The following is a 57,671-nucleotide window of genomic DNA, read 5'->3' as shown; positions in this document are numbered from 1 at the left end:
ACTCCGGCTTGCCGACGATGTACTTTTCGGCGGCTACCAGGAAGTCGCTGGCGGCCATAAAGTTCACAGCTTCGGGGTCGTAGGTCGTTTCGTCAGGGTTGACTTTCAGGCCGTTGTCGGCGCACCATTTCAGGGCAATGTTCTGGTCACCGTCGCGCAGATAGCAGGCAATGGTTTTGCCGAGGGCCGATTTCGGGTTGTCGAGCCATTCTTTCGGGCCCATCAGCTTGTCTTCGCCAAACGATTTACCGCAGCTATAAGGCAGAATCTGCAAGCTGGTACCTGCCTTTTGCAACTGCATTTGCACGGCCGAGAAAGCCGGCAAACCGTCACCCATGATGCTGACAATCAGGCCCGGCGTTTCGGGGTTGTTCTGCAAGTCGATGGCGTTCTTCACGAGGTCGGCCTGCATTTTCGATACGTCGTCTTGCCGCACAATCTGCATGTTGAGGCCGTTGGCAGCCATGCTAGAACCTTGCGTGGTGCGCGGGCCGCCGTTGGCGAGCATACCAGCCATTTGCGAGTTCCAGGCCATTACTTCCCACACCACCGGCGAGCCTTTTTCAGCAGGCGTGGCGCTCGGCAGCGGGGCCAGCGGCACGGCGATGTTGGCGCGAGAGCCACCACTAGCCGTGGGCAGTTCAATGGAGTTGAGTAATACCGATTGGGCTTCGGCTTTTTTGAACACGGCACCGCTGGAAACCAGCTTGTTGATGCCAAAGTAAAGGAGCACTGCGAGGAGGGCACCTAGTACTATTTTACCACGAGTAGTCATTTTCGTAAAGACAAAAGGAGGTTGGTGCGCCGGTTTCGGCGCAAGATTTCTGAGTTGGTTCTAGGGAATTAGGCTAGCTGAGCTAGCTACCTAGGCAGTCTGTCATGCTGAGCTTGCCAAAGCATCTCTACCGCTCCGCTAGCACGTCATTCCGAGCTTGCGAGGAATCTCGCGTACAGTTGTTGTGGTGGTAACTTCCTAACAGTTAGGATTACCGCTACGGTAGAGATGCTTCGGCTGCGCTCAGCATGACGTTCTGATTAGCCTTAGCTTAGCCGACCAGGCAAGCCAGACCTAGGCTGAGGAGGGCACTAATCAAGGAGGCTAGAATAGGCATCGTCGGTGGCTTTGCGAGTTTGGGCAGCGTTTAGGGTGTTGATGGGCTTTTCTTCCATGATGGCGTTGAAGTCGCCTTTCTGATATTTCTCCAGCAGGCACTGGCCTTTCTCGCTCATCACGCCGTTCTGGATGTCCATTTCCTTCACAAACTCCTGGCTATAGCGCATGGCCTGCTTGATTTGGCCGAGCTGCTGGGCCATGTCTTGAGCGACGCGGTCGGTGGCTAGGTCGAAGAAGTACTTCTTGTCGGGGTCGCCGCGGAGGATGTTCATGGCAGCACGCATGCCAGAGCTGGTGCGTTTCACGAGCTCGTACTCATCTTTTAATAGGTTGACCTTGAACTTGCTACCGTCGATTTGGCGCAGGGCGGCTTTCAAGATTTGGCGCATCACCAGCGTCACGTTGGCCGTGGTGGTGAGCATAGGCTGCAGGCGCTGATTGTACTCCTGCAGCTGGGCGGCGCGGGAGGCGTAGCTTTCGGCGGCGTCCTTCTCCCCCTGGCGGCCAGCGGAGCTAGCTAGCGAGAGGTACTCCTTCATCTGCTCGGTGTTAGCGTTCATCTTGCGTTTCACCAGCTCGTGGGCCCCTTCGATATGGCCGACTTCGGCGTTCATCTTGTGGGCTTCCTGCTCGGTGTTGCGGATGTAGTCTTCCATAATGCCAATCGGGTCCGTATTGACGAAGATGCCCGCGGCTGTACGAAAAATGCGCTGCCCGGCGTACCACAGCCCAGCCTTGATGCGCTTATTGGTAGCCAGCAAAAACAGCACGAACAGCGCCCCTACCCCGATACCTAGCTTCACAGTATCAAACACGATGTCAACCAGATACGGCACGATCTGGCCCCAGAAGTACACGCCCGCGGCGGCCGCACCTGCTAAAAAGACCCAGCCAGCGGCTTTTTCCGGCTTCTGCCACTTGGGCAAGCCAGCATCTTGAGAAGAAGGAGAGAGTAACGTGTTCATTTTGGAAGGGTTGAATGTTGGGTTTTAAGTTTTGAATGACTGAGTGCTTCGGCGACTCACTGGCTTAGTGATTGAATTGAAGCGACTACTGATAGGCTTGGAGCCACTCACCACCTCACCATTTCACTATTTCACCATAGCACCGACGGCTTGCCGGTGCGCCTTCAAATCGGCGGTGGCACTGGCGTTGGCTAGCTCGTAGGAGGCGAGGGCGGCGGTAGCTTTTTGGCGCTCGTCGTTGAGCTGCTGCTGGGCGGCCACGAGTTGCTGACTCTTCTCCTCTAGCTTGCGCGTGAGGTCGGCTAGGTCGGCTTGCAGTTGCTTTTCTTGTTGTAAGAGCTGCACAATGGCGCTCGGCGGCGCTTTTGGCGTCTGGGTTTCGCCTAGCTTTTCGCGGTGGCGCTCCAGCACTTTGTTGCGGTCGGCGGCTAGCTTTTGCTCGAATTGGTCGGCGGAGGCTAGCAGGCTAGGTAGGTCGAGGCTAGTGATGGCGGCAAAGGCGTTGAAGGCCGTTTGGTAGAGCACCGGGCCAGCTAAGCCACTGGCGGCCATGCTCTTCACCATTTTGGTGTAGGCCACGAAGTCTTTGCCGTCGCCGGCCAGCAGCGCGCTAATGTGGTCGAGGTGGCGCTGCTCGGGCTGCGTGACGGTGGCAGTTGGCGCCGATCCGAAGGCCGCTGGACTAGCTGCTACGGGCGGCACGTAAGGCGTTTGCGCCGTTGGCAGCGGCCGAGTTGGTTCGGCCTTCGCCGCACCGTGGCCGTCGTCTTCGATGAAAAAGTCTTTCGCCGCTTTGGCGATGTTGTCCAGGATAGCCATTGGAAAGGCAGGTTGGTGATTGAGTACATGGACCTAAATCCAACACCGGTGCCGTTCCCGAAAATTATTTTTGGTTAGCTATTTAATGTATTGATAATCAGATGTATAATAAAAATATCCCTGCCAAGCGCTAGGCCTGACAGGGACATTTTTTCCATTATGGAAATGGATTTCTTTTCAGAATAATAAGCAGCTAAATAGGTGTACAAACCTACCTAGCATGGTTTATCAGAATTGAAGGGTTGCCTTTTGTTTATTCCTTCACAAAGCGCCGCACAACTTCCTTATCCTCCGCGTGCATGCGCAGTAGATAAAGGCCTGGCACTAAGTTTCCAACGCCTACTTTACTACCCGGCTCCAACGTTCCGCTTTGCACCGATATGCCTTCGTCATTCACCACGTCGTAAGCCAACGCGTTGCGTAAGTTCTTGATTGATAGCTCATCAAAGGTTGGGTTAGGATATACCTCCAGCTCCGAATCGTTGAAGGCCAGCAGGCTAGCTCCTGGGTGTAAGGTCAGGGTTGGGTTGCCCTCTAGCGTGTACACGGGCTGACCGTTGGTAGCTAGGTTTTGCGAATATTCCACTACCCGCGCATAATACGTTCGCCGTGGATCGAGGCCCTTGAGCAGCACCGCGCTTGTATCGCCGTTGGCAACCACGAAGGTGCCGTTACCTAGGTCGGTGCCCTGGCCAAACGTTGAGTTGGCCAGATAACGCAGGCCATCGGCGGGGAAAGCATCAACCGGACTGTCGGCTTTTAGCAGCACCAAGCGACGCGTGCCGCTGCCATTGCGCCACTGTAGTTGCTCGCTGGTGGAGTCGCGGGAAGTGGTGGTGAGTTCGGTGGCATTCTGCTCGGGTGCGAACAAATCGTGCTCGGGCCAGCTCGTCACGCCACGGATGCACGACCAACCTAGGTGGTCGAGGTCTGCCCAGAACTGCGGATCGGAACTACTGCTACTCAGTAGGATAGCCCAGGTGTAGCCGCCGTTTGTACGCACCAGGTAGCTGGCAGAGCCATCGAGGTAGCCGGTGTGCCACCAAGCGCTACGACTTATCTGCCAGCCTTTGGCATAGCCGGAGTTTACGGCGGAAGGCTGCGCCATCGTGCTGATGGTGGCGGGAGCCAGCACATCGGGGCGCGTGGCGAATCCATCGGCGGCCAGCATCAAACGGACTAGGTCACGGGCCGAGAAGAGCCAACCGCCGTGCGCCTTCATGGCTTCCAGGTTGAAGCCGCCGTACGCACGCGGCACTTTCTGCCCGGTGCCGTAGCACGAAAGCATCTTGGCGGTGCTCTGATATTCCGTTTCGCGCTCCTGCCGGTCGGCCTGCCGGTTACGACCTAGGTGTGCCTCCAGCACGCCGCTCGGCTGAAGAATATGCTCGCGCACCCACGTCTCATACGACTGATGCGCAACGACTTCCACCAGCTTTCCTAAAATCAGGTAGCCGATATTAGAGTAAGCGTAGTGCGAGCCGGGCGCGTAGTTCAGGCCTTTCGTCAGCATGAAGCGCACCAGCACCGAGTCGGCCACCGGGTTCGAGGCCTTCATAGCCTGCGTTACGTGCAGCGGAAAATCAATCGGGTCGCAGCCGCCGAAACCGTCGCAGCCAATGGTACGGTCCCAGCCGGCGGTGTGCTCCAGCAGCTGCTGCACCGTGATGTTGTAGAGCCGCTCATCCGTAATTGCGCCGGTATAATAGGCATCGTTGAGGTAACCGGCCGGGCCAAATACTTTGTGCGACAAGTTAAGCTGACCTAGCTCGGTGAGCTTCATAATTGCCAGAGCCGTCACCGATTTCGATACGCTTGCCACCCGCAGTAAGTGGTACGGCTGCAAAGGCGTAGTGCGGGCCAGGTCGGCGTGGCCGAAAGCCCGTTCGTACACGAGTTTACCGTTGCGCGTGATGGCCACCGAAGCCCCCAGCACGTTCCAGCGCTTCACAAACTGCTGGATGGTGGCATCGCAGGAAGCTAGCTCCGGAACCGCGACGCCGGTTTGGGCTGCCGCTTTTAAGGTAAATAGTACGAGAAAGAGGGTAAATAATTTCTTCAAATAGAGGTAATAATCAGGTACGGGCAGCGGCGCTGCCTGTACCTCTGTTAGAGAAATAGTTTTATTAGATTATATCCGTAGCAAGCAGCTGCTGGCGCTCTACCCGAATCTGGATTATCCTATCGGCAATAAATTGATTACAAATACCTTGAGCGAACCCACAATCTACTCTCAAGCCTAGTACAGCAAAGACTAAGAAGCGCCCAACGAGCTTCCAGCCTCTTTTTTTCATACAAGTAGTATCATTAATCTAATAGACTCAGCCACAAGCGGCGCTTATCGTTTTTTTGGAATAAACTAATTTTCTAAGAGCCAAGAACCTAGATTCGGCAAATCCAAAAAGCGTGCCTGACCAGCCAGCGCGTAGCGAACCTAGGTTGTGCTATCGAGCAGTTCTTTTTAGCTTAGCCCGCAGTAGTCTACCTAGGTTGGAAGCCGTGCGGGCATGTGCCTCTGCGCTCTTGGAGCTAGGGCAACTCAGCACAAACCCTGTGGAATTGAGAAACTAGGCCTTTATTTACAGGCGTCATTTCCTTTTTCAAGGTGTTTCTCTTCCAATGCAGCCCTAATTCACAGGCCGCGTCTCTTGGCTTGAGTTTTCCGCAATTCTGCCTAAACTACGCTTCTATTCCATCTCCAAAACCTGAATTGCTTTGAAAAGACGTGAATTTGTGGGCCTGACCAGCCTGGCGGCCGGAGCGTTGTTCCTGCCGAGTATTCCCGGGTTTGGGGGCTCGTTGGTCGACCCGGAGCGCCTGCTGGAGCAGGTGGACCCGGCCGTGAAAAAACGCATGGCCGACGCGGCCCTGAACGCGGCCAAGTCGGCTGGTGCTACGTATGCTGATGTGCGCATCGGCCGCTACCTCAACCAGAGTGTTTTCACCCGCGAGAAGCAGGTGCAGAACATTGCCAGCGGCGAGAGCTACGGCGCCGGTGTGCGCGTAATTGCCAACGGCACCTGGGGCTTCGCGGCCACCAATTCCGTCACGGAAGCCGGCCTCGCGAAAGCCGCGCAGCTGGCCGTGCAGATTGCCAAAGCCAACTCGAAAGTGCAGAAAGAGCAAGTGCAGCTCGCTCCCCAGAAAGGTTACGGCGAAGTGAGCTGGAAAACGCCGATTCAGCAGAACGCTTTTGAGGTGCCCATTGCGCAGAAAGTAGAATTGCTGCTGGCCGCCAACGCTAAAGCGCTGGACAACGGAGCTAGCTTCGTGAACTCGTCGCTATTCCAGATCAACGAGCAGAAGTACTTTGCCAGCACCGACGGCTCCTATATTGATCAGGACATTCACCGCATTTGGCCAACCTTCACCGTTTCGGTGGTCGACCGGGCCACGGGCAAGTTCCGCTCGCGTGACGCGCTCAGCTCGCCGATGGGCCTAGGTTACGAGTATCTCACGCCGAAGGCCGTTGATCAGGTTGCGGGCCCCGCGGGTACTGGCCTGATCGGCTACCGCAATAGCTACGACATCCTGGCTGATGCCACGTTGGCCGCCAAGCAAGCCAAGGAGAAAATCACGGCTAAGTCGGTGGTGCCAGGCAAGTACGATTTGGTGCTCGACCCCAACCACCTAGGTCTGACGATTCACGAAAGCATCGGCCACGCCACCGAGCTTGACCGCGTGCTGGGCTACGAGGCCAACTACGCCGGTACCAGCTTCGCCACCCTCGATAAGTGGAAAACGAAGAACTTCCAGTACGGCTCGAAGCTGGTGAACATTGTGGCCGACAAGACGCAGCCCGGCTCCCTAGGTGCCGTGGGCTACGACGATGAAGGCGTGAAGACCGGCCAGTGGGACCTGATCAAGAACGGCGTGCTCGTTGACTACCAGAAGATTCGCGACCAGGCCGGCATCGTAGGGCAAGACCACTCCGATGGCTGCTGCTATGCTCAATCGTGGCAGGATGTGCAGTTTCAGCGCATGGCCAACGTGAGCCTGCAACCCGGCACGGCCAAGATGAGCGTGGACGACATGATCAAGAACGTGGACAAAGGCGTTTACATCGCCGGGCGCGGCTCTTATTCTATTGATCAGCAACGGTATAACTTCCAGTTTGGCGGCACCGTGTTCTACGCCATCGAGAAAGGCAAGATTGCCGGCATGATCGAAGACGTAGCCTACCAGGCCAACACGCAGGAGTTCTGGAACAGCTGCGCCGCCATCTGCGACCGGTCGGACTACCGCATGTTCGGCTCCTTCTTCGACGGCAAAGGCCAGCCTTCGCAGGTATCGGCCGTGAGCCACGGCTCGGCCACCACGCGCTTCAACGGCGTGAACGTGATTAACACCGCCCGCAAGATTGGGTAACTTCTTAGCTGTTAGCTCTTAGCTGCTGGCTGTTGGCTTTTTAAGCTGACTTTCAGAACGAAAGCAAAGAGTTAATAGCCATCAGCTAACAGCTCCTTACAAAAACATACATGGCAATTCTTTCCAAAGACGAAGCGCAGACCATCCTGAAGAAGGTGCTTAGCTTCAGTACGGCCGACGAGTGCGAGGCCACGCTCAATGGCGAAATCGGCGGCAACGTTCGCTCGGCACGCAACACCATCTCCACCGCGGGCGCCGTCGACAACGTGTCGCTGGCTGTGGAGTCGCGGTTTGGCAAACGCTCGGGTGTCGCCACCTGCAACCAGTTCGACGACGCCACCCTGCGCCGCTGCGTGCAGCGCGCCGAAGAAATCGCGAAGCTAGCCCCCGAAAGTCCGGAGTACGTGCCCCTGCTCGGACCGCAGCAATACCTGACTGCACCCGCGTCTTTTGCACAGAGCACGGCTAACATCACGCCCGACTACCGCGCCCAGCAGACGGCCGCCAGCATGCAGCTCTGCGACACGAAAAAGCTGGACTCCGCGGGCTTCCTGGAAGACTCCGCTGGCTTCATTGCCAAGCGCAACAACAAAGGACTTGAGGCTTATCAGCAGGTAACAGGCCTTTCGTACTCCGTGACGGTGCGCACCAAGGAAGGCACCGGCTCGGGCTACGCCACGGCCGACTTCAACGATATTTCGAAGTTCGATGCCAAGATTCTGACCCAGATTGCGGCCGACAAAGCCACCGGCTCGGTGGGGGCTAAGGCCATGGAGCCGGGCAAATACACCGTGATTCTGGAGCCGGCCGCGCTGGTTGCCAACACGGATGCTTCGTTGCTAGGTGCCCTGATGAACGCCTTCGACGCCCGCAATGCCGATGAAGGCCGCTCGTTTCTGAGCAAGAAAGGTGGCGGGAATCGCAAGGGCGAGAAGATGTTCGATGAGCGCGTGACCATCTACTCCGACCCCACGCACGCCGAAATCCCCGACCTGACATTCTCGCCCGATGGCCGCCCGCAGAAGAAGGTGACCTGGATTGAAAAAGGAGTAGTTAAGAACTTGTACAGCACGCGTTTCTGGGCGCAAAAAGGCAACATTCCGGATATCCCGCGGCCCGGTGGCTGGATTATGGAAGGCGGCACCCAGACCACGGCCGACCTGATCAAAGGCACGCAGAAAGGTATTCTGGTCACGCGCCTGTGGTACATCCGCCCCGTTGACCCACAAACACTATTATTTACAGGCCTGACGCGCGACGGTACGTTCTACATCGAGAACGGCAAGATCAAGCACCCGGTCAAGAACTTCCGCTTCAACGAGTCGCCTGTTATTATGCTCAACAACCTGGAAGCCATTGGTAAGCCCGTGCGCCTGGCCGGCAACCTGGTGCCGCCGCTGAAGATTCGGGATTTCACCTTCACCAGTCTGTCGGACGCCGTGTAGTTGGTAGCGCGGGGTAGTGCTCCGCGCTATTTGTACTTACACCATCATTTTACTCGGGCATATCAAAATTCTACTCCTTTGAAAAGACGTGACTTTGTAGGCTTAACCAGCTTAGCGGCTGGCGCCTTGTTCCTGCCAAGCATTCCGGGCTTCGGTCTGGGCAACTCAGTGGACCCGGCGCAGCTGCTCGACCAGGTAGACACTGCCGTAAAAAAACGCATGGCCGACGCGGCCCTGAACGCGGCCAAGTCGGCCGGGGCTAGCTACGCCGATGTGCGCATTGGTCGCTACCTCAACCAGGGCATTTTTACCCGCGAGAAGCAGGTGCAGAACATTGCCAACACCGAGAGCTACGGCATCGGGGTGCGCGTGATTTCCAACGGCACCTGGGGTTTCGCCGCAACCAACGACGTGACGGAAGCCGGAGCCGCCAAGGCCGCCCAAACGGCTGTCGGCATTGCCAAGGCCAACTCGAAAGTGCAGAAAGAGAAAGTGCAGCTCGCTCCCCAGAAAGGTTACGGCGAAGTGAGCTGGAAAACGCCGATTCAGCAGAACGCTTTTGAGGTGCCGATTGCGCAGAAAGTAGAGCTGCTACTGGCGGCCAACGCCAAGGCGCTGGACAACGGAGCTAGCTTCGTGAACTCGGCCTTGTTCCAAGTGAATGAGCAGAAGTACTTTGCCAGCACCGACGGCTCCTACATCGACCAGGATGTGCATCGCATCTACCCTACGTTCGGGGTGACGGTGGTCGACCGCGCTTCGGGCAAGTTCCGCTCGCGCCAGTCGCTCAGCTCACCGATGGGCCTAGGGTACGAGTACCTCACGCCCAAAGCTGCCGACAAAGTAGCCGGCCCCGCTGGTTCCGACATCACGGGCTACAAGATGAGCTACGACATGCTGGAGGATGCCGCCGCCGCTGCCAAGCAAGCCAAGCTGAAGATCAATGCCAAGTCGGTGGTGCCGGGCAAATACGACCTCGTGCTCGACCCGCACCACCTAGGTCTCACGATTCACGAAAGCGTGGGTCACCCGCTGGAGCTCGACCGCGTGCTGGGCTACGAGGCCAACTATGCAGGCACGAGCTTCGCCACCTTGGATAAGTGGAAGAGCGGCAAGTTCCAGTACGGCTCGAAGCAGGTGAATATCGTGGCCGACAAGCTGCAACCCGGCTCACTCGGCGCTGTGGGCTACGACGACGAAGGCGTGAAAACCAAGCAGTGGGATTTGATCAAGGAAGGCATTCTGGTGAACTATGAGAAGATCCGCGACCAGGCGGGCATGGTAGGCCAGAACGAATCGGATGGCTGCTGCTACTCGCAGTCGTGGCAGGATGTGCAGTTCCAGCGCATGCCCAACGTGAGCTTGCAGCCCGGCAAGGACAAGCTCTCCGTTGATGAGTTAGTAAAAGGCGTTGACAAAGGCATCTACATTGCCGGCAACGGCTCCTTCTCCATCGACCAGCAGCGCTATAACTTCCAGTTTGGCGGGCAGGTGTTCTACGCCATCGAGAAAGGCAAAATCACGGGCATGCTGGAAGATGTGGCGTACCAGGCGAACACGCAGGAGTTCTGGAACAGCTGCGCCGCTACTTGCGACGCATCGGATTACCGTTTCGCGGGCTTCTTCAACGACGGCAAGGGTCAGCCAGCCCAAAGCTCGGCGGTAAGCCACGGCTCGGCCACCACGCGCTTCAACGGCGTGAACGTGATTAACACGGCCCGCAAGATTGGATAAGTTGTTAGCTCTTAGCTGCTGGCTGTTAGCTTTTTTTAGCTGACCTTCAGAACGAAAGCTAACAGCTAACAGCCAGCAGCTACAGCTCAAAAGAACCATGGCTATTCTCTCCAAAGACGAAGCGCAGAATATTCTTAAAAAGGTCATCAGCTTCAGCAAAGCCGATGAGTGCTCGGCCACGCTGAACGGCCGCATGCGCGGCAACATTCGCTACGCACGCAACAACGTCAGCACGGCCGGCGCTTCCGATAATGTGTCACTGGTAGTGGAGTCGCGCTTTGGCAAGCGGGCCGGCGTGGCTACGTGCAATCAGTTCGACGACGACACGCTGCGCCGTTGCGTGCAGCGTGCCGAGGAAATTGCCAAGCTAGCTCCCGAAGACCCGGAGTATGTGCCGCTGCTAGGTCCGCAGCAGTATCTTACGCCAGTTTCCTTTGCCCAAAGCACGGCCAGCATCACGCCCGATTTTCGGGCGCAGGTGGCCGGTGATAGTATTGCGGCGTGCCAGTCGCGCAGCCTCACGGCGGCGGGCTACCTGGAAGACGGCGCTACGTTCACGGCCCTGCGCAACAGCAAAGGTCTGGAAGCCTATCAGCAAGGCACGAACCTCGACTTTTCGGTGACGGTGCGCACAGCCGACGGCAAAGGCTCGGGCTATGCCGTAGCCGATTTCACCGACGTATCGAAGTTTGACGCAAAGGCCATTACCAAAATTGCCGCCGATAAAGCCGCAGGCTCCGTCAATGCGCAGGCAATGGAGCCAGGCAAGTACACCGTCATTCTGGAGCCGGCCGCGCTGGTGTCGGATGAAGGCTTGCTCAATCGCCTGTTCTACGAGCTAGGTGCCCGCGAAGCCGACGAAGGCCGCAGCTTCCTGAGCAAGAAAGGCGGCGGCAACAAGCTAGGTCAGAAGCTGTTCGATGAGCGTGTGACGATCTACTCCGACCCGCTGAACCCGGAAGTGCCGAGCAACGTGTTCGACGGCGACGGATTGCCCGCCAAAAAGATGACGTGGATTGAGAAAGGCGTGCTCAAGAACCTGTACTACTCGCGCTTCTGGGCCGAGAAAAACAAGGTGGCCGCCACGGCTTTCCCCAACAACTTCATCATGACCGGCGGCACCCAGACTACGGCCGACCTGATCAAAGGCACGGCGAAAGGCATTCTGGTGACACGCCTGTGGTACATCCGCGACGTAGACCCACAGTCGTTGCTGGTAACGGGCCTGACGCGCGACGGTACGTTCTACATCGAGAACGGCAAGATCAAGCACCCGGTGAAGAACTTCCGCTTCAACGAGTCGCCCGTTATTATGCTCAATAACATCGAGGCCATTGGCAAGCCGCAGCGCCTAGGTGGCAACCTGGTGCCGCCGCTGAAGATTCGGGATTTCACCTTCACCAGTTTGTCGGACGCGGTGTAAACCTAGGTTTTCATTTCAACAAAAAGGCCGGTAGCATGTGCTACCGGCCTTTTTGTTGAAGTGCTCACGTTGTTTACTGGAAAGCGTAGCCTACCGAAAACTCGAATGCCCGGTTGTGCAGCCCGCCCATGTCCTCGAAATACTTACGCGCAGCCTTCGTCTGGCTGTTGTTGTCGATATCCGTGAGGCCATAGTTTAGCCGAACCGCCGCGACAAACCCGTTTTTCAAATCAATACCTAGGCCACCGCTCACGCCTACGTCGCTTTTGTAGTCTTTCGTCGTCTCGACATCCGCCGTTTGGTACGAGGAGCCGCTGCTGGACGACGTGTAGCTTATCTGACCCGCTTCGCGTGCGGACAAGCGTACGCCGAACTGCGGCCCAACCTGGATGTTGAACACGTTACCCAGGTAGATCTTGGCCAGCACCGGCACATTCAGGTACGTGAGTTTGGTCTTGCTTTTCAGGTCCACATATTGAAGCGGAAAGGTGTTCTTCGAGCCTTGCTGCGAATACGTGAGTTCGGGTTGAAGGGCAAAATGCGCCGACGGCCGCCAGCGCAGAAACACCCCGGCATGAAACCCAGCTTTGTACTCCGTGTCCTGATTGATGGTCCCGTCGAGGACGGCTTGGGTCAGGCCCGCTTTGATGCCAAAGCTGGTGGTTGATTGCGCTTGTACGGCATGCGTACTCAGCGTGATGGCACTAAGCAAAGCGAGGGGAAAGAACGCTTTCATCAACAAACTATCTTTAAATTTTATATATAAATGTTCGCAAAGGTAATAGCCGCTAGTGCTCTTGTATCATACCACAGTTCTTTCATCAACAAAAAGCCCTAGGCCCATAACAGGACCTAGGGCGTTGCACCCTCTTACATGACTTATTGGAGAGACCGTGCTTTTTTTGTTAAATCGTTGTTTGTAAGCAGCTTATAGCGAACTGAACTGGTAGCTAAGCGAAGCCTGCACCACCTGGTTGCGGAGCTTTCCATAGTAGTTCACGTTCTGGGGCTTATCGGTGATAGAGCGTAAGCCCGTGTAGGAGCGCACACTTAGGCCAAAACCAGCCGGCAGCTGCACGCCAGCCCCACTGCATAAGCCAACGTCAAGCTTATGGTAGCCATCGGTAGCAGGGCGATTGAAGTAAGCTTCGTGCGTACCTGCGATGGTTCCGTACGTGGCATTTCCTTTCTCGTGAGCAGCTAGCAGCAAGCCAACCTGAGGGCCAGCTTCCACATAGAAACGGCCGAAAGATGCACGCGCCAGCACGGGCACATTCAGGTAGCTTAACCGCAGACGGTAATTGGCCTCGTAGCCACCATCCGCAATGCCCGACTCTTCTATGCGAAGGCGCGTACGCTGCCGGCTAAACTGCACTTCCGGCACCAACGAAATTCGCTTCGTCAGCTTCTGCTGATAGAATACGCCCACCTGATAGCCTAGCCGACTATCTGCTTCAGCGTGCTGGAACTCGTCATCGGTTTTGGCCGAGACGGTGGCGGCATTAGCGCCCACCCGGATACCCATCTGCGCCTGGGCAGCACCTGTAAGCAGCAGACCAGTGAGGGTAATAATGATTCGTTTCATATAGAATAGAAAGGCAAAAACAAGCGTCTTCGTGGCGCTTTTTCACCTAGAGCTGCTCTTGGCCGCAAATGGTTGCATGAGGACCTTCTGGCGCCTGCTACCACTGCTACTTTCCTAGCTGCAACGCGACGTAGCCCTGAAACACGCGGTTCTTAAGCCGGGCGTCGTTCACCCCGCTGAGGTTGTCCACATCGTTGATGTTATTAATACCCGCATTGAACCTAGCTCCGACCAGGAAATAACCTAGCTTCAGTCCGGCTCCGGCGCAGAGGCTGAAGTCGCCGCGCTTGAAGTCGTCGGTAGCTTTGCGCTTTATATCGGCGTAGGTAGTGCCGGTTTGCATAGTGCCCTCCTTCTCGGCTTTATAGAGGAAGGAAAATTGCGGCCCGGCCTCCACAAACACAGGCCCGACGCGCACCTTGGCCAGCACCGGCACAGCGAAGTAATTCAGCTTGTTATCGAAGTTCTCGAACTGCGTTTTCCAGCTGCTCTTGTTCAGCGAGTACAGCAGTTCGGGCTGGATGGAGAGCGGACCTAGGATGTTGGCTTCGTAGAAGATACCCGCGTGATAGGAGGTGCTATACTTGGTATCGGCGTTGACGTTCTCCCCGTTCAACACGGCCTGGTTGATGCCGGCTTTTATCCCAAACTGTGCTTGGGCACTAAAAACCAAGAGCAGAAAAGGCATGACTAGCGCTAATCGTTTCATGCAAATGAGAGTGAGTGTGGAAGAAAATACCCGGAAAAGACTATACGCTGAAAGGTCAAAACTATTGTAATAGCCGCCCGCTATTTAGTCTGGCTGAACAACGGATTACTACTCAGAACCTAGCTTTTAGCTGCCCGGCTTCATTGATCAACTTGTTATTAAAAGCAAGGTTTTTTTGTGAAGTAGCGCAGTTGCGAGCCACCTTAGCGGTCAGACTTGTGTCTCTTGCCTGTTTTTCGTTCGACTGTCGTCTCCTTTATGCCCGCTCCTTTCACGTTCGTGCGCCTCCAATACCACTCCGGCGATTGGGATGGCGTGGATGAGCGTATGCCGACCAACCTGCTTCACTCGCTTATTCAGTACACGAAAGTGCCTGTGACTTCGAAGGAGAAAGTGGTAGCCCTCGACAGCCCCGAGCTGTTCAATTATCCTTTTTGCTACCTGTCGGGGCACCGGCTGGTGCAGTTTTCGGCCCAGGAGAAGAAGAACTTCACGCAGTACGTGCGCAACGGCGGCTTTGTATTCGTGGATGACTGCAACCACGACATCGACGGGCTGTTTGCCCGCTCCTTTGAGGAGCAAATGCGCCAGTGCTTCGGGGCCGGCGCGCTCAAGAAGATTCCCAAAACGCACCCGGTTTACAGCTCCTTTTTTACCTTCAAAGACGGCCCACCGCCGACCTCGTTCGAGCTGAACGGCTGGGGCGACGACCTCGTGCACGACTACCTGAAAGGCATCGAAATCAATGGCCGCCTCGGCGTGCTCTACTCCAACAAAGACTACGGCTGCGAGTGGGACTACGATTTCCGCAACAAGCGCTTCCTGGCCGAAGACAACACCAAGTTCGGGGTGAACATCCTGATCTATGCGCTGACGGCCTGATGAGCTATTAGCTGATGGCTACTAGCTGTTAGCTTTTCCATAAGCAACCTCAAAACCGATACTCTGAACGAAAGCCAACAGCCATCAGCTAACAGCTTAAAACACACATGACTGAACAAGAACTCAAGAGCCTGCTTGCCAAGCTCCCGCCCTTGCGGGAAGAAATCGGAAAAATTATCGTCGGCCAGACGCAGGTGCTCGATGAAGTGCTGGTAGCCTTGCTGGCCGGCGGCCACGCCCTCCTGGAAGGCGTACCGGGCCTGGCCAAAACGCTGCTCGTGCGCACCTTGGCCAGCGCCACCGACCTGCCCTTCCGCCGCATCCAGTTCACCCCCGACCTGATGCCGACCGACATCCTAGGTACCGAAGTGCTGGAGGAAGACCACGGCACCGGCCACCGCTCGTTCAAGTTCAACGAAGGCCCCATTTTCGCTAGCCTCGTGCTGGCCGACGAAATCAACCGGACGCCGCCCAAAACCCAGGCCGCGCTGCTCGAAGCCATGCAGGAAGGCCACGTGACTTACGCCGGTCAGGAGCACGCTTTGCCCAAGCCCTTCTTCTTGCTGGCAACCCAAAACCCCATCGAGCAATCGGGTACTTACCCGCTGCCGGAAGCGCAGCTCGACCGTTTTCTGCTGTACATCCGTATTGGCTACCCTACTGAGCAAGAAGAGCTATCGGTGCTCAGCGGCACCACTGGTACGGCGCGGGCGGAAGTGCGCTCGGTACTCGGGGGCGAGGATATTCGGCAGCTTCAGCAGCTGGTGCGTCAGGTGAGCCTCAGCCCCGAGCTGCTCAGCTTTGTGAATCGCCTCGTGCGGGCCACGCGCCCGGCCACGAGCACCGTGAAGTTTATTCAGGACTACGGCCGCTGGGGCGCGGGGCCGCGGGCCGGGCAGGCGCTTATTCTCTGCGCCAAAGCCAGGGCGCTGTTGCAAGGCCGTTTTGCCGCTACGCTGGATGATATTAAGACTTTAGCCCCGCCAGTGCTCCGCCACCGCGTGCTGCTCAACTTCAACGCCGAAGCCGAAAACCTGACGCCCGACGATGCCGTGGCCGAGCTGCTGAAGGCGGTGCCGGTATAAAAAGTCTGTCATCCTGAGCTTGCATTCCGCGCATCAAGCGGCGTGACCAGCCTCTCTTAAGCCCAAAGCTCAGCTATACGCCCAAAGCCTTTTCGTACGGCACCAAAGCTAGCTTTAAGGGCCTAGGCTAATTTAAGGCTTAGGGCTTTGAAAAGAGCTTTTCGCTTATAAAGAGGGAGGTCACGCCGCTTGATGCGCGGAATGCAAGCTCAGGATGACAGCCGACTAACAACGAGCAACTAAAAACAAACAACGAACACATGCTCAACCCCGAAACCCTGCACGCGCTGCGCAACTTGCCGCTCTCGGCCAAGCAGGCCGCCGAAGGCTTTCTGGCCGGGCAGCACCAGAGCCGACGCAAGGGCGTGGGGATGGAGTTCAGCCAGTACCGACCGTATCAGCCCGGCGACGACCTGCGCCGCCTCGACTGGCGCTTGGCGGCCCGCTCTGATCGGTACTACATCCGCGAGTCGGAGGTGGATACCAGCGTGACGGTGCACCTGCTGCTGGATGCCAGCGCCAGCATGAACCACCAGGACGACAACGGTTTAACGAAGCTAGCTTATGCCCGCCTGCTGCTGGCGGCGCTGGCGTACTTAGCTCAGAACCAGGGCGACGCAGTTGGCTTAACGATTCTGCATCCGAATGGGCTTCAGCACATTCCGCCCCGTGCCGATACGCGGCAGCTACCTAGGTTGTTTCACGCGCTGGAAAGCACGGAAGCATCCGGCAGCTTTCCAACCACCAGCACCCTGGCCCCGCTCACTGCCCGGCGACAGCGCGCTATTACCATCTGCGTGAGCGACTTGTACGAGGAAGAGTCGGAAATTAACAGCCTGCTGACGCGGCTGCGGGTGGCTTCCGGCGAGATTATGCTGCTGCACCTGTTGGCCCGCAACGAGCTGCATTTCACCTACCGCGGCACCGTTACGTTCGAAGACCTTGAAACCGGCCGCACGCTCCAGCTCGACGCCGACCAGCAGCGCAACGCCTACCAGGAGGAACTCCAAACTTGGCTGCGCACCACGGCCCAGGAAACCCGCCGCCAGGGCTTCGACTACCACCAACTCGACACCGCCGAACCGCTCGACCGCGCCATGCGCGAGTTCCTGCGCAAACGCGACGCAATGGGCTAGGATCACCAAGCCACTCCACGTTCTCACTTCTACGCTCTACGTTCTCAACTTTGTCTGCCTTTCTTCTTCAACATCCTACGGCTGGCTGGCTCGCGCTGCTTGGTGTGCTGGTTCCGGTGGCAATTCACCTCTGGAACCGGCGACCGGGGCGACTCGTGCAGGTCGGCAGCCTGCGGTGGCTGAGCACGGCCGCCAACCGCCGGATGCGCAACCTGAAGCTGGAACAGTGGCTCTTGCTGTTGCTGCGAGCGGCTATTATAGCGGTGCTGGCCCTGGCCCTGGCCGACCCGGCCCGCCGGCTACTGCCACCACCTCGGCACGGACAAGTGCTGCTAAGTCCTGATCTGCTGCACTCCACCTCACTCGTTGCGGTCCGCTCTACGGTCGATTCATTGCGCAGACAAGGCTACGAGCTGCGGCAGCTAGGTCCTGGCTTGCCGCGCCTGTCAGCGGCGCAGTGGCGGCGCTTCGATTCGCTGGCGACAGCCATCAACACGCCGTCTGATTTCAAACCTAGCCCTGACAACCTGTGGGCGCGGGTGCAGCAAGCCGCCGATTCGTTGCCAGAGCGCCCGTTGCGGGTGTTTACGCTTGCCAACCAGCGCGCCTTTCAGGGCACCCGGCCAGCGTTGCCAGCCGCCGTTCGCTGGCAAACAGTGCCCTCACCCGATTCGAGCAGCTGGTTGCAGGCCGCTTATAAACTCCCGACTGCCGACAGTCTGCGCCTGGTTTTAGGCTTTAGCAATGAAGCCGCCACTACGTTTCGGACGCTGGTAGTAGCAGCATCTTCCGCTTCTGGTGGTGAGATTCGCGTGGCAAATTTGCCGCCGCTGCGCTACGAACCTAGGTCGGATGGGCAAGCTGTACTTCGCCCTGAGAGCGGCGAGGCAGTGCCCGTACAAACTGCCGCGCTCCGTTTAACAATTTATTATGATGCTGCTCACGCGCAGGATGGCAAGTACTTACGAGCCGCCTTGCGGGCAGCTAGCCTAGGTTTGCCAACCGCCCCGCTCCTGACTGTATCGACCACGCCCCCCGCTACCAATCAGCACTTCGATTGGCTGTTTTGGCTGAGTGACGCGCCCGTACCGGCGGCCTGGCAAGGTCTTGTCAGCCAGGGTTTGCACCTCTGGCAGGAAGCTCCCACGGCCGGCATTGCTACGGAAACGACGCTGGCTCAGCCAAGCGCGCAGCCCATTCGCCTGCTCCGCCGCGATACGCTTAAGGCTTCGCAAGCCGGCACCGCTCTCTGGACCGACGGCTTAGGTCAGCCTGTGCTTACGCGTAACGCGCAAGAGCAAGGAGCCCACTACCGCCTGCACACGCGCTTGCACCCGGCCTGGAGCGAGCTGGGCAGCAGCCCCGAATTGCCCGCATTACTTCTTAACGTGCTTCAACCTGCGCCCCTACCGTCAGCTGATTCGCCGCATGATCGGCGCAGCCTGGCCTTGTCGCAAATCGTTGCAATCGGCCAAGCTGCTGCTCCTTCAGGGCACGCAACTACTCCTAACCGTCCGTTGCAGAGCGACTTGCGGCCGTGGGTTGTTGTGCTAGCGGCGCTATTATTTGGTTTGGAACGGTGGCTGGCCCAGCGCCGGTTAGCTTCTTCTCCTTCTGCTACTGTATGAGCCCAATCACTTCGTCTGCTGTTTCTTCCCAGGCTGCTACGGCTACTCTCCGGGCTGTCGAGCGAAGCTACGCCCAGCGGCGCACGCTGGCGTTGCTGCTCCCCACGTTGGGGCTAGGTTTGCTGCTGACAGTTAGCTGGTTACGCTTTCCTTCTCTGCGGTGGTACGTCGTTGGCTTGGCAGTTATCGGCCTAGGCTGGCTGCTTTGGCGGATATGGAAACTTTGGCAGCCTGACCTCGCGGCAGTGGCCCAGCGCCTCGACCGGCGGTTTGCGCGCCTGGAAGATAGCACCGGCCTGCTGCTGCGCGACCCTGCCGAGCTAAACTTGCTGGAACAGCTTCAGCAGCAACACGTAGCCGCGCACCTCACCGAGCTGCAAAGCACCGACTCGCCACTGCTACCCGTCGATTTTCGTCGCCCGCTAATGGTTGCAGGACTGGCTTTACTGGCTGCGCTTGGCATTTGGCTGGTGAAACCTAGGTCGGCGGCGCCGCTTGCTTCGGCTGCGCCGGTTGCCGTGCATTTTTCGGAAGATCAGCCGAAGGGCAGCACTTCTCCGGCGGCGGCGCGCATCGTGGAAACCCGCATCTTGGTGATGCCGCCCACTTACACGCGCCGCCCGGCTTTTGCGGCGACGCAGCCTTCCTTTCAGTGCCCGCAGGAAAGCCGGGTGCGCTGGACGGTGCGTGTCAACCGCTCGACCGGCGCCGCGCCCGAGTTGGAACTTGGCAAACAGCGGCTGAAGCTTCGCCCCGTAGCAGGCCAACCTAGCTTATTTACCGCCGAGCAAACACTCACAGCCTCAGCCTTGTACCGACTACGCTTTGCCGGTCGCACCTCCGACGACTACGCCATCGACGTGCAGGCTGACCAAAGTCCCGTCGTACAGATTCAAACGCCCAAGCCTTACACCTTGGTGGAGTTTGGCACCAAGCCGCAGGTGCCCGTGCGCGTAGCCGTGCGCGACGATTATGGCCTGACCCGCGCTCAACTGGTAGCAACCGTAGCACAAGGGCAAGGCGAGGCCGTAAAGTTCAAGGAAACCCGCACCGATCTGAGCGCCGCCGTTAGCGGAAAGGAGCAGGCTACCCTGGCCCATCTGCTCAACTTGCCAAAGCTAGGTCTGACCTACGGCGACGAGGTCTATTTCTACGTGCAGGCCTGGGACAATCACCGCCACACCACCCGATCCGACACCTACCTAGTGCAGTGGGAAGACACCACAGTAGAGGAAAGCACCGCCGACATTTCCTTGAGCGTGAGCGTAGTACCGGCCTATTTCCGCAGCCAGCGACAGATTATTATTGACACGGAAAAACTAATAGCCGAAGGCAAGGGCTTAACGGCCGAGGCATTCGCCGACCGCGGCAACACCCTAGGTTTCGACCAAAAAGTGCTGCGTCTGCGCTACGGCAAGTTTCTGGGCGAAGAGTTTGAGAAAAGTCTCGGCGAAACCGCCGGCCCCGCCGACACCGACCACCACGAAGAAGGCAAGGAAGGCGGCGCCGAAGAACACGACGAGCATGAACATGAGCACAGTCAGTCCGGTGCCCGCCCCAGCACCTCGCCTACTGCCGCCACCGACGCGCTGATGGAGCCCTACATGCACCGCCACGACGACTCCGAAACCGCTGATTTTCTGGAGCCTGCCGTGAAAGCCAAGCTCCGCGGCGTGCTGGCCCAGATGTGGGAAGCTGAGCTGCGCCTGCGCACCAGCCGGCCCACCGAAGCGCTGCCTTACGAATACCGCGCCCTGCGCCTGCTCAAGCAAGTGCAGCAGCAAACCCGCGCCTACGTTCGCAAATCGGGCTACGAGCCGCCACCCATGCCCGAAGCCACGCTCCGCCTCACCGGCGACCTCGCCGGCGCCGCCGCGCCCAAGCGCCAACAGCAGCTGGCGGCCACCCCGGCTCAGCCCATCGTGCGCGATGCCTTGCGCGTGCTGGGTGCTATCCGGCAGCGACAGACTGTGCCCGCCGCCGAGGCGCTTCTGCTCGACCGGGCCGGCGCGGCGCTGGCCCAGGCGGCGGTTCAGCAGCCCGGCTCCTACCTAAAGGCGCTGAGCCAGTTGCGGCAGCTTGTCGCCGATGTTCGCGCCAGCCGGGTGCCCTGCTCCGAGTGCCTGCCAGCAGTTGAGCGGGCGCTTACCGCTTTGCTGCCGACGCCCGCTCCGGCTCCCGTGCGCACGCCCGGCCCCGACCGACTGGCGCGGCGCTATTTCCAGGAATTAAGTCGCTAAGTGTTGCGCTCCAGCATGACCCATTCGCTCCCGTTTTATATTCTACTCGTTCTGTGTCTGTTACTAGCGACTGGCCTTACTATCACGGCGTTGCACCGCTCCAATCGTCAGCGTCTGGCGTGGCGGCTCCTCGCTAGCTGGCTGGCCGCGGCGGGGCTGTGGCTGACCGCCTATCCGCCCACGCACCAGGTAGCGGGCGCCAGGCAGGAAGCCGTGCTGCTCACCGACAACTACTCCGCCGATACGCTCCGGCTCTTGCTGCGGCACCTAGGTTCGGGCACGCGCATCTGGCGCTACCGCCCCACGGTGGCCACCGATACACCGGCGCTGAGCAGCTTGCTGGCACTACGCGAGCGGTTTCCCAACCTGCGCCAGCTGCACGTACTTGGGCAGGGTTTGTCCACTGCCGACTTACCCGACCTAGGTGCGCTACGCCTGGTAGTGCACCCGGTGGCCGCAAAAGCAGGTTTTCGCACGGCGCAATGGAGCCGGGAAGTAGCCTTGGGGCAAACGGTGCAAGTAGAAGGCTTTCTGGAAAACACCCCTGCTGATAAACGCCCCGTTTGGGTATACCTGCGCGCCGCCGGTGCCCCCCGCGACTCCGTGCGTCTTCCAGCAAACCAAGGTGCTTTTCGCCTGCACTATCAGCCGCGGGCGGTTGGCCGGAATGTCTATGAGCTAGTGGCGCGGCGTGGCGACCAGGAAATAGCCCGTGAGCCAGTGCCGGTGGAAGTGCTGCCTACGCGGCCTTTGCGGGTGCTGCTCGTGGCCAGCACGCCATCTTTCGAATTTCGCTTTCTCAAGAACCATCTGGCTAGCCGACAGCACGTTGTCGCCTTTCGCGCCGGACTTAGCCGTGGCATTTCTCAAACCGAGTTTCTGAACCAGCCTGCCCAGGATCTTAGCCGTCTCACGCCGTCCTTGCTGGCTCGCTACGATGTGCTGATAGCGGATGCGGGTAGCGTTATGGCACTCTCCGGGGCCGAAAGCCAGACGCTGCAAAATGCTATCCGCACGACGGGCCTAGGTTTCCTGCTGCTCGCCGACCCGACGCCGCTGCCCCGCACCTCGCCCGCCCGCTCCGATTTTGCCATCGTTGCCCGGCCGGTTAGTGTCACGGCGCCGCAGCCGATTCAGTGGCCGGGTAGCCCAGGCAAGCTAGCCACGCTCGTGCCGGCCGTGCTGCGGTCGGGGCCGCTGCTGCGCCCTATTGTCACAGATGCCCAGCAAAACCCGGTAGTAAGCGCCACACGGCTAGGTGCGGGCTCGGTAGTGGTTTCGGTATTGCCAGCTACGTATAGCTGGGCTTTGCAAAATGCTACTGCTGCTTACGAAGCTTATTGGAGCCGCCTACTCACGGCCGCTGCCCGCCCACTGACTCCGGCGGCGCGTTGGCAAGTACAGGAAGCGTGGCCCAAGCCTAATATGCCACTCGATTTGCAGCTCGTCGCTAGCTTTCCGGCGGTACAACCTAGCGTGCAGGGGCCGCAATCGGAACCGGTGCGGGTGGCTTTGCGGCAAGATACGCGCCTTCCGGAGTGGAGCACGGCGCGCTACTGGCCCACTAGTGCGGGCTGGCACCGCGTGCAGGTGGCCGGACAAACCCCAAGTTGGTTTTACGTGTACGACCGCCAAAATTGGCTGCTGCCTGAGCTACGCCAACAGCAGGAAGCAACCACGGGCTGGACGGCAGTTGGCGGAGCTGCGCCGTTCTCTACCACCACGAGTACGCGCGAGGCATGGCCTGGCACGTGGTTTTTCCTGCTTTTTCTGGTGGCAGCTGGCAGCCTTTGGCTCGAAGAGAAGCTCTAACCTAGCTCCAACGCCGATTTACAACCATCTGTTTGCCAGCAAAGTACTATCAAATGACCTAAAAGCTAGGTTTGATAAGCAGGTCGGCGTCCTGCCTTAGCCAGCAGGAGCGAACTTGGATTTTAGTAGCGGATATCCGGATGACCATTGAGCATGCCATCATCGGCATCCCCTATCAGGTAATCGCCTACGGCAAAAACATTGGCGGTAGGCTTCGTATGAAACGGACGCTGAGGACCTAGGCCGCTGAGAGTAGTACCGCTAGCAGGCACTGATGCCGCCGAATTATCGTTGGCAGAGGAAGAAATGGTGGATTGCACGGTAGAAGTAGGACGATAGAAGGAGGAGTTGTACGAACCGGATAAATGCAAAAAAGCCGCCACAAACCCCGAAGTAGCTATATTAATTTACTTTAACCTGTAAGTATATAAATTATTTAATAATATAACCCAAAAGATACGGCCCGAACTCCAAGGTGGAATCCGGGCCGCATGCACTCTTTGCCGGTGTATACCGGCGTATGCTTACTTTTACTGAGCAGTCGTGCCAGTGGTAGTACCAGCAGTGGTAGCACCGCCTTCAGCAGGAGCAGTGGTAGCACCACCTTCAGCCGGAGCAGCCGTAGCGTCAGCAGCAGTCGAGTCAGTGGTAGTCGTGGTAGCCGACGAATCGGTAGTAGCAGGAGCCGAAGCGTCCGTCGAAGTCGATTCAGTGGTGGTCGTGGTTTCAGCAGGCTTCGACTCGCACGAAGTCAGAACAGCAGCGAATGCGAAAGCTAGGGCAGATACCTTCAGGAGATTCTTCATCTTGATGTTAGGTTTGAAAACTTTTTGTCTGAAAACACCCTTCATACCGGTCCTAAGGAAAGGTAACCCGGTTACAGAAAAAAAAATTTAGCGGGTTACCAAACCTGCTGCAACGTATTAACAAGCAAAGCGAATGGGTAAGGGTCAACCTTCCTACACCGATGAAGAGTTCGTGGCGGCAATCCGTCGCGGCGACGACCGGGCGCTGGCCCAGCTCTACCGGCTGCACCTGCCCATGGTAACGCACTTTGTGCTGCAAAACAGCGGCTCGGAGGATGAAGCCAAGGATGTGTACCAAGAGGGCGTGATGGTGTTCTACGAGAAAGTACGCGACGGCTCTCTGGAGCTCAGCTGCCAGATCAAGACCTACCTCTACGCCGTGTGCCGCCGCCTGTGGTTGAAGCGCCTCGCCGAGAAAGGCCGCTTCGGCGCCCGCCTCGACGACCACGAGCCCTACCTCGAAACCGGAGCCGAAGCCGACTTGGCGGAAGCCCAGGAACGTGACAAGCGTTTTGGTCTGATGGCCGAAGCATTGGAGCAGATCGGAGAGCCGTGCCGGTCGCTTTTAGAAGGTTTTTACCTGCTGGATCGTTCGATGCAGCAGCTCACGGCGGATTTCGGCTACACCAACGCCGATAACGCCAAGAATCAGAAATACAAGTGTCTGGTACGCCTGAAGAAGCTATTTTTCTCTCATTATAAGGAAGAAGAATCGTACTAAAAACGTTACCAGGTACCTCAACGTGGGCCTCACCCACCCACTTACCGCTATGATGACCGAAGCTGACTATTATGCCTTATTCGATGCGTATCGAAAAGGGGAGCTAGCCGGAGCCGAGCGTGCTAACCTGGAGCGCCGACTCGCCGCTGACCCCAATTTTGCGCAACGCTATACTGATTTTGAGGAGCTTACCGAAACCCTGACCAGCTACGGCGAGCGGCGGGCGACGCGCCAGAAGCTGAAAGCCTTCCAAGCCGAAATTGACGCGGAAGACGAAACGGTAGTTGAAACCGGCTACCCCGATATGCCGGTGCTGCATATTTCCCCGATGGAGCGCAAGCTGCGCGAGTTCTGGGGTGCTCACCGCGCCACCATGGCGGTGGCGGCCTCAGTGGCTATCCTGGCGGTGTTCGTTACGCTGCTGGGCATGGAGTGGTGGCGGACCTCGCAAAGCTCTTCGCTGTATGGCTACACCGTGCTGCGCCGGGAGGTGGAGCGCATCAAGCGCAACCAACGGGCCATGGATCGGGCTATCAATCAGATTGATGGCAGCAAGACGGCAGACGCAGCCAGCCAGAGTAAGTTCAGCGGCACTGGCTTCGCCCTGACCGCCGATGGCTACCTCGTGACGAGTTACCACGTAATTCAAGGGGCCGACTCGCTGCTGATCGAGAGCCGCGACCGGCAGCATTACCACGCCGAGCCAGTCTTCACCGATGTGGCCCACGACCTGGCTATTCTGCGCATTAAAGACAAGAATTTCAATGGCTTTAAGCGCCTGCCTTACTCCTTCAAGCGGGGTCAGTCGGACCTAGGAGAGAAGGTGTACACCCTAGGTTATCCGCGCGAAGACTTAGTCTTTAATGATGGTTCGCTGAGCGCCCGCTCCGGCTTTGAAGGCGATACGGCCTTCTACCAGGTGTCGATTCCGGTGAACCCCGGCAATAGCGGCGGCCCGCTGCTCGATGACCGCGGCAACCTTATCGGGGTGGTAAGCGGCCGTCAGATGGACGTGCAAAGTGCGGCGTTTGCCACCAAGTCATCGTACCTGATGAAGCTGGTCGATTCGCTGGCAGCAGCCAGCCCCGAGGCTCCTTACACGCTGCCCCGCACCAACCTGCTTGCCGGCACCTCCCGGCCGCAGCAGATTCGTAAGCTGCAAGACTACGTGTTTGTGGTCAAGGTATACGAATAAGCGCCTACAGCTTGCCGGCACGAAAAGCCTCGCTCCTCCGGCGGGGCTTTTCTTTTTTCACAATCTCACTCGCTTGGCAAGCAGCCGGCAACGTACTCATTGGCAGTTGCCTACCAGCTCATCCTTACACAATTTCACGGCTTTCCTGCCAACCGCCAACTCACTTCTGCGTACATGGGGTTCAGTGGTCGGCTAGGTCGGCTGCTAATTTTCAATCATCCGTCACGAAGCTCCGCTATGGAAACCCAAGTCGAACAACAGCTAGAGAAAATTCTACCCGAAGACGTTGCCCGCACCTTTGAGAGTGCCTATCACGTTATTTTTCAGGGCGATTACGACAAAGTAGACGACCTGCTCAAGAACGGCGGCACGCTGCTGAAGAAAGCCGCACAGCGCTTTACCACCACCCAACTCATCCTAGGTATCGCCGGTCTGGCTGCCGTTGCCGTAGTAGTCGCCAAAAAAGCTATTGAAGCGGCTGATGCTGATGCCGGAACTTCTGCCACCCCAGCGCCCGACGCTAAGTAACCTAGGTTTTTACTTTCCTGAAAAAGCCCACTGTCTTGCGGACGGTGGGCTTTCTGCTTTATGAGCTATTCGTTTCGAACCTAACAACGTGCTGTGACAGCAGCCAAGAGTCAATAGAATTATTTTTTTATTTTTTTTCACTGGAATATAATAGGAAATTACTATAATTGCTAAGATTATATTCTTTCACGAATACGTACAAGACAAACGCACTGCACCTATGAAGAAAATGCTTACCCTCCTCACGCTGGCTGCTATGATGACCGCGTCATTTACTGGACTCAGCGCCCGCAAGCCAGCATCTACCAGTGCCAGACTTTACTCGGTGAAGCATAAGAAGCCCAGGAAAGTTCGCCACGCCTACGAGCGTATCGCGCGCCACGAGCTAGTGTCTTACCGGCATAAGTAATCGGCTCCCGGCTGACCTAGGTTGCTAAGCCGCCGGCTCCAGCACTGCCGCCGAGTTGTTGGCCGGTGAATTAACCAGCGGCGTAATGGCGTACTCCTTCATGGCTTCTGTGGCATACGGCACCAGAAGTTCCTGATGCGCTGCTGCCCTATCATCGAGCCAGGCTAGCTCTGCCTCACGGCCGGGCAATATGACTGGCATCCGATTGTGGAGCTTGGCCATCAAGTCATTAGGTTCGGTGGTAATAATGGTGAACGTCGGTATCACTTCACCAGTGGAGCGATCAGCCCATTCATCCCAGAGGCCTGCAAAGGCAAAGGGTTGTTCATCGCGCAGCAGAATACGGTGCGGCGTTTTGCTCCCTTTGCCTTTTGCTGCCGTTTGCTGCCATTCGTAAAAGCTGTCGGCCAGCACGAGGCAGCGCCGCCGCTGAAGCAGCTGCCGAAACGAAGGTTTCTCCGGTAGCGTCTCGGCGCGGGCGTTGATGGGCTTGGGTGCCGCTTTCACGTCTTTCACCCAGGCTGGCAACAACCCCCACTGCAACAGCTGAATACGGCCCGGCTCGGTGTTCGTGATAATCGGCAATCGCTGCGAGGGCGCGGCATTGTAGTTAGCCGGAATGGGCTCCGTGAAAGTCGCATCGAAGCGCTCTTCGATGACGGGAACGGGCGAAATGAAGGTATAGCGGCCGCACATAAACGAGGAAGGTCAGGTGGAGCCTAGCTCCGCGGGAAAGAGTACCTATAGAGGTACGCGGCCTTTGCGCCAGGGTTAAGCTGCTACCAAACCTTGTTGCGTCATCCCTGCCAACTTCCTAAACTGATCAGCCACTACCTGGAGAAATATGCCAAACAAAAAGCCTCCGCCCCAACAACGGGACGGAGGCTTTTTACTAATAGATTGAATCAGCTAGCCCTAGCGACGTACCAGCGGCAAAGCTAGGTTAGTGGCACCACCACGCACCCGCACAATATAAGAGCCGGGTACTAAGCGCTGTACATCCAGCGGATTCTGCTGGCTTCCCTGCAGCATTTGCTCAAACACCACACGCCCGGTAATATCCAGCACCTGGATGTTGTATTCGCCGGGAGCCAGGTCGGTCAGGTCGAGAGTGGCCGTACCTGGCGCGGGGTTCGGATAAATGCTGATGGCGGTCTTGGCTGAGGAGAACTGCACGGTTTCCACCTTGCTGTACTGGCTGCCGCCATCCGTGTCCACTTGGCGCAGACGATAGTACATGGCTTTTGCACCTAGGTAGCCGGCCCGGTGGTCGCGGTACGCATACGACGAATTCTGGCTGGTAGTGCCTTTGCCCGGCAGTTGGCCAATGCGGTCGAAGTGCGTGCCATCCGCGGAGCGCTCTACTTCAAAGCGAGCGTTATTTGTCTCTGAGGCAGTAGCCCAGTTGAGCAGCGCATCACTCTGATCAGCACGAGCTTTAAAGCTCATTAGCTGCACCGGCAGCGGTGCCCCAACGCTGGCGGCCAGCTGGGCCGTATTGTTGTCGGGCGTTGGGTCGGGAACGGTAGAGTTTGAAGCCGCTACTGAGGTAATGGTAGCCGGCGCGGAGCTGGGCACCATAAACGTGACGCTGTTGGTAACAGCGTCAGTGCCATTGTTCAGCACTGGGATGGACGTAAACGTGACCATACCGGTCGCAGGATCGTAGTCGCCGCCCGACATCGTCATTAGGCTAGATGCTGGTAAAGCCATGGGTAACTGTAGCTTAGGCACTACGGCCAGGGCTGGCAGTGTCCCTTCGTTGGTGGTAGCCATCGAATAGGTAACCCAGGTATTTGGCTTGATAGCCATTGGCCCGTCGATGGTAGTAGCTACATCAGCACCACGCACGTTTACGCGGATGTTGGCCGGGCTAGAGGTATACTCATCTCCCAGGATAGATTTTATGGTATAAGGAACCTCGACTATGCCTGCGAAGGAGCCACTGGGTGTAAAGGAAACTACACCCTCACTGTTCACTGAGAACGAGCCTTTACCAGGTACGACAATCTCGGATTGAATGCCTGACGTGCTAGGATCCAGGTCGACGGAACTAGGATCGATGCTACTGCCCGGCGCCTCGTCGTTATCCAGTACCTTGATGAGAATAGGCTCACTATTATAATCTGTGGTAGCCAAGTCGTTGTTGGCATACGGCACCTGCACAATATTCAGATTGCGGATTTCGTGAATGTTAGTAGATCCGCCGGTTGAACTAGCAAAACCTAGGCGCAACCGCTCGGGTGGTATGTTTACGAAGAAGTTCTCCACAGCAGTACGCACCTGGGTACCATGCTGAATGCGAACGGTAATCTTATACTTCCGATTCGGTGCGGCACCACTGGCGACTACGTCAATAAAGGCACGTCGGTAATCGGGTGAGCCAGCCTGCGCCCGTGCAGTAGGTACATCCAGGTCAAAACCAAGCGCATCCGGACCGGTACCCGTTAAGTAGGCGTAATCGGTACTGGCTGATCCGTCGCCTGCGCCTCTGAGTGATATAGCATTAGGCACCAGTTTGCCAGGCCCTATGCCAGAAGGGTAGCCCCCGGACCGGCCTTCTAAGTCGTTGGCATAGTTACCAAATTCATCTATCCCAATACCAAGATAGCCTCTGGAAACACCTGGGGCCACAGGCGTTATGTTACGTTGCGCATACCCCAGGGCACCACCCGTAGCTCCAATGCGAAAACCACCAGGCTGGTCGTCATCTACCAGAAACACGCTGAAACCGTCGGCTCCATCGCCACCATATGAAAAGAAGTCGAATGAGATAGTGAAACCTTCCGAGGACGGAAACCCGACGGTGTCGATGGCATAACCCGCCTGAAAAGTTGAAGCATTCGTCAGCCGCAGATACCCTGTACCAACTGCATCATTGCCCGTAGCACCCGTGCCGGTAAGCCGGGCTGAACCGCCAAACTCAAAGCCAGCGGCAGTATTGCTCTTGAATGCTTCGTTGCGCGGGAACTGGGCCATTGCTGGGAGTGCCGCACTGCTCAACAGCATAACCAAGCCTGCGCGAAGTTTATGCTTGAGCGGATTAGTAGATAAAAGAGTAAAAAATGTTCTCATGCTGTGGGAAAAGAAGTATAACCAGTTGGATAACTCCTACTAAGTAACTCACTTCGCGTGCCAGCATCAATATGCAGTCCTATGAATAAATAAGAATAGTGCCATTTATGATAAATATTCTTCTCACCTTGATTATCATTATCGAAATAATTACATTAAATAATTTGGTTTACAGAACTCTCTGACTCATTATTGTTTAGCTTCGTTCAGGAAAGCAGGATTTTCTGTTAAATATAGATTTCCCTTAATGTATTCCAGTATTGGGAAACATTCCATTATATAGAATAATCCAATACTGGCGACAGCTTACTTCCACGGCCATCCAGTGGCACACAGCCGAACGGCTTAGCGGAGCTAAAACCTTGCTAGCTTCAGTTGTAGCTGCTCCTGTGCGGAACTGGAATAGGTAACTAAACGGGAAATAGATAGGCGTTTACCGTGCCAAGCGGAACAGCCTTTTTACCTTGCGGCTGCAACTGCTCACGTATTCATGAAATCTTTCCTAAACCTAGGCCTGCTGACGGGCCTGTTGCTGACTGCCGCTCCCACGCAGGCACAAAAAGTACTGACCTACACCGTTGAAGTTGATCCGGCAGCCCAAGATCAGTTTCAGGTGAAGCTAGAGCTGCCGAAGCTAGGCAAAGAGCAGGGCATCTATCAATTTGCGGCGACGGCACCGGGCACCTACCAGGTGATGGATATTGGCCGCTTCGTGCGCAAGTTTGAAGCCTTCGACAGCAAGGGCAAGCCGCTGGAGGTAAAACACGTCAATATCAACCAATGGCAGCTGCTGAAGCCGGAGAAGACGCACGAGATTCGCTATACTATTGCCAAAACATGGAATGCGCCGTTTCCGGAGCACCAGGTGTACCGCATGTGCGGCTCGCAGCTAGATGCCAGCCACGCCTTGCTCAACGGCCAGTGCTTGTTTGGCTATCCGCAGGGCTGGCAGTCGAAGCCGCTGCGCGTGAAGCTGAACTACCCGGCTGGCTGGAAAGTAGGCACTCCGCTCACGCTTGACGCGGAAGGCTACTACACGGCCAAAGATTATGACCGCATCGTCGATTCGCCCATCTTGCTGGGGCGCCTCACCGAGGCAACGACAAAGCTAGGTGACGCGGAAGTGGCCTTATACTGCTACTCGCAAACGGATCAGATCCAGGCACAGCCGCTGCTCCAGAACATGCAGCAGATGCTGAACGCCGCCCAGAAGTTTCTGGTGGAGCTGCCGGTAAAGCGCTACACCTTCTTATATGACTTCGAAGACCGCGACGCGGGCGCCTGGGAACACTCTTACAGCTCGGAGTACGCCGCCCGCGAATCGCCGCTGACGCCGGAGAAGGCCGCGAGCATCACCAGCACGGCTGCCCATGAGTTCTTCCACGTCGTGACGCCGCTGAACATTCACTCCGAAATCATCGAGCACTTCAACTTCGTGCAGCCCACCGGCTCCGAGCACTTGTGGCTCTACGAAGGCACCACCGAATGGGCTTCTGATCTGATGCAGCTGCGCGGCGGCCTGCTCTCGCTCGATAGCTACTTAAAGGAGTTGAGCAGCAAAGTAGCCTACGACCACCAGTACGCTGACACGACCTACTCGCTCAGCAAGCTAGGTCTGAACTCGTTTTCCGACGAAGGCCAGCGCCAATACGGCAACATCTACCAGCGCGGTGCCGTGACGGCCGCCCTGCTCGACATCCGGCTGCTGGAGCTAAGCGGCGGCAAGCGCGGATTGCGCGAAGTTGTGCTGGAGTTAGCCAAGAAGTACGGTCCTAATAAGCCCATCAGCGAAAAGAACTTCTTCCAGGATTTCACTCAGATGACTTACCCGGAAATCGGGGATTTCTTCAAGCGCTACATTCAGGGCGCTGAGCCGCTGCCGCTGGCGGAGTATTTTGCGAAGATTGGTATTCAGTACACGCCGGTGCTGCACACGGGGCAACAGATTGGCTCGCTGGGCACCAGCTTTAAGGCTACCGAGCAAGGTATTGTCTTCACCGATGTCAGTCGGGAGCTGCAAGCCTGCGGCGTGGCTGAGGGCGACCAGCCGGTTGCCTACCAAGGCACTGCCATCCGCCCCGATAACCTGCGGGCAACGCTGGACCAGATCAAAGCCAGCAAGCCCGGCCAGGAGTTTGACCTGACCATTCGCCACCAGGGCGCCGAAAAGAAAGTTCACTGCCGCCTCCTAGGTCGCGAAGACGTGAAGCGCTACAACTTCGCCGTGCTGCCCAACGCCACGCCCGCTCAGCTGGCCCTGCGCCAAGTCTGGATGACGAATCTGTAAGGAGTGACTGAGTGGCTGAGTGAGGTCGCTGAACAACACTCAGCCACTCAGTCACTCTTAAAACACTTCACCTAGGTTGAAGGTGAGGCCGCGGGAGCCGTCGGCGCCGAAGCCGTAGTCGACGGCCAAGTTGGTGCGGGAGATTTTGTTCATGCTCAGGCGCAAGCCGAAGCCGGCAGCCGGCACCACCTTCTCGAAGTTGTGGGTGATGCGCTCCGATACGGTTTGAGCGTTGGTGAACAGCACTCCCCCCAACAATCGGTTGCGGGTGAGCCCAAACCGGTACTCGGCTTCGCCGTACAGCAGGTCTTTGCCCCGGAAGCGGCCCTGAATAAAGCCGCGGCCGACGCTACTATACGTGTCCCAGCCGGTGCTGGGCAAGTCGAGGAAGGGCGGGTTGCCGTGCAATGTCAGGGCGTTGTAAGACCAGAGCGCCAGCACGTTACCGGAATCCGTCAGGCGCAGATACTTGCGCACATCCAGCAGCAGCGACTGAAAGCTGGTATCGCTGCCGAGCAGCTCCAGGTTGGGGCGCAGCACCAGATTCGAGTACAGGCCGCGTTCCGGGTTGATGGCATTGCCACGGCTGTCGTAGAGCAGCGTCAGGGCGGGACCCGAGGAAATGGAATGGCCATTTACGCCCAGCGTATAATCGGAGATGGTCGTTACCTCCTGGTTCTTGCTTCCGCTTTCAATATTCCAGTGATAATCGAGCTGGTAGCCTAGGCCAGCATAAAAGCTAGATCGGATCTTGAACAGCGCACTCTGGTAGAAGCGCAGGTATTCATAATCCATGGCAATGGGCCGGTTGAGGGACGTGTGCATACCCAGGCCGTAGGTGTTCTGCGGGTAGTGCATGAGGCGCCAGTCGCCCACCCAGTTGATGCGGTTGTTGGCCCGCCAGATGGAAGATGCCGCGTTGAAAATCAGCTGCTTATTCTGGGTATACGCCAGCGCCGCAATGAGCGTCGACATGTTGGCGCCGGGCTCGTGGTACGACACGTTGCCGGTCAGCTGAAGCAGGCCGCGGGTTTGCTGGGTATAGCCGGGCGCCGGAATAATCCAGACGAACTTGCGGTTGGCAGCGACCGATAGCGTGTCCTTGGCGGGCACCGGGCGCGGAAAGAACGTGTGAAACACGTCGCGAATATCCCGCTCGCCGATGAGGGCAATGGCCTGGCTGCGCGTCAGATGCGACTGCGGGTTGCCGACGCTACCCAGACTATCCGTTTGGGCAAAAGCTGCGTGCCCAGCAACCAGCAGGAACCCGCTCAACAACAGCCAACAACGATAAAGCATGTGTGTAAAAACAAAATCAACCAGCCACGGCCTTCTCTAGCTAGGTCAGGCGGCCATTCAGCGGTCAGCGGCTCCTTCTAAAGTCGGGCCAGCTCTTCGCTAACCAACAATCAGCACCATGTAGTACACTCTCTGTTGCTTTGTGAGTAGTTCATAAGCCGTTGATAACCGCCGATACAGGCAGTTGTTCACTTTATGTACCCGCCCATTTGCTTTATCTCGACCTAGCCCACCGCCGTACGCAGCAACTATGACCCAAGGCTCCCGCCCCAACCTAGCTCTCAGCATCATCATTCCCACCTTCAACGAAGCCGACTGCATCGGCCCTTTGGTGCAGCGACTACGGGCGCTTTGTGGGCCCGACCTAGGTCTGGAAATCGTGGTGGCCGATGGGCAGAGCACCGATGCTACGGTGGCGCAGGCGCAGGAAGCAGGTGCCAGAGTGGTGCGGTGCCCACACAAAGGCCGGGCGGCGCAGCTAAACTTCGGCGCGGCAGCAGCTTCGGGCGCTATTCTTTACTTTCTACACGCCGATTCTTACCCGCCTGCGGGGTTTCTGCCGGCCATTCGGCAGGCGGTAGTGGCGGGCTACGGCAGTGGCTGCTACCGCCTAGCTTTCGACCACGCGCACTGGCTTTTGCAGCTCAGTGCTTGGTTTACGCGCTTCGACGTCAACCTTTTCCGCTTCGGCGACCAAAGCCTGTTTGTGCGCCGCGAGGTATTCGAGCAGGCGGGCGGCTACTCGGAAAAGCTGCTGGTGCTGGAAGACCAGGAAATTATCGGGCGGCTACGACGCCGCGGCCGCTTTTGCATCCTGCCGGGCGTGGTCACGACTTCGGCGCGCAAGTACCTCGACAACGGCGTGATTCGGCTGCAAAGCATTTTCGGACTTATTTGCGTTTTGTACCGGCTAGGCATTTCGCAGCCGAATCTGGTGCGCATGTACCGGGCGCTTATCCGGCAGGACAAGCTGTAGCACAGGCACCTAGGTTGATTTCTGCCGCCGAACGCACCCCAACCGCTTTTGTCGCGTACAGACGAGATAGTGAGCTGGTGACATAGTGAACTGGTGAGTTTTATGCAAGACCGGCATACATGAAACCTACAGTCCACCAATTCATTATCTTCCTCACCTCACCATTTCCCCATCTCACCACCTCACCATATGGAAAGCCACGCCAAAATTGAAGACCTAGGTAAACCACGCGTTGTTATTGTGGGTGGTGGTTTTGGGGGGCTGGAGCTAGCCAAGGCGTTGCGCCACGCCAATGTGCAGGTGGTGCTCATCGATAAGCAGAACTACCACACGTTTCAGCCGCTGCTCTACCAGGTGGCCACGGCCGGCCTTGATGCCGACGATATTGTGTCACCGTTCCGCAAGATTCTGGAAAGTCAGGATAACGTGTTCTTTCGGTTGGCCGAAGTGCAGTCGGTAGATACAGCGGCGCAAGTGGTGAAAACCTCTATCGGGCTCGTCAAATATGATTTCCTGGTCATTGCCACCGGCGCTACTACTAACTATTTCGGCGACAAGAAGATGGAAAAAAATTCCATTGCGATTAAAAGCGTGGAAGATGCTATTATGCTCCGCAACACCGTGCTGAACAACTTTGAGAAAGCACTGCAAGTAGGTGATGTGGTAGAAATGAACAGCCTGCTGGACTTTGTCATCGTGGGTGGCGGCCCGACGGGCGTGGAAATAGCGGGCGCGCTGAGTGAGCTGCGCAAGCACGTGTTTCCGAAAGACTACCGCGAGCTTGACTTCCGGGAGATGGATATTCACCTGATCCAGAGCGGGCCTACGCTGCTGAAAGGCATGTCGGAAGAGGCCTCGCAGAAGTCGCTGGAATATCTGCGCCGCTTTGGGGTGAACGTGATTCTGGACCGGCGCGTGAAGTCGTACGACGGCTACACCGTGACGCTGAACACCGGCGAAACGCTCATCACGCGCACCCTGATCTGGGCCGCGGGCGTGGCAGGGGCACCCATCGAAGGTATCCGCAAGGAAAGCGTGCTGAAAGGTAACCGCTACCAGGTGGATGAATTCAACCGCATTACGGGCTACCACAACGTCTTCGCCATCGGCGACATTGCGGCCATGACTACGCCCGAGTACCCGGAAGGTCACCCGATGGTGGCGCAGCCCGCTATTCAGCAAGGCAAGCTGCTGGCCAAAAACCTAGCTAACCTGCTCTCTAGCTGTGCCCTTGAACCCTTCCATTACGACGACAAAGGTGCTATGGCCACCATCGGCCGCAACCACGCCGTAGCCGACCTGAAGCTGTTCAACAAAGAGTACCGCACGCAAGGCTTCCTGGCCTGGCTCATGTGGACGTTTGTGCACGTCATCTCGCTGGTGAGTTTCCGCAACCGGCTGGCCGTGTTCATCAGCTGGACCTGGAGCTACTTCAACCTGGATAAAGGCCTGCGCTTTATTATTGGCAACAAACGGGAGCCTGTGCCGGTGGAAGAAACAGCCCCGAAGGAAGTAGTTTGATTGTTAAGCTGTTAGCTATTGGCTGTTGGCTATTAGCTTTTCGGTTTATCAAGCTGAGTTGCGGAGTTGATAGTTAGCCCCAGCGGGGCGGCACCCATCGTTGTAGCCTAGGTGTCGCCTCGCTGGGGCTTAGTCGTTTTTTACAGGCTAGGTTCTAGCGATATACCGCCCCGCTGGGGGTAGCTGTCACTAATGCGCAACTCAGCTTGATAAACCAAAAAGCTAACAGCTAACAGCTCAATAAACCGGGCCCGTCATTTTCTCCACCGACGGCGTGCCATTGGGCAGCACCTTCGGCCAGCCGTTTTCATACACCACCCGATCCAGCAGCATCACGCGGCGGGAGTAGCCCTGCTCGTCGTTGATGGCATCGAAGGTAGGCTGCGCGGTGTCGATGGCGTGGTAGGCTATCCAGTCTTGCCCGGCGGCATCGGTGATGATGGAATTGTGGCCGGGCGCACGCCATTTCTCATTGCCTTCCAGAATAATGCTGTGAGCCTGGCCAGTAGCCTGCGCCAGCGTCTCGAAAGGCCCCATGGCCGTGCGCGACCTAGCTACCATCACGCCATAGTGGGCGTCGTCGCCGCAGCAGTTGTTGCCGGAGTAGAACAGGTAGTACCAACCGTCGCGCAGCACCACCCAGCTGCCTTCAATCAAGCGGTCGTAGTTGTTGGGGTCGTCTTCCTGAATGGTTTGCACCAATTCAATTGCCTCCGTGCCCGGCACAAACGACATTCCGTCGGGGGCCAACTCGCGCACCTTCAACGGGCCAAAACCGGAGCCCCAGTACAGCAGGCGCTTGCCCGTGGCCGGATCGTCGAACGCCATGGGGTCGATGTTCAGGAAACCTTCGCCGCATTGTAGCGGCTCGCCCGTATCCACGAACGGCCCGGCCGGAGAATCGGCAGTGGCAACGGCCAGGCACAAACCCAGGTTGATATCGGGCTGCGCCGAATAGTAGAGATAGTAGCGGCCGTTGTGCTCGCTCACATCCGGCGCCCAGATGCGCTGCGTTGTAGCCGCCCACTTAGGTTTTTCGGGTAGCCCCTCCCCTAGCAATTCCCACTGCACAAGGTCACTGGAGCGGGCGATTTGCAGATTGAGAATAGTGCCACGGTATTTGGTTTGGGTGCCATAGGCGTAGTAAAAACCATCGGCTGCCCGGAGAATAGTGGGGTCTGGGAAATCTTCGTTGAGAACGGGGTTTTGGTAGGAAGTGGGGGCGGTTTCGGGCATACGGAGCAGAACGAAAGTGAATAAACGATGTAGGAACGCGCTGTGGCGCGTTCCTACGTTTTACTTTGAGGCCACGGGCGGCGAGCCGCGGAAGGCATCCTGCTTGGCTACGGCGGGCAGCTTCACAGGCTTGCCATCCTTCGCCGATTGATAAATGGCTTCCATAATACGCTGATCCTGCAAACCTTCTTCGCCGGGCGTGTAAGGGCGCTTGTTTTCCTTCACACACTCGGAAAAGTGGTCCATTTCGAGCGCGAACTGGTTTTTCTCGCCAATGTTCACCTGCGCTTTGTTTTCGGTGCCTTCCTGGTCGGCGTTGGCGCGCTCCAGCTTCAGGCCGTGGTAGGTGAAGGCCGGGTCCATCTGAATCCAACCGGTTTCGCTGTACACACGGTAGCGCTTGGCGTTGTAGCTGCCGTAGCCGGTGGCGCAATTTGCCAGCACGCCGCTGGGGAAACGCAGCGTAAACGTCACGTTCTCTTCCACTTCCTTGAACCTAGGATCGCCGGGCGTGCTGTAAACCTGGGCCGTGACTTCGCTCGGTTCCTCACCTAGCAGGAAGCGCACGGTGTTCAGGCAATACAGGCCCACATCGGGCAGGGAACCGCCACCGGCCAGCGCTTTTTTCTGCCGCCACTGGTTTGGGTCGCCTTGGTTCTGACAGTTCATAGCCTCAATCATCTTGGTTTGGCCGTAGGTTTTGTTGCGCACGAGCTCCTGCACCTTGCGGTTCATGGGCTCGTACTGAATCCGGTAGGCAATCATGAGCTTCCTGCCGGCTTTTTCGCAGGCCTCAATCATCTTCTCACACTCCTTCGACGACGTCGCCATCGGCTTCTCGCAGAGAATGTGCTTGCCGGCTTTCGCCCCGCGCACGGTGTACTCCATATGCATGGAATTGGGCAGCACGATGTAGATAACGTCAACCTCTTTGTTGTCCTTCAGCTTGTCATAAGTAGCATAGCTGTAGCAGTTTTCGGGCTTGATGCCGTACTGACGAGCTATCTTCTGCATCTTATCCGGCGAGCCGCTCACCAGTGCCGCCAGCTTCGATTTCTTGCTCTGCGACAAGGCCGGCAGGATCTCCTCCAACGACAAGTGACCTAGGCCTACCACGGCGTAGCCCACCCGCTGATCGACGGGCCGCGGGTTGGGCACGCCAGCGCTCTTGGGCTCCGTCTTCGCATTGATTTCCGGCAGCTGCACATCAGTCGGGCCGGAGCCTTGAGGCCACAAGCTAGCGGCAGTACCAGTCGAGGCTGCTTCGGCACTAACGGCGCCCAGCAAGCCACCCGTTACGCCAATAGCCACGAGGCCGCGCCCGGCGTGGTTGATGAATTGCCGCCGCGACGCATCGCACGCCGGCTCTTCCGGATTCAGATTCAGTTGATTGTCAGACATAGCTTTTGCAGGTGGATAGGCTCGGCTCCTCGCGGCACAATTCTTTGAATCATAATTGCCGGAATACCGGAAGCCTTGTTTTCCTGTACGTGTGCGGTTTGCCTAGGTGTTGTCGACTTCACTTATAAAACCTTGGCCGTTGTCAGTTAACAACTATCAATATTCGGCCAGTTATTATCCGGTAAGTCAACTGTGTCGTTAAATAGACATTGGTTGGTAATTGCTAGATGGCACCTGGTAGATGTTAAATGGTAAATGATAACTGTTAAATGACAAAGAGCATCTTTATTGCCACCGCCGAAGCCTACAGCGGCAAATCGGTTATTGCGCTGGGACTGGTGAACATGCTCCTCGGGAAAGCGCAGAAGATTGGCTACTTCAAGCCCATCATCAACGCCGACCCGCAGGAGCAGCTTGACGCGCATATCGAAACCATCCGCGGCCACTTCCAGCTGCCGATTGCCTACGAGGACACCTACGCCTACACCCGACCGGCGGCGCTGCGCCTGCTGGAAGCTGACAACCAGGGCGAGCTGATCGATACGATTATTCGCAAGTACAAGCAGCTGGAAGACCAGTACGACTTTATGGTGGTGGAAGGCAGCGACTTCGTGGGGCAGGGCACCGCCTACGAGTTCGACTCGAACATTTCTATTGCTAAAAACCTAGGTACGCCGGTGCTGCTCATCATTTCGGGCACGGGCAAAACGACGGCGCAGGCGGTAAGTGCCGCCCTCACGGCCCTGCGCAACTTTGAGGCGCGCGAGGTGCAGGTACTCGCCGTTGTCGTCAATAAAGTTGGCTCCGAACAGGTGGATGATGTGCGCGAGCTACTGCGCGGCCAGTTGCCGGAGGAAATTATCCTAGCCGTCATTCCGGAGGATAAGAACCTGCTGAACCCCACCATGAAGGAAATTCATGAGCAGCTAGGCGGCACCCTGCTTTTTGGCGAACACCTACTTGCTAATCAAGTTGATAACTTCGTAACGGGTGCCATGCAGGTACCCAAATTCCTGAATTACCTCAAGGAAAACGTACTGATCGTGACGCCCGGCGACCGGGGCGACATCATCATCTGCGCCCTACAAGCCAACCTCTCGGCGAGCTACCCCAAGGTGGCCGGCATTGTGCTCACTGCCGATTCGGTGCCCGAAGAACCGATCATGCGCCTCATCGAAGGTTCGCAAACAGTGATGCCCATTATTGCCGTGAAGACGGGCACCTTCCAAACTTCGGCGCAGCTCTGGGCCACTCAGTCGCGCATCACGCCCGACAACCGCAAGAAAATCGACCTAGCTATTCAGACCTTCGAGCGGTACGTGGATGTGCCCGCGCTGGATCAGCGTATTGCCGCGTTCCAGTCAGCCGGCATCACGCCGCACATGTTCCAGTACCGGCTCCTGCAATGGGCCAAGCAGCAGCGCCGCCACATCGTGCTGCCCGAGGGCAACGACGACCGGATTCTGCGCGCCGCCGCTCGCTTGCTCCACCAGGATATTGTCGACCTGACCATCCTAGGTAATCCGGATGAAATTACGGCTTCCTTCAAAAGGCTAGGTTTGGCCGTAGATAATAGCCACTTACACCTGCTCGATCCGGAGCACTCCGATCAGTACGAAGACTACGCCCAAACCTTCTATGAGCTACGCAAAGCCAAGGGCGTGAACCTCGACATGGCCTACGACCTACTGCGCGACGTGTCGTACTTCGGCTCGATGATGGTGTACAAGGGCCACGCCAATGGCATGGTGTCGGGGGCGGTACACACCACGCAGCATACCATCCGGCCGGCTTTGCAGTTCATCAAAACCAAGCCGGGCGTATCGGTGGTGTCGTCAGTGTTCTTCATGTGCCTGCCTGACCGCGTGGCTGTGTTTGGAGACTGTGCCGTGAACCCCAACCCAACGGCCGAGCAGCTCGCCGAAATTGCCATTTCCTCAGCAGAAAGCAGTCAGCGCTTCGGCATCGAACCTAGGGTGGCGCTGCTCTCTTATTCCTCCGGCACGTCCGGCGAGGGCGCCGATGTGGATAAAGTCCGCAAAGCCACTCAGCTCGTCAAGGAAAAGCGCCCTGACCTAAAAGTGGAAGGCCCTATCCAGTACGATGCCGCCGTCGACCCTATCGTGGGTAAGCAGAAGCTCCCTAACTCGGAAGTGGCTGGCCAAGCCAGCGTCCTCATCTTCCCCGACCTGAACACCGGCAACAACACCTACAAAGCCGTGCAGCGCGAAACCGGCGCCCTAGCCATCGGCCCTGTGCTGCAAGGTCTGAACAAGCCCGTGAACGACCTAAGCCGCGGCTGCACCGTGGACGATGTGTTTAATACGGTAATAATTACGGCTATTCAGAGCCAGAATGGGTAACGGCTTTGCGATGAGAAATTTAAATTAATTCATCAACCTAGCTTTTGCAAACCCACATGTTAGCGAAAGCTAGGTTGATGAATTGGCGTACATAGCTCAAAAAAATAGTGCAAGCAATAAGTCTCAATCATGGACTTATTGCTTGCACTATTTTTTAAAGGAACTATTTAGAAAATCAAAAGAAGGTCACGCTTCATCTGGCGTCCGCTTGTCGAAGCATCTCTACCGCAGTAGTATATTCTTTAGCTAGGATTACTTTAGCGGTAGAGATGCTTCGACAAGCTCAGCATGACGTTTTAAATACAATCTGTTCACTTTACTAAATTCTTAAAAGCTGATCCAAAAATTAAATAACCGGTATTCCCAGCAATTGTGCCTTCATTTTCTCCCCACAGAAATGGCCAGTCGTCGTAGTTTTCAAAGTGGTCGGGTTTTCTGAATAATACACCCGGCGCAACGTTGCCTGGAATAGCGGAGAAATCGGCCCTGTTATTTCCGTAAAATACTGCTTTAGGACGAGTCGCGCCCACCGTTGCCACAAACGAATAATTGTGATACGGATGGCAGCCGAATAACCAGTTAGCCACCTTAAAAGCATGGCTACCGTCGACAATATCCGGGAAATATTTATTCGCAAAACAAACAGTGGTACCAAAACTTTGAATCCCTCCGTTACCAGCCCAGTTACCTAGGCCGATAGGTACTCCGTACGGATTATCTTTCTCAAGCCCTTTTATGTAGTCATTGTATTTCACAACATACGGCCGGAGTTTTTCCTTGTAGGCCGCGTCCATGTGCGGTATGGCATTTAACGCCGTGAGAAGGTCGAAGTTGAGGTTACGATCAAGCCCAGGCCATAAAAGCTCCTGGAACTTATTGATATACTGCTGCTCCCCGGTTGAGACGTACAGTTGAAGATTGGTGGCAATATCGGCTGATGGGCCTTCCCTGCGTGCATCATTCTTCGGCTTACCGGCGAGTAATTCCGTTGCCTCTTTCAGAAGCCTTTTCGACTGCTGTAAGGCTCGTGCCGAAAGATCGTCGTTATAGCCCTTCAAGGCCCGGCTTGCGGCGGCAAACATCGTTGCGGCACTCAGGTCGAGGCCAGGATTACGGCTTGTAAATGCCCACATATCATCCTTAACCCCGCTCGACTGGCCGTCAGGAGCTACTTCGTAAGGGCGAAGGTTAGGATTGTACGGTAGGCCATCGGTTAGTGAGGCAGCATCGCCAAGGTGATGGTAATTATCAAGAACGGAGTTAGAAAGCGTTTGTGACATGTGGCCGATATTCTCGGCCTGCGCTACCAGGTTCAAGGTTCCATGCTCAATAAACTGCAACATATCAGGCGTTCCATCCGGGCGGTGAAGATCAACATAACGTTGCTTCTGACTAACAAAAGTTTCATCGCGCAAGGGTTTGAAATATTCCCATGTCTGAACGAAGTTCTGCACTACACTAATATTCGATCCGGTCTCGATATCAAAATCACCGGCATCAAAAAAACCACCCACGTTTAGCCCAGGAATTAACTCCAGTGCTTTATACTTGGTATCGGTTGTAGGTCCCTGACTATGCAGGTCGAAGTGGTCAGTATTTGGCGGCGCCTGACGATAGCCTTCCTTGAAAGGTTCACCATGCCATACCCGATAAGCCTCATTCACAAACATATGATCCATGTGGATTGGGATCCATACATCGCTCGTGGCATCGGTAATTTTATCGTAAACGCTATTATCTATCAGGAAATTATTTGTTTTAAACTTGCCGTACTGAATATAATATATGCCAGGGTTTTTAACTGATGAAAAGTCGAATTTCACATAGTTGTATTTATAATAATTGCCCCAGGGAATGATTTTTCCGCTAAATACTTCGGCAGCATTGCCGTCGCCGCCTATTTTATACAAAGATGCTTTTGCAAGCGGTTTGTCTTTCTTATCGAGCTCAATGACGGCAAGTTTTGGTTGTGAAGGAATATAGCCCACTTGGGAGAAACCAATATTTGGCTCCCTTGTCCAACCTTTAATGGCATTTGGCTCAACTGTCCAGGTCAGAACCTTGCCTGTTTTTCCGGCCGGAAGCAAACTACGAACTACAAACCAGCCGTTTTGCGCCAGCATACGGCCGTCGAAGAGCATAAGATCAGCGTCAGGCGAAGTGATTTTCACCAAACGTTCGGGTTCATCGGGTGCAAGAAGAAAATTACGACCGGTTTCGAGAGGTAGAGGGTCGATAAATTTGCCGGTCCCGCGGTCGTCGGAAGTTACATACCCTTTGAATTGCTTAATTTTTTCGCTGTTCGGCTTTGTAACGGTATTGCTTACCGCATAGCGCGGAAATCGATTAGGCCGCCCATCCATTAAATAGGCCTTTCCCCAATATTGCGAGGGTAAAAATTCAAGATTAAATCCGGCTTTTCCTTCAAGTGTTTTAGGAATTGGTTTATCAAGGTAAACGGATATTTCAACGCCTTTACCCTTAGCGGTAACTACCACGCGCGAATCGAAATCGTACTCTTTATATCGTAACCCAGTCTCAATAGCTTTCGAGGCGGGGTCTACCTTGCGGTTTGATATTGCTGGCACAAGATCCCACTGCTCCGGCGTATTGGAAAGCCGCACAGCACCACCTTGCGCTGTTCTAACGCCGTGATGAATTAATTCGATACCGGCATTTTTCTCATCGTTAAAACCTCCCGTAAAAAGGTTATTATACACAAGAACATTAACGCCTTGCCTCTCGAAATACTCAAGATCGTTGAGTTTTAAATCCTGGCCCGAGGCATAATTAAATGCCGCCAGTAACAGCACTGCAAATGAGAAAAGTGTTCTTTTCATGTTGACAAGAAGTACTCTATTGTTTCGGTTGTTAACGTGTGGAGGCAATGAAGTTGTTGTATTTTAAAAACGCCAGTTTCAATTAACCATAAAAGCAAAGCAGTGATTTGTAGTTAAATGCTTAACATCCAGCCACGATTTTATAAACATACTGTTAGCAGCAATACATATTTATAGGAATTTGATTAATGTACTTGTGCTAACATTTTGCTCTCCTCTGGTTGTATTATATTTCGTTTTCAATTCCTTTGCAAGCACAACCTCAAGCTTTCCTATTTTCTTCTTATGTTCTTCACTATTTGGAATTTGAACGAATATCATTTTGTGAGTGAGAGCATTTTCATAAACATTTTTCAAGTCTTCTTCTGTTGCGTGTGGACCTTTTCTTTGTTTTATTTTCCCAGCTAACGCGCACAAAAATGTATTCATATAAGCTCCTGGTCGCAAGTCAAAGTGGCCCGCGAGCCTTTCAAGAATCGCCCGACTTCCTGTTTTACCTACATAAACAGCTTTGTCTTCATTGTCAAAAATTATGTAAATACCGGTCATTGATTGCTTATCAAAAATTAAATCGACAAGCTTTATTTCGCCAATAATTTTTTTATTAAGGTACATTATTTTATTCTGCAAGTCCTTTATAGATATATCGCAGATGTCGTCAAACAATAAATAGTATTTATCCATTTGCACTGTATCTTATTGCCGCCAACATCTGTATTGTCGCTACTTAGTACTTGCGTGAAGTAGCGACAATCCATCCTTAGTATGCAAGTTAGTAGCGACAATATAGCTACCGGTGGTCGGATTGTCGCTACTTGGCGATTTACAGCCTCAAGTCGTCGAGCGGTGGTGCGGGTCGGGTACGTTGGGCAATATGCGTGTATATTTCCGTGTTTTTAATACTGCTGTGGGCCAATAAATCCTGAATCACGCGAAATAATATTATCTATATATACTAAATACTCTGCTTCACCACCAGCCGCCACTCCTGCGTATAAAGCTCGCTTCTACTCAATCTTGCAGTCACCTAATCTTCCACTATTTCCGCGCCGCCGTGTCTCCGGAAGAAATGCTTGATGCGCATTTCTCCTTAGAGAGGGCTAGGTAGCGAGGCTTTCCTATGAACATCTTCGTCGTCAACTCCGGTAGCAGTTCCATCAAATATCAGCTTTTTCGTTTGCCCGCCGAGCAGCCTGTTTGCAGCGGCCTGATCGAGCGTATTGGCTTAGAGAATTCTGTTATCACGCACAAAGTTTACAGGGGCGAGCAGGAACACGTCGAGCAACGCACCCTCGATTTGCCCGACCACGAAGCGGGTCTGCGGGAAGCCATCAACCTGCTCATGGACGCGGAAGTTGGTGTTATTCAGGACCCGGCGGAAGTGGAAGTAGTCGGGCACCGCGTGGTGCACGGCGGGGAAAGCTTCGCGGCCACGACCATCGTGACGGATGAGGTAAAGCGTGAAATCAAGCGCCTGTTTCCGCTCGCGCCCTTGCACAACCCGGCCAACTACCTAGGTATTGAGGTAGCCGAAAAGCTCGTTCCGCAGGCCAAACAAGTAGTAGTATTCGACACGGCCTTCCACCAGACCATGCCCGAGCGGGCGTTTCGGTACGCGCTGCCCGACTCTTTGTACACGGAGCAAGGCATTCGCGTGTACGGCTTCCACGGCACCAGCCACAAGTACGTGGCCGAGCAAGCCGCTGAGTACCTAGGTAATCCGGCCGCCAAGTTCATCACCATTCACCTGGGCAACGGCTGTAGCATGGCGGCCGTGGAGGGTGGCAAATCCATCGACACCAGCATGGGTTTTGGCCCGCTGAGCGGCCTCGTGATGGGCACGCGCTCCGGCGACCTAGACCCGTCGGTGGTTTTTCACCTGGTCAGCCAGCTTGGCTACGATGTGGAGCAGGTGAGCAACCTGCTGAACAAGCGCAGCGGCATGCTAGGTCTCACCGGCTTCAGCGATATGCGCGACATTGGCAAAGCCCTGGCCGCCGGCGACCCGCACGCTGCGCTGGCCTACGACCTCTATACCTACCGCATCAAGAAGTACATTGGCGCTTATACCGCCGTGCTCAACGGGCTGGATGCCTTGGTGTTCACGGCCGGCGTGGGCGAAAACGACACACTGGTTCGGGCTCGCGCTTGCCAGCAAATGGAGTACCTAGGTATCAACCTGGACGCGGCCAAAAACGAGGAGCGTTCCAGACAGTTGCGCGAAATAAACACGCCCGAGTCGCGGGTGAAGATTCTGGTAATTCCGACCAACGAAGAGCTGGAAATTGCCCGGCAGTGTTTTTCGTTGCTCAGGCAGGATACCTAAGTTTAGCTGTGTGCCTGTTGCTGCAACCAGATGTAGGCCGACGCCACATCGTCGAAGGTAGCCACCACGGGCCGCTCGATCCGCTGCACCACGGCTTCCGTAGCTTTGCGGGCGTCGAAGTTGCGCGGGTAGACCCAGGCAATGTACTGCAAGCCAGCGCTTCGCATCTCTTCCAGCCACCAGGCGCCCCATAGGCTAAGCTCCACGGTCGTGCGGGTGATGCTGGAGTTGTCGTTGAGAATTTTGGCGCAGGGGCGCGCCCGCAGGCTGTCCAGCATCAGCATACACGTCGCCTGCGACGATTCCTGCGTGTGCTCGCCTTTCCAATCCACGTAAAGCCACTGATTCGTAGAATCATAGCCGATAAAAACAGCCGCCTGATCAATAATAGTTTCTAACTCCATACGACCAAGAAGCCTCTTTTATAGCGTGTTTCAGACATTCAGAATCACAAATATAGGCTTAGTAACTGGCCTTTTAGCTTAACGCCGCGGTGGCACCAGCAAAAAGGGAGAACCGACCTAGGTCAGTTCTCCCTTTTCTAGAGAGGCGCAGCTTGAGTACCTAGGTTTAGCGGCCGAAGTCGTCCTGCACGCGCACGATGTCGTCTTCGTCGGAAGGTTTCTCGGCGTCGGTGTGCTGCCAGATCTCGGCCAGCACGCCCCAATCGTTCAGGCCCACGAGGCGGTGCCGCTCGCCCTGCTTCAGCGTGATCAGCTCGCCGGGGGCGTAGGTTTTCAGTTCGCCTTCTTCGTCGGTGTGGCTGGTCACGACGCCAACGGGACCTTGCAGCACCTTCCAAATCTCAGCCCGGCGGAAGTGGTATTGCCACGAAAGGCGTTTCTCGGGGGCCACAATCAGGATTTTGGGGCTCAGCTTGCCCGAAATGCGCAGGGTATCAACCGACAAGCCATCAAAATACGTGTCGGCGAATTGCTGGGCCTGGTCTTCGTTGATCACGAAAAAGCCGCCCCAGGGGCGCGTCTGGTCCTGCTTGTCGATAGAGAAACCTTGCTGCTGTAGCTGCTGCTCGGTCTGTTGGAAAAGGGTTTCCTTTTGCGTTTCAGTGCTCATGTGTGGGTAAGCTAAAAAGTGAGCCAGGGCGAACTTCGCTCTGGCGGATGAATCTTTAGTTTATAACGGCGCTGCAATATAACATCGGAGTTTTTGCTATGCCTACTTATTATCATAAAATTACTATATATCATCCTAAACAGCTCTATTCCCGGTTTCCGGCACACTTTGCCTAATCAGCCTGAAACCTAGGTTGAACCCGGCGCTTAGACTGCGGCGCTGACGTATCCTGGGTGTTATTCGTCTTCCAAAGCACTTTTAGGCGGGTATTTGAATTTAATCATTTCAATATAAACTTTCCCTTTTTCAATATCATATCATTGACTTTCCTGGTAAGGCGTGCTACATTCAGATTATTAACGCTGCCCTCTACAATCTACGCTGCTCGGCTTATCCTCTTCAGTAGCAGCACCTATTTGCTTGTTGCATCCATCACTATTACCTGCTCTATGTCTTATGGCTACACCGTCAGGAGCGGTTTTGCTTGCCGCCCCACCTACTCTGCACCGCTTGGGCCTTGCCGTCACGCTTCGGGAAACCTGGCCTGACCTAGCCCTTAGCACCATCCCCGACCCCGACCAGCTCTCCGCCGTGCTGCAACAGCGCCGCTTTGCCTTGGTCATTGCCGATGGCACCGCGCCCAACTCGAAGTTGCCCGCGCAGCTTATGCAGCTGCGTGTTTGCTACCCGCGCCAGCAGTTGCTGGTTCTCAGCGGACGCCGCCAACCAACGGTAGCGCGGCAGCAGCTGGCACAGTCGGGCTATCCGCTGCTGCCGCGCCGCGCCACGCCCACGGAAGTAGTAGCCACCGTCGGTGAGCTGCTCAGCCGGGCTGAGATTCCGGCTTTTTCCGCGGCGCAGGCTGCCCGTCGTAGTGGGCCGGCCACGCCGTTGAGCCCGCGCGAGCTGGAAGTGCTGCGCCTCGTGGTAGATGACTGCTGCAACCAGGAAATAGCCGACCGGCTGTTTGTAAGCGTGCGCACCGTAGAAAGCCACCGCCGTGCCCTGTTGCAGAAAACTGGCGCCAAGACGCTGGTGGGCCTGGTGGTTCAAGCCATGCGCGCGGGCTGGGTAAACGTGGCATAGCGCCCGCCCTGCAACCTGGCCTGGCTTTATAAGCTAGGTCTGTAGCATCGTATCCCGTTGAAATACTGTCTTTCCAGGCTCTTCTCCTGCTATGGCTTACTTCGACCTCCACGCCCACCCGGTGCTAAAAGCGCACCTCAGCGGCACCCAAACCGCGAACCGCCGCCCCGTGTGGTCGAGCGACCAGGACGACATCCCCGTAGCCTCGCCGCTGGTGCTGTTTATGCGCAACATCCTGCGCCACCAGGCCAACCTCTACCAGCTCGAAGCGGGCGAGGTGAGCCTGAGCGTATCGGTGCATCATTCGCCCGAAATCGGGATGGTGGAGAGCAACCTGTTTCAGAAGGTCGCCGACCAGATTCCATCTTTCGTGAGTCCGGCGCTGCTGCGCGAGATTCAGCAGGTGGGCAAGCCCGGCAAGCGCACCTACTTCGATCATCTGCGCGACTCGCTGGCCCTGCTGCCCGATGACCTAACGGGTCCGCAGGGCCAGCGCGTGAATGTGCTCCGCAGCCTTGCCGAATATGACCCGGAAGCGCTCAACTTCATCCGGGCCATCGAGGGGGCGCATTGCCTCTACAGCGACCCGGCCGGCGAAACAGCCGCGGACAACTTACAGAAGCTGCTGGATGAAGGTCACCGTTTTCTGTACCTGACCCTGGCCCATCTGACCGACAACCAAATCTGCACGCACGCTTTTGGGATGCGCATGAAAGTCGGCCCGGTTACGGTTAGTAGCAATGTGATCTTCTTCCCAAACGGCGCTGGCCTGCGCGAAACCGGCAAAAACCTGATTCGCACGGCACTGAAAGCCGGCGTGCTGATCGACGTGAAGCACCTGAGCCGCGCCAGCCGGATGCAGTACTACGAGCTGCGAGAGACGGAATTTCCTAATGCTCCTATCCTGTGCAGCCACGGCGCGGCGGCGGGCTGTAGTCGCGACAAGCCGCCAATCCGCAAGGCTGTAGTCCACCGCACCGAGAAAAACCTGGTGGTGGTGCACTACAAGCAGGGCGGCTTTTTCAAACCTAGGATAACGCCGCAGGATTTCAACTGCTGGTCGATTAACTTATATGACGAGGACATTCGCGAGATTGTGAAGTCAGGGGGAATGATCGGCATTTCGCTGGACAAGCGCATTTTGGGCGTGAATAAAACCGCGAAGGAGATTTTCAGCCGCGAAGAATACGAGTTGATTCCGGGCTGCCCGCCCGTAGTACCGGCGCAGCAAGAGCCCGCCGTCGATGCCGACGTGGAAGATGAAGACGACCTGCTCGAAGCCGACGAGCTAGCCGACCTGGCCGAAGCGCGCCAATCGGCGGCCGCCGATGAGGAAGCGGGCATCAGCGCCCTGGAGTTTACCAAGCGTCGCCACCTGAAGTTCCTGGCCCACCAGATTCTGCACATGGTGCGCGTCGGGGGACAGGGCACTTGGAGCTGCCTGTGCATTGGCTCCGACCTGGATGGTCTGATTGTGCCGGTGAAGTGCGCACGCTCGGTCCTCGACTTCGACGACGTGGAAGATGCGCTGATCAAGCGGCTGCTAGCGCTGGCCGACAAAGGCTCCCCTACTGACTACGACCTCACGCCCAACAACGTGCGCGAGCGGGTGCGCGGCCTGCTCTGGCGCAATGGCTGGCAGTTTCTGGAGCGGCACTTCAACCAGCCGGCGTAGCAACCTAAGTTCCCTCGCCCTGAACTACAACGCATTAGCTACCAGGCAGAGTCCACTACTTTACCAAGCTCACCCGGATGAGCTACGCACATGGATGTTGTTACCGAATTAACTGCCCGTATCACGGGTTACATCGGCCTTTTGCAGGACGCCCTGACGCTCCTACCCGCGGAGCAACTTGGGGTTATAGGGCGCAAAACTCCCAGGCTGCTCTACCTAGACCTGCTGAACCCCAGCCTGACAGCACCAAACGGCGCACTGATACAGAACGTTGCGACCTATCCGCAATGGCGGGCGAGTGCCTTAGACCTGGCCGCGCCGGGGTGGCACAAAGCGGCTGCGCAACTGCCCCCAGATGAGCTAGGCCCCTTCAGCACGCAGGCCGCCGATCTGCTGGCCACCTTGTTGCGCAACAAAAAGTCGCTCATTCCAAAGCTCGAAGAAAGAGCGGAAAGCCTGAAGCGCCTTCCTAAGGTAGACGCCTTTCCGCCGCCCGAGCACTGGCGCTACGCGGTGCGGGCGCTACTATACGAGCAGCCGCTGCTGCGCAAAACCATTGCCGATCAGCTCGCTTACAAGCCGGTGCTGGTCCAGAAAGCGGGCGAGGTGCTACAGGCACGCGACGGGCTGACGTCGGAGCAGGAAGCCAGGCTACTCACCGACGATACGTTTCGCGACGACACGCTTCACCTGGGCGAATGCGCGCTGCCGTTCGAGGCTATTCTGCGGCGCGAGCTGGCGGAGATAATCGCGCGACGGGCGGCCCGCGACACCGATAAAGACCCAAGCGTCGGCCGCGGCTACTCCCCCGATGCCTTTCAGTGCGCCGATAATCTTAAGCTGCTCGGATTGGCTTTTTCCGGCGGCGGTATTCGTTCGGCCACCTTCAACCTAGGTATTCTGCAAGGGCTGGCGAGCAAAGGGTGGCTGGAACAGGTTGATTACCTGTCTACGGTATCGGGCGGCGGCTACCTAGGTGCCTGGCTTTCCGCCTGGATCAAGCGGTCGGGCTCGGTGGCCAAAGTTATTGCCCGGTTGTGCCCTGATCTGGCGCCCGAACCGCTTGCCGAAGAAGTGCGCCCCATCCGCTGGCTGCGCATGTACAGCAACTACCTGGCGCCAAGCCCCACCTTCCTCTCCGCCGATTCCTGGACGATGGGCCTGACGTGGCTGCGCAACACGGTGCTCAATCAGCTGATTATCGTGCTGCTGCTGGGAGCGGTGCTGGCTTTCGGCGCGTTGCTGCGGCAATGGTGGGAAGGAGTTTTCTGGAGTAACCCGCTGGCAGCAACGATATCAGGGCTGCTGATCGGCGCCGGAATAGCGGGTGGCCTGGGCATGAGCATGTACAGCATCAAGCACAAATGGCCCGCCGCCCGCAGCATCAGCTCATTGGTTTACATCACGATCCTACTAGGGATAGTAGGTGCCTTTCTACTCAGCGCGCTGATGATCAGTCACCAGCCGCCTACCTCCTTCAGCGGCTACGTTGCGCTTTGGCCGACAGCTGCCTGGGTAGCCGGCACATTGCTTGGCGTGCTGGTTCTGGTGGCCATACTAGGATATTATGCGCGTTGTTTTTACAGCGTAGATGATACCGAAGAAGAGCGCCTTGGACGGAAAATCAAGGCTTGGGTTATGATTTCGATTTGCAGCATCCTGGCCGCCGTGCTGGGCGTGGTAGCGTTGAGCTTAACCTGGGAGGCATTATTTCATCTTTTCCGCCATGACCCAATCGTACGTCACGCGGAGCTTACGGAATCAGTGAAGCTGGCCTCGTTCTCGCAGCCGCACAGCGCCACTTTGTACGCACAGTTAAAGCACCCGACTACCAAAGTTTCTACGGATACGACACTTTATCCTAGCCTGGCGTTTATCCTGGGGTTGCCGCTGGTGTTGGAGGCTTTGGCTGTAACGGTCATTGCCCGCATGGCGCTGCTGGGGCGCCGCTTCCCCGACGAGCGCCGCGAGTGGTGGGGACGGATGGGCTCGTATATCAACCTGTTGGCGGTGTTGTGGATAGTAGTCACTAGCAGCATATTATTAGGCCCTTACCTGTTCAAGTTTGTCGGCAACCAGCTCTCAACTTGGCTGGCTGCTACTGGCTGGACGGCCTTAGTACTAGGGGCTTTGCAGCGGGCGTATAGTGCGCGCACACCGGCCCAGCCCGATCAGCCGGGCGCGGCTTCGTGGCTGGATGCCGTGCTAGGCTTAGGTCCTTACGCGTTCGGGCTGGCCCTGCTCGTGCTGGTTTCCAACGTCGTTACTTTGCTTCTGAATACTGATTGGGGAAGCTGGGCCAGCGGCTTGTCGCCGGAGGGGAAGGCTTCCATCTTGATGCTGGGACTGGCCCTACTCACGGTGCTGCTCGCCTGGCGCGTAGATGTGAACGAGTTTTCCCTCCACCACTTCTACCGCAACCGGCTGACGCGCGCCTACCTAGGTGCTTCCCGCCGCCGCTCCGAGCGCAACCGTACCGCCAACCCCTTCACGCATTTCGACCGCCGCGACGACCTAGCTCTCTGCACGCTGCGCCGCAACGATCCGCTCGTCACCAAGACGCCCTCTTACGACGGACCTTACCTGATTGTCAACGCAACGCTGAATGCCACCTCGCTCTCGGCCGACGACCTGGACCGGCAAGACCGGAAGGCCGAGTCGTTCGTGTTTACGCCGCATTACTGCGGCTTCGACATCACCCGGGTTCGGCCGCTCAACCCCAACAACCCGATTACGGACTTCGGCTACCGCCCGACCCGCCACTACGCCTACCCCGACAGCGGAGGCCCAGCGCTTGGCACGGCCATCGCCATTTCCGGGGCGGCGGCCAACCCCAACCGCGGCTACAGCTCCTCGCCCGCGTCGGCGTTTCTGCTCACGCTCTTCAACATCCGGCTGGGTTGGTGGATGGGCAACCCCTGGCACGAAGACACCTGGCAAAACTCGGGGCCGCACCTAGGTCTGCTGTACCTGCTCAGCGACTTATTCGGCCGCTCCAGCACCAAAGACCGGTTCGTGAACCTCTCCGACGGCGGGCACTTCGACAACATGGGCTTGTACGAGCTGGTGCGCCGCCGCTGCCGCTACATCATCGTGGGCGACGGCGAGGAAGACCACCTTTTTACCTGCGAAGGGCTGGCCAACGCTATCCGCCGCTGTCGAACTGACTTTGGGGTAGAAATCGATATCGATGTGACGCCTATCACCGACCGCAAAGACCGGCTTTCCCGGAGCCACTACGCCGTGGGCACCCTCAATTACCCGGAAGACCCGCCGAACCAGCCCTCTGGCTTTCTGCTCTATCTCAAAACGTCGCTCACCGGTGAGGAGCCCACCGACGTGCGCGAGTACGCAGAAAAGAACCTAGCTTTCCCGCACCAGTCCACCGCCGACCAGTTTTTCAACGAATCGCAGTTCGAGAGCTACCGGCGCCTGGGCCTGCACGTCATCGATGAGCTGGCCACCCGGAATAAGATCAGCCTTCCGGCATCCGGCAGCCTGCAACATATCTTCGAGCAGCTGCTGCAAACCTGGAACGCCGACCGGAAAGCGCCGACCTAGGTTTTGTCCGGGATGGCTGAAACGCCTGCTCACATCACGTAAAACGCCTCCGGTGCCACAGGTGCCGGAATGTCCTTCTCATCCAACAGCTGCCTTAGGTTAATCTCAATGTTGCGGGCAATCGTCGTGACGGGCGTATCGGTGGGCTTGTTGCGAAACGGATCTTGTAGGTAGGTAGCCGTTTTTTCGAGCAGGAAGAACGTGGAGGCAAACAGCATGAGAATAGGCACCTCCACCAAGCCAACTGTTTCGACCAGACCGAGAGATAAAGCAATCAGAAACAGATAAATAAAGAAGTGCACGAACAGCCGGTACGTCACCGGAAACACGGTGCTGTTGATGCGCTCCGCCTTGCCCATCGAGTCGCAGAGCCGCACCAGCGTGTTGTCGAGCTGCACGTGCTCGTACGCGTGTAGGGCTTGCTGTTGCCGCAGGTCTTTTAGCTGCTGGCTGTGCAGCGCCAGTAGGGCAAACGGCTTGTTGTTGTGGCCACGCAGGTAAGCTAATTCGTCCTTAGTTAGATACTGCCCTAGGTTCGCCAATGCATCTTGCCCCCGTAAGGCTTGCCCTAGGCTATAGCACCACGCAATCTGCCGGTACACGAACTGCCGAACCACTGCTTGCGTCGCCTCGGCCCCTAACACCTGCTCTTCCAAGAAGGCTTTTACCTGAAGCGCGAACGATCGGGAGTCGTTGACGATGGCGCCCCACACCTTGCGCGCCTCCCACCACCGATCATACGACTGGCTGATCTTGAAAGCCAGGATAAGGGAAATCGCGCTACCTAGGATCGTCGGCAGTTGCAGCGGAATCGGCGGCAGATAATCGCCCACAAAGTACTCGACCAGCTGAAAGCAGAGGGAAAACAGAAACACCCGGGCCACATCGTAGCGAATCTGCCGGAAGATGTATCGTACGGGAAGTCGATTATCGGTGAGCATAGACTTTTGGAAAGAAGTAGAACGTGCGTTTTGCCTTGGCGGGCTAGGCGCTTACGAAGGCTAGGATGGGTTTTGTTCTGGCGCAGAGCTACTACTGATAGCCTAGTAAAGTTCAGCGCTGGCACTGACTAAAAGCAAGCCCGACCGACGCACTTTTAGCGGACAACAATAAGCTAACTTCTCAGTCTTACCGCCATGTTTGACAGCCCGCTCTTCGATACAGCTATTGCGCTCATCACGCTTTATCTGCTCTTCAGTCAGCTTACGCTTTCCCTGGTTGAACTGCCAGCCGGCTTCCTGAATACGCGTGGAAAATACCTGCACGACCGCCTGCTAAAAGCCTTAGGCTCGCAAGCACACGCAGCCTTCTACGCTGCCGCTTCTGTTCAGTCGTTGATGCTGCCAAGAGATCAGAAGAGCCCGCTAGTTCGTCGCTTTGTATCCGAATACCCGGCTTACATCAGCGAAACGCTGTTTGCGCAAACTATTATTGCCTGGGTTAGCAGCCTGGCTAAGAACGCCGTTCCTGCCCTACCTAATCCAGCAACCCCGATTGATCAGTTTAAAGCAGGGCTAGCTTTCTTAACTGACCCCAGCTTTAAAGAGCTACTCGAAACGCTATACCTCAATGCCATAGCCACTGCCGCTTCTACTGCCAACCCTGCTACTCCAGAAGAACAAGGTGTAGCCTTGCAAAAGAATGTAGAAGGCTGGTTTCACGATTTTGGCGAGAGAATGACAGGTTGGTACAAGCGAGACAACCGCAAGTACCTTTTCTGGGCTGGCTTTCTGGTAGCAGTCCTGGCCGACGTGGATACGGTGCGGCTAAGTCGCTTTATCGCTGATTCCAGCAATGCGAAAGCGCGCTTGGCGCTGGTGGAAATGGGCACGAAAGCCTCTCAGGGTGAAGCACCCGCCGGTGTTACCTATAATGTGACGAACTTGGAGGAAGCCAAGCTGTATGAGCAGCAGCGGCAAATTCGCTTAGACACCCTGCTTGCAAGAGGTAGCCGCAACCTTCAGAACACACTAGCTGCTGTTCCTCAGGTTGGTTTACCTCTAGGTTTCCTACGCTGGACTGACCACAGTACTGTGCGCAACAGCAAAACCGGCAAGTATGAATGGGCGCCCAGCGCCGACGATTACCAGATGCCTGGGTATGCCCAGAGGAGGAAATTGGACCCTGCAACTGGTAGTTCATCGCCGCTTAGCCCTCAGTGGTCGCGGCTGTGGCCGATTGGTGGCTGGCTGCTGACAGCCTTCGCTATGATGCTAGGTGCCCCGTTCTGGTTCGAGACGTTGGCCAAGTTTATCAACATTCGTAATGTGGGTGTCAAGCCTGCCTCAGCGAACAGGGACGAAACCTAGCTTTCTGCTCCGCTTGATCGAGCGTCCTCCATTTTTTCTCTTTCGACTACCCCCTTTTATGGCAACACTACTTCGACCAGATGATGTATTTGAACCATCGAGTATTCTGCATGAGCAATCGTTGCTCGGAAACATCGACCGTGCTTTTTTGCCTATCACTGTTAAAGCAGTACGTCTGAGCCTGAAAACCGTCTTTATAGAGAAGGTGCGCGAACTTGGCAAAGGCGAAATACAGGTGATAAGTATCGTGACGGACGGTGTATCCGCAGAGCCCATTCAGCTGCAAGCGGAAGTTTACAAGAAAGTTAAAAAGCGCTCCTTTCTGCCAATCGGTCCGGCGGGTATTACCTTGTACCGGACTGAAACGGATGGTAAAGTCCCCGGCTTTCTGGACTACCGCATCCTGATAATGGAGGTGGACGAGGACATTCGGAAAGTGGGTGAGATGCTCGATGAAGTGCGCCAGGACAAGCAGTTCGAATCCTTCAAGCAATCCTTATTGGCCGTCACCACATTCACGGCTCCGCAGATTGCCCTGATTGGCGCGGCTGCCGACCTCACCCTTAATCTGGTTGCCAAGATTTTCAAAGGAAAGAAGGATAGGCAGTTGTACTTGCTCCAAGGTTCTTTTGACAATGCTTTCGATGACCTAGGTGTTGGTTTCGGTATAATTAGCCAAGGCAACGAGAATGCCACCATCACTTATCAAGTGGAGGTTGTGTAAACTATCTTACTCAAACGTTTTGGGTTCTTGGCTATTGTGCAAAACCTGTGTTGCTACGAATACCCCCCAAATAGCTTAACCCCATTCGCACTTGCATAAAATGCAGAAACAAAACGCGCCGTCAGAAGAATTTCTAACGGCGCGTTTCCTTGCTTGAAAGCTAACTACCCTAACTTCTTATACCGCACCCGCTTCGGTTCTACATCCCCCAACCGCTTCTTCTTGGCCTCCTCATAATCCGAAAAATTACCCTCGAACCACACCACTTCCGAGTCACCCTCGAAAGCTAGGATGTGCGTGGCCAAGCGGTCGAGGAACCAACGGTCGTGGCTGATAATGACGGCACAGCCGGCGAAGTTCTCCAGCGCGTCTTCCAAGGCGCGAATAGCATTCACGTCGAGGTCGTTAGTGGGTTCGTCGAGCAGCAGCAGGTTGGCACCCTGCTTGAGCGTGGTAGCTAGGTGTACGCGGTTCCGCTCCCCACCCGAGAGTGAGCCGACTTTCTTTTCCTGGTCGCCGCCACGGAAGTTGAAATTGCTCACGTAGGCGCGGGCATTCACCGGCCGACCAGCGAGCAGCATGGTTTCGGTGCCGCCTGAAATCGTTTCGAACACCGATTTATTCGGGTCCAGGGTGTCGTGTTGCTGGTCTACGTAGGCCGTCTGCACCGTCGGGCCGACTTCGAACGTGCCGGCGTCAGGCTTCATCTGGTCGGTGATGAGGCGGAACAAAGTGGTTTTGCCGGCGCCGTTCGGGCCGATGATGCCCACAATGCCACCCTGCGGCAGCGAGAAGCTTAGGTTTTCGAACAATAGCTTCTCGCCAAAGGCTTTAGCTAGCCCTTCAGCCTCAATCACCTGCGCACCTAGGCGCGGACCGTCCGGGATGAACAGCTCTAGCTTCTGCTCTTTCTCCTTGGCGTCTTCGTTCACCATCTTATCATAGCCGGCGAGACGGGCTTTGCTCTTGGCCTGGCGGGCTTTAGGGGCCATGCGTACCCATTCCAGCTCGCGCTGCAAGGTTTTCTGGCGCTTACTTTCGGTTTTTTCTTCCTGAGCCAGGCGGCCGGCTTTCTGCTCCAGCCAGCTAGAGTAGTTGCCTTTCCACGGAATACCTTCGCCACGGTCCAGCTCCAGGATCCAGCCAGCCACGTTGTCGAGGAAGTAGCGGTCGTGGGTCACGGCGATTACGGTGCCTTTGTATTGCTGCAAGTGCTGCTCCAGCCACAGCACGCTTTCAGCGTCGAGGTGGTTGGTAGGCTCGTCCAGCAGCAGCACGTCGGGCTCTTGCAGCAGCAGGCGGCACAAAGCCACG

44 protein-coding genes (2 of these 44 only partly in view) are annotated in these 57,671 nt (G+C 56.5%); 24 read left to right on the top strand and 20 right to left on the bottom strand.

Annotated elements, in window-relative coordinates:
• From IEX74_RS07700 to IEX74_RS07685, 4 genes are all read right to left on the bottom strand, one after another.
• Positions 1-733: the beginning of an OmpA family protein gene (locus IEX74_RS07700; RefSeq protein ID WP_188812758.1), read on the bottom strand. Its footprint begins 1,004 nt before the window's first position; 733 of the gene's 1,737 nt are visible here — the first part of the coding sequence; it begins with the start codon at positions 731-733; its stop codon lies off the left edge, out of view.
• A 353-nt stretch (positions 734-1,086) separates the two neighbouring features.
• Positions 1,087-2,079, bottom strand: coding sequence for a PspA/IM30 family protein (locus IEX74_RS07695; RefSeq protein WP_188812756.1), 993 nt, complete (start codon positions 2,077-2,079; stop codon positions 1,087-1,089).
• A gap of 126 nt (positions 2,080-2,205) precedes the next feature.
• Positions 2,206-2,898 carry a hypothetical protein gene (locus IEX74_RS07690; protein WP_188812754.1) on the bottom strand — a complete coding sequence of 231 codons (693 nt, stop codon included), beginning with the start codon at positions 2,896-2,898 and terminating at the stop codon, positions 2,206-2,208.
• A 253-nt stretch (positions 2,899-3,151) separates the two neighbouring features.
• Positions 3,152-4,960 carry a serine hydrolase domain-containing protein gene (locus tag IEX74_RS07685; RefSeq protein WP_188812752.1) on the bottom strand — a complete coding sequence of 603 codons (1,809 nt, stop codon included), beginning with the start codon at positions 4,958-4,960 and terminating at the stop codon, positions 3,152-3,154.
• A 653-nt stretch (positions 4,961-5,613) separates the two neighbouring features.
• On the opposite strand from IEX74_RS07685, the gene IEX74_RS07680 reads away from it, so the two are divergent.
• From IEX74_RS07680 to IEX74_RS07665, 4 genes are all read left to right on the top strand, one after another.
• Positions 5,614-7,266 carry a TldD/PmbA family protein gene (locus IEX74_RS07680; RefSeq protein WP_188812750.1) on the top strand — a complete coding sequence of 551 codons (1,653 nt, stop codon included), beginning with the start codon at positions 5,614-5,616 and terminating at the stop codon, positions 7,264-7,266.
• A 110-nt stretch (positions 7,267-7,376) separates the two neighbouring features.
• Complete coding sequence (locus tag IEX74_RS07675) at positions 7,377-8,711, top strand: TldD/PmbA family protein (RefSeq protein WP_188812748.1); 1,335 nt, start codon at positions 7,377-7,379, stop codon at positions 8,709-8,711.
• Between the two features lie 78 nt (positions 8,712-8,789).
• Positions 8,790-10,445: a TldD/PmbA family protein gene (locus tag IEX74_RS07670; RefSeq protein ID WP_188812746.1), complete on the top strand. Its 1,656-nt coding sequence runs from the start codon at positions 8,790-8,792 to the stop codon at positions 10,443-10,445.
• Positions 10,446-10,542: 97 nt separating this feature from the next.
• Positions 10,543-11,868 carry a TldD/PmbA family protein gene (locus IEX74_RS07665; protein WP_188812744.1) on the top strand — a complete coding sequence of 442 codons (1,326 nt, stop codon included), beginning with the start codon at positions 10,543-10,545 and terminating at the stop codon, positions 11,866-11,868.
• A gap of 73 nt (positions 11,869-11,941) precedes the next feature.
• Here IEX74_RS07665 and IEX74_RS07660 read toward each other — a convergent pair whose 3' ends face one another.
• From IEX74_RS07660 to IEX74_RS07650, 3 genes are all read right to left on the bottom strand, one after another.
• Entirely contained in the window at positions 11,942-12,604 is a 663-nt protein-coding gene (locus IEX74_RS07660; RefSeq protein WP_188812742.1) for a porin family protein, read from the bottom strand.
• A 192-nt stretch (positions 12,605-12,796) separates the two neighbouring features.
• Entirely contained in the window at positions 12,797-13,453 is a 657-nt protein-coding gene (locus IEX74_RS07655) for a porin family protein (protein ID WP_188812740.1), read from the bottom strand.
• A 106-nt stretch (positions 13,454-13,559) separates the two neighbouring features.
• Positions 13,560-14,162 carry a porin family protein gene (locus tag IEX74_RS07650; protein WP_188812738.1) on the bottom strand — a complete coding sequence of 201 codons (603 nt, stop codon included), beginning with the start codon at positions 14,160-14,162 and terminating at the stop codon, positions 13,560-13,562.
• A gap of 258 nt (positions 14,163-14,420) precedes the next feature.
• On the opposite strand from IEX74_RS07650, the gene IEX74_RS07645 reads away from it, so the two are divergent.
• The 6 genes from IEX74_RS07645 (at position 14,421) to IEX74_RS07620 (ending at position 22,945) form a co-directional block, all read left to right on the top strand.
• Positions 14,421-15,044 carry a DUF4159 domain-containing protein gene (locus IEX74_RS07645; protein WP_188812735.1) on the top strand — a complete coding sequence of 208 codons (624 nt, stop codon included), beginning with the start codon at positions 14,421-14,423 and terminating at the stop codon, positions 15,042-15,044.
• 107 nt (positions 15,045-15,151) lie between these two features.
• Positions 15,152-16,129: an AAA family ATPase gene (locus IEX74_RS07640; protein ID WP_188812733.1), complete on the top strand. Its 978-nt coding sequence runs from the start codon at positions 15,152-15,154 to the stop codon at positions 16,127-16,129.
• Positions 16,130-16,389: 260 nt separating this feature from the next.
• Entirely contained in the window at positions 16,390-17,265 is an 876-nt protein-coding gene (locus tag IEX74_RS07635; protein ID WP_188812731.1) for a DUF58 domain-containing protein, read from the top strand.
• A 50-nt stretch (positions 17,266-17,315) separates the two neighbouring features.
• The gene (locus IEX74_RS07630) at positions 17,316-18,893 is read left to right on the top strand and encodes a BatA domain-containing protein (protein ID WP_188812729.1); all 1,578 of its coding nucleotides are present in this window, start codon (positions 17,316-17,318) and stop codon (positions 18,891-18,893) included.
• Positions 18,890-21,133, top strand: a complete 2,244-nt coding sequence (locus tag IEX74_RS07625) for a DUF4175 family protein (protein WP_188812727.1) — start codon at positions 18,890-18,892, stop codon at positions 21,131-21,133. The genes IEX74_RS07630 and IEX74_RS07625 overlap by 4 nt, the downstream gene beginning before the upstream one ends.
• A 15-nt stretch (positions 21,134-21,148) precedes the next feature.
• The gene (locus IEX74_RS07620) at positions 21,149-22,945 is read left to right on the top strand and encodes a hypothetical protein (protein ID WP_188812725.1); all 1,797 of its coding nucleotides are present in this window, start codon (positions 21,149-21,151) and stop codon (positions 22,943-22,945) included.
• A gap of 122 nt (positions 22,946-23,067) precedes the next feature.
• On the opposite strand, the gene IEX74_RS07615 is transcribed toward IEX74_RS07620, so the two are convergent.
• The gene (locus IEX74_RS07615) at positions 23,068-23,265 is read right to left on the bottom strand and encodes a hypothetical protein (RefSeq protein WP_188812723.1); all 198 of its coding nucleotides are present in this window, start codon (positions 23,263-23,265) and stop codon (positions 23,068-23,070) included.
• 210 nt (positions 23,266-23,475) lie between these two features.
• A complete protein-coding gene (locus IEX74_RS07610) occupies positions 23,476-23,751 on the bottom strand; it encodes a hypothetical protein (protein ID WP_188812721.1) in 276 nt (91 codons plus the stop codon).
• Between the two features lie 133 nt (positions 23,752-23,884).
• Between IEX74_RS07610 and IEX74_RS07605 the strand changes: the two genes are divergently transcribed.
• The 4 genes from IEX74_RS07605 to IEX74_RS07590 all read left to right on the top strand — a co-directional run bounded on the left by IEX74_RS07605 (position 23,885) and on the right by IEX74_RS07590 (position 26,604).
• Positions 23,885-24,472 carry an RNA polymerase sigma factor gene (locus tag IEX74_RS07605; RefSeq protein ID WP_188812719.1) on the top strand — a complete coding sequence of 196 codons (588 nt, stop codon included), beginning with the start codon at positions 23,885-23,887 and terminating at the stop codon, positions 24,470-24,472.
• Positions 24,473-24,521: 49 nt separating this feature from the next.
• Positions 24,522-25,667: a S1 family peptidase gene (locus IEX74_RS07600; protein WP_188812717.1), complete on the top strand. Its 1,146-nt coding sequence runs from the start codon at positions 24,522-24,524 to the stop codon at positions 25,665-25,667.
• Positions 25,668-25,904: 237 nt separating this feature from the next.
• Positions 25,905-26,195 (top strand): hypothetical protein, encoded by a 291-nt coding sequence (locus IEX74_RS07595; RefSeq protein WP_188812714.1) that lies wholly within the window; start codon positions 25,905-25,907, stop codon positions 26,193-26,195.
• A gap of 220 nt (positions 26,196-26,415) precedes the next feature.
• Positions 26,416-26,604: a hypothetical protein gene (locus tag IEX74_RS07590; RefSeq protein ID WP_188812712.1), complete on the top strand. Its 189-nt coding sequence runs from the start codon at positions 26,416-26,418 to the stop codon at positions 26,602-26,604.
• 24 nt (positions 26,605-26,628) lie between these two features.
• On the opposite strand, the gene IEX74_RS07585 is transcribed toward IEX74_RS07590, so the two are convergent.
• Positions 26,629-27,300, bottom strand: coding sequence for an SOS response-associated peptidase (locus tag IEX74_RS07585; RefSeq protein WP_188812710.1), 672 nt, complete (start codon positions 27,298-27,300; stop codon positions 26,629-26,631).
• A gap of 219 nt (positions 27,301-27,519) precedes the next feature.
• Positions 27,520-29,583 (bottom strand): T9SS type A sorting domain-containing protein, encoded by a 2,064-nt coding sequence (locus IEX74_RS07580; RefSeq protein ID WP_188812708.1) that lies wholly within the window; start codon positions 29,581-29,583, stop codon positions 27,520-27,522.
• 586 nt (positions 29,584-30,169) lie between these two features.
• Between IEX74_RS07580 and IEX74_RS07575 the strand changes: the two genes are divergently transcribed.
• On the top strand, positions 30,170-31,966 hold the full coding sequence (locus IEX74_RS07575) for a M61 family metallopeptidase (RefSeq protein WP_188812706.1): 1,797 nt from the start codon (positions 30,170-30,172) through the stop codon (positions 31,964-31,966).
• Positions 31,967-32,023: 57 nt separating this feature from the next.
• Here IEX74_RS07575 and IEX74_RS07570 read toward each other — a convergent pair whose 3' ends face one another.
• The gene (locus tag IEX74_RS07570) at positions 32,024-33,265 is read right to left on the bottom strand and encodes a BamA/TamA family outer membrane protein (protein WP_188812704.1); all 1,242 of its coding nucleotides are present in this window, start codon (positions 33,263-33,265) and stop codon (positions 32,024-32,026) included.
• Between the two features lie 250 nt (positions 33,266-33,515).
• Between IEX74_RS07570 and IEX74_RS07565 the strand changes: the two genes are divergently transcribed.
• The gene (locus IEX74_RS07565; protein ID WP_188812702.1) at positions 33,516-34,241 is read left to right on the top strand and encodes a TIGR04283 family arsenosugar biosynthesis glycosyltransferase; all 726 of its coding nucleotides are present in this window, start codon (positions 33,516-33,518) and stop codon (positions 34,239-34,241) included.
• Between the two features lie 189 nt (positions 34,242-34,430).
• Positions 34,431-35,762 carry an NAD(P)/FAD-dependent oxidoreductase gene (locus IEX74_RS07560; protein ID WP_188812700.1) on the top strand — a complete coding sequence of 444 codons (1,332 nt, stop codon included), beginning with the start codon at positions 34,431-34,433 and terminating at the stop codon, positions 35,760-35,762.
• 237 nt (positions 35,763-35,999) lie between these two features.
• Here the strand turns inward: IEX74_RS07560 and IEX74_RS07555 are convergent, their stop codons facing one another.
• Together IEX74_RS07555 and IEX74_RS07550 are read right to left on the bottom strand one after the other, a co-directional pair.
• Positions 36,000-36,998 (bottom strand): glycoside hydrolase family 43 protein, encoded by a 999-nt coding sequence (locus tag IEX74_RS07555; protein ID WP_188812698.1) that lies wholly within the window; start codon positions 36,996-36,998, stop codon positions 36,000-36,002.
• Positions 36,999-37,058: 60 nt separating this feature from the next.
• Positions 37,059-38,399: a Gfo/Idh/MocA family protein gene (locus IEX74_RS07550; protein WP_188812696.1), complete on the bottom strand. Its 1,341-nt coding sequence runs from the start codon at positions 38,397-38,399 to the stop codon at positions 37,059-37,061.
• A gap of 269 nt (positions 38,400-38,668) precedes the next feature.
• On the opposite strand from IEX74_RS07550, the gene pta reads away from it, so the two are divergent.
• Positions 38,669-40,762 (top strand): phosphate acetyltransferase, encoded by a 2,094-nt coding sequence (pta, locus tag IEX74_RS07545; protein WP_188812695.1) that lies wholly within the window; start codon positions 38,669-38,671, stop codon positions 40,760-40,762.
• 311 nt (positions 40,763-41,073) lie between these two features.
• On the opposite strand, the gene IEX74_RS07540 is transcribed toward pta, so the two are convergent.
• Positions 41,074-43,602, bottom strand: coding sequence for a cellulase N-terminal Ig-like domain-containing protein (locus IEX74_RS07540; RefSeq protein ID WP_188812692.1), 2,529 nt, complete (start codon positions 43,600-43,602; stop codon positions 41,074-41,076).
• 171 nt (positions 43,603-43,773) lie between these two features.
• Positions 43,774-44,286, bottom strand: a complete 513-nt coding sequence (locus IEX74_RS07535) for a GIY-YIG nuclease family protein (RefSeq protein WP_188812690.1) — start codon at positions 44,284-44,286, stop codon at positions 43,774-43,776.
• 436 nt (positions 44,287-44,722) lie between these two features.
• Here IEX74_RS07535 and IEX74_RS07530 point away from each other — a divergent pair, with 436 nt between their 5' ends.
• Positions 44,723-45,928, top strand: coding sequence for an acetate/propionate family kinase (locus IEX74_RS07530; protein WP_188812688.1), 1,206 nt, complete (start codon positions 44,723-44,725; stop codon positions 45,926-45,928).
• A gap of 2 nt (positions 45,929-45,930) precedes the next feature.
• On the opposite strand, the gene IEX74_RS07525 is transcribed toward IEX74_RS07530, so the two are convergent.
• Positions 45,931-46,332, bottom strand: coding sequence for a hypothetical protein (locus tag IEX74_RS07525; RefSeq protein ID WP_188812686.1), 402 nt, complete (start codon positions 46,330-46,332; stop codon positions 45,931-45,933).
• 166 nt (positions 46,333-46,498) lie between these two features.
• Positions 46,499-47,002: a cupin domain-containing protein gene (locus IEX74_RS07520; protein WP_188812684.1), complete on the bottom strand. Its 504-nt coding sequence runs from the start codon at positions 47,000-47,002 to the stop codon at positions 46,499-46,501.
• Between the two features lie 456 nt (positions 47,003-47,458).
• Here IEX74_RS07520 and IEX74_RS07515 point away from each other — a divergent pair, with 456 nt between their 5' ends.
• From IEX74_RS07515 to IEX74_RS07505, 3 genes are all read left to right on the top strand, one after another.
• Positions 47,459-48,088: a helix-turn-helix transcriptional regulator gene (locus IEX74_RS07515; protein ID WP_188812682.1), complete on the top strand. Its 630-nt coding sequence runs from the start codon at positions 47,459-47,461 to the stop codon at positions 48,086-48,088.
• Positions 48,089-48,179: 91 nt separating this feature from the next.
• Entirely contained in the window at positions 48,180-49,763 is a 1,584-nt protein-coding gene (locus IEX74_RS07510) for a membrane dipeptidase (protein WP_188812680.1), read from the top strand.
• A gap of 90 nt (positions 49,764-49,853) precedes the next feature.
• Positions 49,854-53,324, top strand: a complete 3,471-nt coding sequence (locus IEX74_RS07505) for a patatin-like phospholipase family protein (protein ID WP_188812679.1) — start codon at positions 49,854-49,856, stop codon at positions 53,322-53,324.
• A gap of 29 nt (positions 53,325-53,353) precedes the next feature.
• Here the strand turns inward: IEX74_RS07505 and IEX74_RS07500 are convergent, their stop codons facing one another.
• Positions 53,354-54,265 carry a bestrophin family protein gene (locus IEX74_RS07500; RefSeq protein WP_188812677.1) on the bottom strand — a complete coding sequence of 304 codons (912 nt, stop codon included), beginning with the start codon at positions 54,263-54,265 and terminating at the stop codon, positions 53,354-53,356.
• A gap of 195 nt (positions 54,266-54,460) precedes the next feature.
• Between IEX74_RS07500 and IEX74_RS07495 the strand changes: the two genes are divergently transcribed.
• Entirely contained in the window at positions 54,461-55,633 is a 1,173-nt protein-coding gene (locus tag IEX74_RS07495) for a hypothetical protein (RefSeq protein ID WP_188812674.1), read from the top strand.
• Positions 55,634-55,691: 58 nt separating this feature from the next.
• Positions 55,692-56,357 (top strand): hypothetical protein, encoded by a 666-nt coding sequence (locus tag IEX74_RS07490; protein ID WP_188812672.1) that lies wholly within the window; start codon positions 55,692-55,694, stop codon positions 56,355-56,357.
• A gap of 164 nt (positions 56,358-56,521) precedes the next feature.
• Here the strand turns inward: IEX74_RS07490 and ettA are convergent, their stop codons facing one another.
• Positions 56,522-57,671 carry the 3' portion of an energy-dependent translational throttle protein EttA gene (gene ettA / locus IEX74_RS07485; protein WP_188812670.1) on the bottom strand. 512 nt of this gene lie beyond the right edge of the window, so only the last 1,150 of its 1,662 coding nucleotides appear in the window; its start codon lies off the right edge, out of view — the gene reads right to left on this strand; it ends in the stop codon at positions 56,522-56,524.

The organism is Hymenobacter cavernae (assembly GCF_014641455.1).
Classification (GTDB): Bacteria; Bacteroidota; Bacteroidia; order Cytophagales; family Hymenobacteraceae; genus Hymenobacter; species Hymenobacter cavernae.
Note: the sequence above shows the minus strand (reverse complement) of the source record. Positions and strands in the feature narration are given on the sequence as shown.

Excerpts from the sequence above, each read along its gene's own strand:
- IEX74_RS07695 (WP_188812756.1), bottom strand. The coding sequence starts at position 2,079 with ATGAACACGTTACTCTCTCCTTCTTCTCAAGATGCTGGCTTGCCCAAG.
- IEX74_RS07690 (WP_188812754.1), bottom strand. The coding sequence starts at position 2,898 with ATGGCTATCCTGGACAACATCGCCAAAGCGGCGAAAGACTTTTTCATC.
- IEX74_RS07675 (WP_188812748.1), top strand. The coding sequence starts at position 7,377 with ATGGCAATTCTTTCCAAAGACGAAGCGCAGACCATCCTGAAGAAGGTG.
- IEX74_RS07665 (WP_188812744.1), top strand. The coding sequence starts at position 10,543 with ATGGCTATTCTCTCCAAAGACGAAGCGCAGAATATTCTTAAAAAGGTC.
- IEX74_RS07660 (WP_188812742.1), bottom strand. The coding sequence starts at position 12,604 with ATGAAAGCGTTCTTTCCCCTCGCTTTGCTTAGTGCCATCACGCTGAGT.
- IEX74_RS07655 (WP_188812740.1), bottom strand. The coding sequence starts at position 13,453 with ATGAAACGAATCATTATTACCCTCACTGGTCTGCTGCTTACAGGTGCT.
- IEX74_RS07650 (WP_188812738.1), bottom strand. The coding sequence starts at position 14,162 with ATGAAACGATTAGCGCTAGTCATGCCTTTTCTGCTCTTGGTTTTTAGT.
- IEX74_RS07645 (WP_188812735.1), top strand. The coding sequence starts at position 14,421 with ATGCCCGCTCCTTTCACGTTCGTGCGCCTCCAATACCACTCCGGCGAT.
- IEX74_RS07640 (WP_188812733.1), top strand. The coding sequence starts at position 15,152 with ATGACTGAACAAGAACTCAAGAGCCTGCTTGCCAAGCTCCCGCCCTTG.
- IEX74_RS07635 (WP_188812731.1), top strand. The coding sequence starts at position 16,390 with ATGCTCAACCCCGAAACCCTGCACGCGCTGCGCAACTTGCCGCTCTCG.
- IEX74_RS07625 (WP_188812727.1), top strand. The coding sequence starts at position 18,890 with ATGAGCCCAATCACTTCGTCTGCTGTTTCTTCCCAGGCTGCTACGGCT.
- IEX74_RS07620 (WP_188812725.1), top strand. The coding sequence starts at position 21,149 with ATGACCCATTCGCTCCCGTTTTATATTCTACTCGTTCTGTGTCTGTTA.
- IEX74_RS07610 (WP_188812721.1), bottom strand. The coding sequence starts at position 23,751 with ATGAAGAATCTCCTGAAGGTATCTGCCCTAGCTTTCGCATTCGCTGCT.
- IEX74_RS07605 (WP_188812719.1), top strand. The coding sequence starts at position 23,885 with ATGGGTAAGGGTCAACCTTCCTACACCGATGAAGAGTTCGTGGCGGCA.
- IEX74_RS07600 (WP_188812717.1), top strand. The coding sequence starts at position 24,522 with ATGATGACCGAAGCTGACTATTATGCCTTATTCGATGCGTATCGAAAA.
- IEX74_RS07595 (WP_188812714.1), top strand. The coding sequence starts at position 25,905 with ATGGAAACCCAAGTCGAACAACAGCTAGAGAAAATTCTACCCGAAGAC.
- IEX74_RS07590 (WP_188812712.1), top strand. The coding sequence starts at position 26,416 with ATGAAGAAAATGCTTACCCTCCTCACGCTGGCTGCTATGATGACCGCG.
- IEX74_RS07585 (WP_188812710.1), bottom strand. The coding sequence starts at position 27,300 with ATGTGCGGCCGCTATACCTTCATTTCGCCCGTTCCCGTCATCGAAGAG.
- IEX74_RS07580 (WP_188812708.1), bottom strand. The coding sequence starts at position 29,583 with ATGGCCCAGTTCCCGCGCAACGAAGCATTCAAGAGCAATACTGCCGCT.
- IEX74_RS07575 (WP_188812706.1), top strand. The coding sequence starts at position 30,170 with ATGAAATCTTTCCTAAACCTAGGCCTGCTGACGGGCCTGTTGCTGACT.
- IEX74_RS07570 (WP_188812704.1), bottom strand. The coding sequence starts at position 33,265 with ATGCTTTATCGTTGTTGGCTGTTGTTGAGCGGGTTCCTGCTGGTTGCT.
- IEX74_RS07565 (WP_188812702.1), top strand. The coding sequence starts at position 33,516 with ATGACCCAAGGCTCCCGCCCCAACCTAGCTCTCAGCATCATCATTCCC.
- IEX74_RS07560 (WP_188812700.1), top strand. The coding sequence starts at position 34,431 with ATGGAAAGCCACGCCAAAATTGAAGACCTAGGTAAACCACGCGTTGTT.
- IEX74_RS07555 (WP_188812698.1), bottom strand. The coding sequence starts at position 36,998 with ATGCCCGAAACCGCCCCCACTTCCTACCAAAACCCCGTTCTCAACGAA.
- IEX74_RS07550 (WP_188812696.1), bottom strand. The coding sequence starts at position 38,399 with ATGTCTGACAATCAACTGAATCTGAATCCGGAAGAGCCGGCGTGCGAT.
- pta (WP_188812695.1), top strand. The coding sequence starts at position 38,669 with ATGACAAAGAGCATCTTTATTGCCACCGCCGAAGCCTACAGCGGCAAA.
- IEX74_RS07540 (WP_188812692.1), bottom strand. The coding sequence starts at position 43,602 with ATGAAAAGAACACTTTTCTCATTTGCAGTGCTGTTACTGGCGGCATTT.
- IEX74_RS07535 (WP_188812690.1), bottom strand. The coding sequence starts at position 44,286 with ATGGATAAATACTATTTATTGTTTGACGACATCTGCGATATATCTATA.
- IEX74_RS07530 (WP_188812688.1), top strand. The coding sequence starts at position 44,723 with ATGAACATCTTCGTCGTCAACTCCGGTAGCAGTTCCATCAAATATCAG.
- IEX74_RS07525 (WP_188812686.1), bottom strand. The coding sequence starts at position 46,332 with ATGGAGTTAGAAACTATTATTGATCAGGCGGCTGTTTTTATCGGCTAT.
- IEX74_RS07520 (WP_188812684.1), bottom strand. The coding sequence starts at position 47,002 with ATGAGCACTGAAACGCAAAAGGAAACCCTTTTCCAACAGACCGAGCAG.
- IEX74_RS07515 (WP_188812682.1), top strand. The coding sequence starts at position 47,459 with ATGGCTACACCGTCAGGAGCGGTTTTGCTTGCCGCCCCACCTACTCTG.
- IEX74_RS07510 (WP_188812680.1), top strand. The coding sequence starts at position 48,180 with ATGGCTTACTTCGACCTCCACGCCCACCCGGTGCTAAAAGCGCACCTC.
- IEX74_RS07505 (WP_188812679.1), top strand. The coding sequence starts at position 49,854 with ATGGATGTTGTTACCGAATTAACTGCCCGTATCACGGGTTACATCGGC.
- IEX74_RS07500 (WP_188812677.1), bottom strand. The coding sequence starts at position 54,265 with ATGCTCACCGATAATCGACTTCCCGTACGATACATCTTCCGGCAGATT.
- IEX74_RS07495 (WP_188812674.1), top strand. The coding sequence starts at position 54,461 with ATGTTTGACAGCCCGCTCTTCGATACAGCTATTGCGCTCATCACGCTT.
- IEX74_RS07490 (WP_188812672.1), top strand. The coding sequence starts at position 55,692 with ATGGCAACACTACTTCGACCAGATGATGTATTTGAACCATCGAGTATT.